The organism is Planctomycetaceae bacterium (assembly GCA_041398785.1).
Lineage (GTDB): Bacteria > Planctomycetota > Planctomycetia > Planctomycetales > Planctomycetaceae > JAWKUA01.
The window spans coordinates 115,344-172,510 of the sequence record JAWKUA010000018.1 but is presented as its reverse complement, the minus strand read 5'-3'; the positions used below and the strand labels follow the sequence as shown (position 1 = coordinate 172,510).

Genomic DNA, 57,167 nt, shown 5'->3' with positions numbered 1-57,167 from the left:
CGCGGTGCAAACCGGGTAGAAATGACGTCAGAAACGGCGTCCCGGTATTTCGCAGGGGTTCTGTCACGAAGGTCACGCCAGGTGGGAAAATCCGGCATCAATTGGCATTCCTCAGGCCGCGCCTGCCACAGCGCGACGCTGCTGCAATTTGTCTCTGTTCTGGCTGCCTGCACGCTGTTCTGCTGGCCATCTCCGGCTGCTGACGACGGCGAACATTTTTTCGAGTCGGAAATCCGACCGATCCTGGTCACTCACTGCATCGCGTGCCACGGCGCCGGCGAACAGAACGGATCGCTGAGGCTGGATTCCAGAGACGCCATTCTGCGAGGCGGCGATTCCGGTCCCGCTGCCATCGCGGATGCCGGCGTTCAGAGTCTGCTGATCTCCGCTGTGACGCGGTCCGGTGACCTGGCGATGCCGCCCGACGAATCGCTGTCCGCGCGGCAGATCGAGTCTCTGAAGAAATGGGTGGCGATGGGTCTGCCGTGGCCGGCAACGGTGCCGACGCTGCGACCGCCGTCCGAATCCGCCGCCGCCGAACACTGGGCCTTTCAGCCGGTCGTCGTCCCCGAAGTTCCGCCGGTCGACGAATCGGCCACCGTCCGAAATCCGATCGATGCGTTTGTTCTGCGCAAGCTTGCAGATTCAGGACTCACACCTTCCGACGAAGCTGATCGGCGCACGCTGATTCGCCGCCTGTCGTATTCAATGACCGGGCTGCCTCCGTCACCGCAGGACGTCGCCGACTTCGCGGGTGCGACGCCGTCGAGGTCGTACGAGGATTTTGTCGAGCAGTTGCTTGCTTCGCCGCAATACGGAGAACACTGGGCTCGTCACTGGCTCGATGTGGCCCGGTATTCCGACACCAAGGGATACGTCTATGCCCGCGAAGAACGCTTCTGGGTCCACGCATGGAAATACCGCGACTGGGTCGTGAATGCGCTGAACGAAGACATGCCGTACGACCGGTTCCTGCTGCTGCAGATCGCTGCTGACCAGACGAAAGACAGACGACAAAGTGACCTGGCGGCGATGGGCTTTCTTACGGTGGGAAGGCGGTTTCTGGGTGTCGATCGAGACATCATCGACGACCGCATCGACGTCGTTTCGCGCGGAACACTGGGGCTGACTGTCAGTTGCGCGCGGTGCCATGACCACAAGTACGATCCGATTCCGATGGCGGACTACTATTCGCTTTACGGAGTGTTCGACAGTTCCGCGGAACGGTACGTGCGGCTGGATTCGGCGGATCACGGCGACGAATACGAAGCCGAACTCGTCAAGCGTCAAAAGGCACTGGCTGAAAAAATGGCGGCCAGCCGAAGTGAGTCGTCGGCCCGTGCTCGCAGCCGTGTGCGAGACTACCTGCACGCTCAAACGGAACTGCACAAGTACCCGCCCAGCGGTTTCGATCAGATCTTTCAGGAATCCGACCTGCTGCCGGCGTTCGTCCGACGCTGGGAAGACTACCTTCGAGACGCCCGGCGAAGTTCTGATCCGGTCTGGGTTCCGTGGCACCGGTTCCGCGATTTGCCGGACGACCAGTTCGAGTCTCAGGCGGCGGACGTTGTCCGGGAGCTCGCCCGCCTGGATCCGTCGGAATTGAACCCGATGGTCGCTGCGGCCTTCGAAACTCCGACCGCGCAGTTTTCTGAGGTGATTGATCGTTATGCGGCGCTGCTTGGCGATGTCGACGCACGGTGGGCGGATTATGTCGCCGCCGAAACTGACGCCGGCCGGGTGGCTCCCGCAACTCTGCCGGATGCGGCCGCGGAGCAACTGCGGCGCGTGCTCTACGGCCAGGCCGCTCCCTGTGAAGTTCCGGATGAACCGATTGTTCACACCGAAAACCTGTTCACGACGGCGGCCTGCACGGCGCTGTGGCAACTTCAGGGCGAACTGGATCGCTGGCTGATCCAGTCAGCAACTCCGCCGGAATACGCGTTGATTCTGACGGATCGACCGATCCCCGCCGAACCCAGAATCTTTCTGCGTGGCAATCCCGTCAACAAGGGCGACGACGTGCCCCGCCGATTTCTGACGGTGCTGTCGCCGGAACAGCGTCAGCCATTTCGTTCCGGCAGCGGACGTTTCGAACTGGCGCAGAAGATCATTTCTCCGTCGAATCCGCTTACGGCGCGCGTCATTGTCAATCGAATCTGGGCGCATCACTTCGGTCAGGGGCTGGTTCGGACTCCCAGCGACTTCGGTCTGCGGTCCGAAACTCCGTCGCACCCCGAACTGCTGGACTGGTTGACCGATCGGTTCATTTCGGAAGGCTGGAGTCTGAAGTCTCTGCATCGGTTGATCGTCACGTCGGCAGCGTTCCGGCAGTCATCGGTCGGACCTCCGAATGCCGAACAGCTTGCGAAGTCGCTTGAATCGGATCCGGACAACCGCCTGCTGTGGCGAATGAACTCCCGCCGGCTGACGTTTGAAGAATTCCGCGATTCGATGCTGCTGGCGAGCAGCGAGCTGGAACTGACTCAGGGAGGAAAGCCGCAGGAGCTGTTCAACAACGCGGGCAATCTTCGCCGAACACTGTACGGACTCGTGGATCGACAGTTTCTGCCGTCCATTTTGAGAGTCTTCGACTTCGCGAATCCGGACCTGCACGTTCCTCAGCGAGCCGAGACGACCGTTCCGCAGCAGGCACTATTTTTCATGAACGATCCGCTGGTGCTGCAGCGCTCCCGCAGCCTGGCGGAATCGTGCTCGGACGGCGAAACCGCGCCGGACATCGTGACCGCCATGTTTCAGCGAGTCCTGCAGCGCCGGCCGACGACCGACGAACTGCGTGACGCCGTCGCCATGATCTCTGGTCCGGAATCTGATTCTCAGGCTCCGCGAGCGACGGTGGCCGATTGGTCCTACGGCTACGGCAGCTTCGACGAAGCCGGCAACAGCGTCAGCGGTTTTCAGCCGCTTCCGCACTTCACCGGCGAAAGCTGGCAGGGCGGCCCCGCATGGCCGGATCCCGATCTTGGCTGGGTCCAGTTGTCGGCTGCGGGAGGCCATCCGGGAAATGATCGCGGCACGGCTTCCATCCGTCGCTGGACGGCACCGCGAGACATGACTGTTTCCGTCGAATCGAAAATCGTTCACGAACCCGCGGCCGGTGATGGCGTCCGGGCGTTCGTCGTCAGTTCCACAGCCGGCCTGCTCGCGCAGGCAAAGGTTCATCAGTCGTCGGCCGAACTGAGTGCCGCAAAGCTGGACGTCAGGAAAGGCGATACGCTTGATTTCGTGGTGGACATCGACGCTGTGCTGAACAACGATCAATACCTCTGGCACACGGTGATTCGCGATGACGCCGCTGCATCGGGCGCCGAATCCGAATCCGGCGCTGGCACCGCCTGGGATTCTGAAGCCGACTTTCCGACCAACACCACGCAGCGGCTGAGTCCGGCCGAACAGTTGGCTCAGGTGTTGTTCTGTTCCAACGAGTTTCTGTTTGTGGACTAGACAATGAAAACTGTTCGCTTGACGCAGGCGGCTGTCAGTCGACGTGAACTCCTGCTGCGATCCGGACTGGGCCTCGGTGCTCTGGGGCTCGGCACGGTGCTTGCCGACGATGATCGGATGGCCGATTCCGCCGGGCCGCATTTCCGTGCGAAAGCCAAACGCGTCATTCATTTCTTTCTCAACGGCGGCCCGTCGCACGTTGATACGTTCGACCACAAGCCGGCTCTGGCAAAGTTCGCCGGCCAGCGGCTGAGTGACACTCTGGCCACCGAACGAAAAACCGGAGCCGCGTTTCCGTCGCCGTTCAAGTTTCGTCCGTACGGTGACTCAGGAATTGAAGTCAGTGAGATCTTTTCCCGGACCGCTCAGCACATCGACGACATCGCCGTCATCCGGTCAATGTATGCTCAGGTGCCGAACCACGAACCTTCGCTGATGCTGATGAACTGCGGCGATTCCGTTCAGGCACGCCCCAGCGCCGGAGCATGGATTCTTTACGGACTTGGAGCGGAAAACCAAAACCTGCCGGGCTTCATCGCCATGTGTCCGGGCGGACTGCCGATCAAGGATTCGGAAAACTGGCAGGCCGCATTCTTGCCGGGAGCCTTCCAGGGAACTCACATCGACACGCAGCACACGCAGCTCAGTCGGCTGATTGAAAACATCGAACATCCACAAATCAGCGCTCCCGATCAGAAGCGACAGCTTGATCTGCTGGCGAAGTGGAACCGGCAGCACGAATCACAGCGGCTGGATCGTCGGCTGGAAGCCAGGATTCAGTCGTATGAACTGGCGTTTCGCATGCAGTCCGATGCCAGCGAAGCCTTCGACGTCGCCCGCGAACCGGAACACATTCGCAAACTGTACGGCGACCACGTTCACGGCCGGCAAACGCTGATTGCTCGCCGACTGGCCGAACGCGGCGTGCGATACATCCAGCTCTGGCACGGGGCCGGCCAGCCCTGGGATAACCATGAAAACATCGAAGGCAACCACCGCAAACTGGCCGCTCAGATCGATCAGCCGATCTCCGCGCTGCTCACCGATCTGAAACAGCGCGGCATGCTGGAAGAAACACTGGTCGTATTCGGCGGAGAATTCGGCCGCACTCCGACCGTCGAACTCGGCGGTGACGGTTCGCCGAAACTGGGTCGGGATCACAACCACTACGGCTTCAGCGTCTGGCTGGCGGGAGGCGGCATCAAGGGCGGCACGGTCTACGGAGCCACTGACGAATTTGGTTTTCGGGCCGAACAGAATCCCGCCAGCGTCCACGATCTGCATGCGACCATGCTGCACGCTCTGGGCCTGGACCACAAGCAACTCACGTTTCGGTACGCCGGCCGCGATTTCCGCCTGACCGACGTTCATGGCGAAGTGATCCACGACATCCTGAGCTGAAATCACCGACGACATTTTTTTAAGGTGCAGAACTTGTCCAGCAAGACCATTCTGGTGATCGACGACGATCGCGAGATCTCCGCAACCGTGCAGACCGTGCTCTCGTCAGCAGGGTATCGCGTTCTGACAGCCAACAACGGACAGATCGGCCGAAAGCTGATCACATCCGAAAACCCCGATCTCGTGGTTACCGACATGATGATGCCGCGCATGGGCGGATTCCCCGTGCTGGAGTTCCTGACCGAACTCGAAAACCCGCCGAAAGTCATCATGATGACGGCCAACGAAGGCAGCCGTCACAAGGCGTACGCGGAGATGCTGGGAGTCGTCGATTACCTGCGAAAGCCGTTCGCCATGGAAGTCCTGCTGGAATCCGTCCGCCGCGCGCTGAACGGTGACGTAAACGAAGCGAATTGACGACCGCAGTTCATGTGTCGGCAACAGTCGGCAGCCGTCACTCAGCCCGGGCTTCAATTCCGGTCGAACGTGCCCATTTCCTTTCCGGTCACAACGTCCAGCCGCCGGACCCCGGAAAGCTGCCACTCGCCGTTCTGCTTCTTCCAATCCGTCGACCAGTACGTCGGGACTCGCTGCGAATAGCCGCCGCCGCGCAGTTTTCCCGTTCCGTTTGCCCGAATTTTCACCGTGGCGGAAGTGTCATCCAGCGACGTAACTTCCACGTTGCGGATTTCGAAATCGGACTGCAGGTCGACCAGTTCCAGTCCCTGCCGGGCCGTTTCCACAAGTTCGGGGCTGTCATCGGAAATTCGCGCCGAAATTGCGTCCAGGTCGCGAGACTTGAAGCCTTCCAGAATTCCACCGGCCTGAGCTTCGATGAGTTCCGCAGGCGACGTGATCGCGCCTTCCACAAACCAGACCAGAACCGCTCCCGCGAGACACATCAACGCAATCGGCTTGCCACGCCCCGGAGCAATAAACAGTGAAATGACGGCGGCCCCGGTCAGCACAATGATCAGCGGCCACGGATTATCTGTCAGGTAGCTCATCGCCAAACTCCCCACAACGGCAGACCGTTTAACGAAAGTGGACGTCCGGACGGCGGCAGACGAAAGTCCGCTCACCGGACTGTCGGACGACGTCGCCCTTCTTTCACTACGATATGTTGATGCGGACATCCGGCGAAATTGTCTTCGAAACCGGGCGCTGACATCGAATTCGTTTTGCCGCGGCCAGTCAGTCTCAGCATGAATCGCCGGAATTTGCAAAGATACGATTCATCTTCGTGAGCCCGATATCTCTTCTCAGGCAGATCCCGCGATGAGCGAGCCGGCGATGAATGATCCGGAAAGTGAAGCAACAGGCGGTTCACCCACCGCGGGAACAGGCTTCCCCGCGACCCGGATTCTGCTGCTGCTGGCGGTCGCCGGCGCTGCCTTCGGTGTCTACGCGGCATTTGGAGACTCGCTGACGCTGCAGAAACTCGCCGGCCGGGAATCCGAACTGCGCGTTTTTCAGCAAAACAACGCCGTGCTGGTTTTCGGCCTGGCATTCGTCATCTATGTCACAGTGACAGGGCTTTCCCTTCCGGGAGCCGCCGTGCTTAGCCTGGCATATGCGTGGTTCTTCGGTTTCGTGCCGGCGCTGGTGCTCGTCAGTTTCGCATCCACAACCGGAGCCAGCGTCGCATTCCTGCTCAGCCGCTACATTCTCGGCGACGCCATCCAGAAGCGGTTCGCTTCGCGACTGCAGACGTTCAACAAACGTCTGGAAACGGAAGGAGCCTTCTATCTGTTCACCCTGCGACTGATTCCGGCCGTGCCGTTCTTCGTCATCAATGTCGTCATGGGACTGACCAGACTGCCGCTGAAAACGTTTTGGTGGGTCAGCCAGGTCGGCATGCTGCCGGGGACCGCGGTCTACGTCTGGGCCGGCTCCAGCGTTCCCGACCTGGAGACTCTGGCGGCTCACGGATTGCAGGGAATCCTAACCCCGAAGCTGGCCGCCGCGTTCATTGTGCTCGGCCTGTTCCCGCTTGTCGTTCGAAAACTTGTGATGCGGTTTGGAGCGAAGTCTGCGGCGACGGACTATACCCCGAGCGGGGCAAATTGAGGTATTCTGGCTCGCGGCATGAAGAAGTGCGAAAAGTATCAGCGTTCGCCGCGGCCAGTATAAACTTCCGCAGGTCGTCGCTTTCGTCACCGAATGAGATTCTGTACCGGATTCCTTTTGCACGGCGACAGGCAGGAATGCGCGAAGCGACCGCGACAACAATTTCCTGCGGTCCAGGCGACACCCGCCCGAAATCATTCCCAGGAACTTCTTGAAACGGACTTATGAACTTTCTGATTACCAACGACGACGGCTTTGACGCACCCGGTCTCGCCGCGCTGTATTGCGCTCTGAAGCCGCTGGGTGACGTCACAGTTGTGGCTCCTTCCGTTTGCCACAGCGCGAAGGGGCATGCCGTCAACACGAAAAGCCTGCTGGAAGTCGAACACCGAGTTGTCGCGCCGTTCGGTCCGACACACATCGTGAATTCGTCGCCAGCAGATTGTGTGCGAATCGGCCTGCGCGGCCTGCTGGCCGAACCGCCGGACTTTGTTGTCGCCGGAATCAACACTGGCGCGAATCTGGGAGTCGACCTGTTCTACTCCGGCACCGCCGCGGCCGCTCGGGAGGCCGCCATCCTGGGAGTTCCCGCCATTGCACTTTCGCGTTATCTGCAGCTGGGAAACGACGTCAATTGGGAGAACCTGAGTCGTCACGTAACGCGAGTCGTCGAACAGCTCGTTAAAGCTCCCCATCTGCTGCCGCCGGGAGAGTTCTGGAACGTGAATTTTCCCGCTGTCCCCGGCGACGAACATTCCCAGGACATCAAGTTCGCCGCGATGAACCTGCTTTCACACGACGTCCGTTTCGAAGAAGTGGAGCGCGACGGGGATGTGACAAGATATCGGTATTCGGGTGAGTTTCGCGAACGCGGGAAAGATGGCGTGTGCGACGTGAGCTGGGTATTCCGGGGCCACATCACCGCCACCCCAATTCATCTGTGCAATACGGCTCGTCGCTCCATGTTCACAGACGACTGAATTTATCCAGTTCGCGTGGACTACGCGGATTGACGACTGAGGCTCGGTACGTCACGATTCCGGGAATCGGCTCCTGGTGCAACACGATTCCCTCCGGGGGACTTCGTCCGCTTGGTTTCGATGGACCGCCTGACCGCCGCAACGGAGAGCGCGCGGCAGTCGGAAGGGCTTGTGCTTTGTCAGCACGGACGTTGACCAGGGCATCAGGCCCCGGCCGGCCCGCTGCCACATCAGACACCCTTTGGCACACGCGGTTCGGCAACAGGTTCTCCCTTCCAAACGTCGAACGCACAGCTGCATTCACCGAATCACGCCTGACAGATCGCGAGCAACCATCCGACATGTATGAACGCCTGACGATTCTCAGCGGTCGCGCTAACCCGCAACTGGCCAACGATATCGCCGAATACCTGGGCGTCGCGCTGGGGCACGTGGATGCGGGGAATTTTCCCGACGGAGAAATCAGCGTTAAACTCAACCAGAACATTCGCGGTTCAGACCTGTTCCTGGTGCAGTCGACGTCGCCTCCGGTGAACGAGTCGCTGATGGAACTTCTGATCATGATCGACGCGTGTCGTCGAGCCAGCGCGGCTCGCATCACAGCCGTCATCCCGTACTTCGGCTACGCTCGCCAGGATCGAAAGGACTCGGGCCGCGTTCCGATCACGTCAAAGCTGGTGGCCAATCTGATCGTGGAAGCCGGAGCCCACCGGGTGCTGACAATGGACCTGCATGCGGCACAGATTCAGGGGTTCTTTGATGTGCCCGTCGACCACCTGTACGCAGCGCCGATTCTGGACAGGCATTTTGAGTCTCTGAAGATTCCTCAGGAAGAACTGGTCATCGTCAGTCCGGACGAAGGCAGCATCAAGCGCAGTTTGCAGCACCAGGAACATCTCTGCGGATCGCTGGCCATTGTCGACAAACGGCGAGCCAACGCGCTGGAAACCCGTCAGGCCAATCTGATCGGCGGTCCGATTACGGGCAAGACCGCTTTGATCTTCGACGACATGATTACGACCGCCGGATCCATTTGCGGCGCAGTCGAGGTCGTGCGTGGTCACGGAGCGCGCCGCGTTTACGTCGGGGCGACGCACGGCGTTTTTTGCGGACCTGCGATCGAACGTCTCAACGCATCCGACATCGACGGCATTGTCGTCACTAACACCTGCCGCATCGCCTCCGATCCTCGGATCCGAAATCTGACCACAGTCAGTGTCGCCCCGCTGCTGGGTGAGGCGATTCGCCGAGTTCACCGGAACGAATCCGTCAGCCACCTGTTCGACTGAAAACGTCGTTCGACGGCACCTGCTGTTCGACTACGGGACGGACTCGCCCATGCCAAACTTCGAGCTTGCCGTTTCGTAGTGCTTCATGGCCTGCGGAAGCAGTTCCCGAAGGGCGATGGAGCGCCGTTCATCCGACGGATGCGTCGACAGGAATTCCATCGGCGACGCACCGGACTTCGTCTGTGAGAATCGTTCCCAGAACCTTGGCGCTTCGGACGGATCGTAGCCGGCTTTGGCCATCAGCATGATTCCGATGTGATCCGCCTCCAGTTCGTGCTTGCGACTGTACGGCAGAATCGCACCGTATTCCGAAGCGGCTCCATAGGCAGTCAGTACGATCTGCTGCTTCTTCTCTTCCTGGTTTCGCATTAGATATCCGACGCCGGTCTTCACGCCGTTTTGAACGGTCTGATGAGTCATCCGTTCTCCGCCGTGCCGCGCAATGGCGTGAGCGACCTCGTGAGACATCACGACGGCCAGGCCCGCTTCGCTTTCACAAACGGGCAGGATTCCGGTGTAGACGGCTACCTTTCCACCGGGCAGGCAGAAGGCATTCTGAGTATCCGATTCGATGACATTGAATTCCCAGTCGAAGTCGGGACGGTTTGCGGCAGCGGCAATCCGTCCACCGACTCGACGGACCATCGCAATCTGCTGCTCATTCTTCGACAGCGGTTCGGATTTCAGAACATCCTCGTACGCCGTCAGCCCCATCTTGTTCTCTTCGGATTCGGACATCAGCAGCAGTTGCTTTCGCTGAGTGACCGGCGCTGTTTTGCACCCCGCGACCTGCACCAGAATAATGGCCAGCGTCGCCAGCACGGCACTGCACAGCGGAACGGCCGTCCGCACACTTCCGATTCTCCGAAACAGACCAAAGCGGGCGGTGGCGATGTCGCGCGAAAGACGGGATTTCGTTCGTTGACGCTGCATGTCGACTTCCATGTCGTAGACCAGCAGAACCTGGGCTCCGGGGGGCGATTTCCGTTCCGCCCGACCGGCAGCCTCAGAAAGGCGGCGAATGATCTCATTCCTCCGTCAACGAGGCAATATGAACCGTGCTTTCGCCGGGCCGAGCGGTATCCGTCAGCTTCCGCGGTGTCAATATGCCAGCCGCGACCGGCGAATTCCGCCGGAAAACGACGCAGCCCGCTATTCCCGACCAGACTGCAGGGCTGCAAAAGTCGTCGCTCTATCCTTCGCTCAAGAACGTCCTCTCGTTTCAGGGATGGAGGCCTGGAACGAGTCATGCCCTGGAACGAGCCAATGAGTCAGGTGGACGCCGGCGAAAACGCATGTCGGTGCGATCGGCGCGTTCGAGCGTGCCAGCAGGGTGGCCAGCGAGTATAGTAGCGGAGTCCTGAGCGGAACGGCGTTTCTTCCGCGACCGGCAGTGTATTGCAGCGGCAGTGTTTTGACGCAGTGACGGTTGCCATCGCGGCGATCGGGCGAGACTGTGGCTGGAGTGCACGGACCGGGGCGAAGATGACGTTCGATGGGACGACCTGATGTGCCGTTTTGTCCTGCACTGTTCGCGCATGCATCACGGTGCCTTCTTCACACCAATTGCGATGTTGTAAGCAACCGTGACTGAATCCATTGAATGGGCTTCCGGTGCGGACCGTGACCTGTCCCAGGTCGAAGCGGCTTTGCTGGCCTGTCAGGAACGCATTGACTACCGCTTTCAGGACCGGAAACTGCTGCGCCGCTGTCTGACTCACAGTTCCTGCGCGGCGACTCGCCTTGACTGCAATGAGCGGCTTGAATTCCTCGGCGATTCCGTTTTGGGCATTGTCATTTGCGAGCACCTGTTTCAGGAATTCCCCGATCGCCGGGAAGGGCAGTTGACTCAGCAGAAGTCGCATCTGGTCAGCCGTTCGACGTGTGCGGCCGTGGCCGATCGGCTGCAACTGCAGGAACTGATCTTTGTGGGTCGCGGCCTTCGACGAATTCCGGATTCCGTCAAAGCAGCGACGACGGAAGCACTCATCGCCGGGATCTATCTCGACGGCGGACTGGATGCCGCGCGACGTTTCATCCTGTGGGCGTACGCACCGGAACTCCGAAACTGCAGTGCCGGTGAAGCGGAGAACTACAAAAGTCTGCTGCAGGAGGAAACTCAGCGTGTCGGAAACGTCACGCCGAACTACGTTATGGTCGACCAGCGCGGCCCGGATCATGCTCGCGAATTTCTGGTCGCCGCCGAAGTCGCCGGGAACGCGCTTTGAACCGGCGGTGGGTCGCAGCAAGAAGGAAGCCGAACAGAAAGCCGCCCAGATCGCTCTTAACAATCTGACTCCCGAACTGCTTGACGCCGCCATCAGACCGAACGGCGACCGAATCCTTCACAACAAAGTGACGCCATGCCAGCCACCGAATGCACGGTCCTTTTTCCGCCCGGAAAACGATGCCCTGCGATTTCTTCCCGAAGGGCCATACTCGGTTGATGACACAACGTCAGCTGGGTGGGAATCCAGCACGGTGCCGATTCAACCGTCGGTTCCATCAACATTCTGAATACATTGACGGGAAACAATCAGTCATACCTGCTACCCGGCCGGCCGGGCTTCGCGTTTCCGACAAACCGGCCCGGCGTGTTTGTGTGCGGCGTCGAACGTTCGCTGGGACTTTTCGACACGGCGACCAATTCCTGGACGGAATTTGCCGGCGACATCGACCGCGGCGTCGACAACACGATCATCAACGACGGTGTCGTCTTCGAAGACTGCCTGATTTTCGGCTGCAAGGAACTGGAATTCAAAACGAAGAAGGCCGGTCTGTACCTTTGGCGCGGCGGCGACCGAAAACTTGTGCAGCTTCGCAGCGATCAGATCTGTTCGAACGGAAAAGCCGTCATCAAAGTGAACGGCGGCCTGCAGTTGGTCGACATCGATTCGCCTTCGAAAACGATTACCCGCTGCGATCTGGACGTGACAAACGGCACCGTCGGCGAACCGCATGTGATCGTGGATCTGACCAGTGAAGACGTCTTTCCCGACGGCATGGTCATCACACCGGACGGCAATAGTCTGATCGTGGCGCTTTACGATCCGGGAGATCCGTCCGCCGGCGCAGCTCGGCAATATGGCCTGCAAAGCGGCAAGCTGGAAGCCGTCTGGACCTGTCCGGGTTCACCGCGAGTGACGTGTCCGCAACTGGTGCGAATCGGCGGCACTGTCATGCTCTTGCTCACGACCGCCGTCGAACATATGCCGCCGGAACAACAGGCGAAGCACTCCAACGCCGGCTGTATCTTCATCGGCGAGACAACTTTCAGCGATATCGGTCAGCAGCCGAGGTTTGTTTTTTCATAGGCGCGGCCTGCTGCCCCGGACTCATCGATTGGAAGCGGGCGGTCACCGCGCGATGTGCTGTATTCACGGCGTGCGGAAATCTCATAGGAAACCACCATGCCGCGCGACAACGCCCACCGGCCGTTCTATCGGAGGACAGCCTTTCGCGTTCCGGCCCTCTGCATTCTGGTGTGCGTCGGCTCGCTGATCGGGGTCTGGTATTCGCAGGTATCAGCGGTCAATCGCCAGCTTGAAGAACTGCGAAGACAGGGGCTGCCGACAGCGGCGTCCGAAGTGAACGACTTCTATCGCGTTCCGGATGGAGAAATCGACACCACGAAACTGTGGGTTGAAGCTATCGACGGCGTGAGTGCCGCGAATCTGGAGCGGATTGCAAAAGACCTTCCGATCATCGGCCTCAGTGAAAAGCCCGTTCCGCCTCCCGGACAAGAATGGGAACAGTTGAGTTCATCCCGCGACCTGCTGGCATCACTGGAATCAGAACTGAACTCCATCCGCACGGCGGCAGCGGCAGGCGGAGTCGCCCGTTACCCGGTCGACTTCACTCCTGGAATCGGTGCAATTCTCACGTACACACAGGAAGCACGACAGGTTGCAAGATTGCTGCATCTGGACGCGCTTGTCAGTGCTCATGACGATAACGACAGTCGGGCGTTCGAAGATCTGCTGGGGCTGTTCGCTCTGTCGGATTCTCTGCGAGCGGAACCGACGCAGATTTCCCAACTCGTACGTATCGCGATCCACGCGATCGGCTGCAAAGCTGCGGAGAAGCTGATTCATCGCTGTCAGTGGAACGACCAGCAACTCACCGCGCTTCAGCGGGCAATCGGTCGGGCCGACTTCAAACGGGAAATGCGGATGGCCATGCAGGGTGAGCGAGCCATGGCGCTGACCGCGATTGCTCAGAGTGGCTTTCCGTTTCAAAGCTCGAATTATCGTGAGGCGCTGCAATGGTTCCGGCAGGCGACCGACGCATACGATCGACCGTGGACCGAGCTAATTGCTGAAATGCAGACCATCGACGAAGCGATTCAGGACCGCGCATCGGGCCAGTTTTCGCGCATGAAGTTGATGGGAGTTCTGATGTTCATGCCGGCGGCGCGTGCGGCTGCTGCGGCTGCAGCGCGAGCGACCGCTCGCCAGCGCTGCACGATCATCGCGATCGCCGCCGAACGGTATCGACAGAAGAACGGTACCCTGCCGGAGTCGATCACCGACCTCACACCGGAACTCTTTCCTTCGGATCAGGCAGAGTTGCTCATAGATCCCTTCAGCGATGCAACTCTTCAGTTTCGGTGGAGGGGTGATGAACTGGTAATCTACAGCGTAGGCGAAAATCAGAAAGACGATAACGGCGTTCTCGAAGCTGATGACGGGCGATCGCTGCCCGATACCGGCATCCGGCTGACTCGCTGATCCGTGTGTCACGAAACTCGCGGCAAGGCAGCCATTCGACGTGGTGTAGCGTGATCCCCGGTCAACGTCACAGTCGTCGATCCAGTTCCCGCGTCGCGTCAACGCCTGCGGATGCATTTCCGCATCGTGAAGCGGGCGATAACATTTGTCGATCATGAGCGATGAGTCTGTGGAATGCCGAACGGAGTCAGATGGGGCCGGAACCGCAATCCGTCCAATGGCCTGGCACCGTGCGCTGCTGGAATACCTGAAGAACGAGGAAGCGGAACTGTGGGACTGGTTCTCTTCGAACAAAGTTGTGTCGGAGGCTGCTGAATCGGTTCGCCTCGAACTTCTGAAATCCGCTTATCGCATCGACCGCGATTCTTCGCCGGAGCTGTATGCAGCGGTCGATCGTGTTGCCGACAGGATGTCCGCCGCGATGCCGGTCACGCTCTACCAGTCTCAGCATGCGTCGGGGCTGAATGCGTCGCTGGCATTTCTGCCTGATGAAGTACACATCGTGTTCTACGGTCCGATCCAGGAAACGCTGGCCGACGACGAACTTGCCGCACTGTTGGCACACGAGCTGGCTCATCACGAACTGTTTTCACTGGACGAAGGTGAGTTCCTGATTGCCGGGCAGATTCTGACGCCATGGTGGCGGATGAGGCAGCGGTGGCGCTCACGAACGAACCTGGCGTTCCTGGCAGCTTTACACGGAACTGTTCTGCGATCGTCGTGCTGCACAGGTGGCCGGCGAAATTGATGCCTGCGTTCGGATGCTGGTCAAGATGCACACCGGCCTGAAAGACGTTAGCGCCGCTGCCTATCTGCAGCAGGCGGATGAAGTCTGCGAAAAGCTGGTGGCCGGCAGCGACGGCCTGACACATCCCGAAATGTTCATTCGCGCGCGGGCACTGCGGCTGTGGCGTGATTCTCCCGACAGTGCTGACGATGGTCTGGAAGCAATGGTCGAAGGTCCGCTGGCACTGAAGGAACTGGACTTGCTTCGACAGAGAAAAGTCTCGGACCTGACTCGCCGGTTCCTGCAGCAGTTCCTGACACCGCTCTGGTTGCAGACGACTCTGGTTGCCGGGCACGCCCGGCGGTTCTTCGAGGACTTCACGTTTGCCGGGCCGGTTGCGGATCAAGGTGACAGCGACGTGCCGGGAGAAACTTCGCGCAAGTCGAGCGGTCAGAGAGATTCCGGAAAGACGCAAGGCGAGTCCGGCGCCCAGCGCTCCGACCTGAAGTCGCTGTTGAAGCGCTGCGACGGTCAATTGCGGAATTACTTCTGTTATCTGCTGCTGGACTTCGTGACCTGCGACGCAAACCTGGAAGAAGCTCCGCTGGCCGCCGCGTTTCTGTTCGCGGAAGAGAATTCACTGATCGAAGAATTCCGCGACCTGGCAGCAACAGAACTGAAGCTCGGCAAGCGACTCCTGCAGAAGATTGAGGCGGAAGCGAAGGCCATTGTGAAGTCAGCGGAAAAGGAACTGACACGGTGAGCGCTTTTCACGATTTCCTGCGTGAACAGGTTCAGCACGGGCCGATGGCGACGGAAGACGTGCTGGTTGCGTTTCTGCCACTGCTGAAACAGGTCATCGCGGCACATGAATACGGCGACGTGGCTCCGCTGGAAGGTCTGGCCGCTCTTCACACTGACGGCGGCCGAATCTGGTTTGCGGAAGGCGATCAGTTGCCACAGCGGCGAAGTTCCTCCGCGGTGCGGCGCGCACTCCGGTCGTCATCGCGTGGTTTCGAAATCGTGAGACAGCGTTCCCGGACGTTGGACGTTGACGACGGTGAGTTGCCGTCCGCCGCCGAATTTGACCAGTCATCGCCGGTCAAATATCTGCCCGGCTACGTCTGCTGGGAACATTCCGTCAATCATCATGACCCAACGACTGATGTGTTTTCGCTGGGATTGATTCTGGCCAGTCTTGCCTGCGGTTTGGATCTCGCGGATCCCGACGATCATCGACGATTTGTCGAACATCGGACGAACCTGTTTCGGATCAATCCGTCGCTGCACCCGGTGATCGCGCGAGTCATCGGAGTAACGACGGAACTCGATCGTCGTCGACGGCCCCAAAATCTGCCGGCGCTGCTGTCGACGATTGAAAACTATCGCGACCAGGAAGTCGACTTCGAAACCGACCTGGCCCGCGACCAGCAGGTCTCCCGTTCCGACCACACCGGCAAGCGGCGTGTGATTCTTAGTAAGCTTCAGGAACGGCTGTTCGAAATCAACCGCCGCAACCGTCTGCTGCAGTTTCGATCGACGCTGCAGACCGTCAATCTGACGCATGCGTCGATTCCGATTTCGTGCGACATCATGCGGATCCGAGACAACCAGGTGTTGACCTGGAAGGGAAAATTCCGCGACTCACTTCTGCGTCAGAAGCCGATTTCGCTGAACTCGTTTCTCAACTTTCGGGAGTCCGTGTACCTGCCCGGCACACTTGACCGCATTCGCGCTGAAGCGCGTCGCGACGAAAACGAATACGGGTTCGCTCAGTTGCGGCTGATCGTCGCCTTTCTGAAGTGGTCGGATCTGAAATCGAAACCGGCTGAATCCTATGAATCCCCGCTGCTGATGCTGCCCGTGAAGCTGGACGTGAAGAAGGGAATTCACGATCGCTACACGCTGACAGCAACTGACAATCGAGCGGAAGTCAATCCGGTGGTCCGGCACCTGTTCAAGCAGTTGTACGACATCGATCTGCCCGAAAGCGTGGATCCCGGCGAACGCGGGATTGCTGAATTCCTGGCGGACGTCCAGACGAAAATCCACGCCAGCGACAGTTCCGTCGCGCTGGCGCGGATCGAAAAGCCGCGGATCGAAATCATTCACGACAAGGCTCGCCGCCGGCTGGATCAATTCATCCGGCGAGCCCGGCTGGCCGGTCGCGGCATTCGCAGCTTCATGGATCTCGACTACAGCTACGATTCCATCAACTACCATCCGCTGGGAATCCGCATTTTTCAGAACCTGATCGCGCCGGCGAAGACTCATCTGGAACGAATTCTGACGTCGAAGCCAGCCAGACCCTGGTATGCCGTGGAAGATGCCGCCGCGGACACGCGTCCGTCCGACGACAAAGCCGCACCAGTGCATGAAGCGCCGCCGCCCGAAGAACCGGCGCATGAAGAACCGGTCGCGGAATCGGCAAAGAGCTTTTACACCTTCAGTGGCGGCGACGGCAATCCGTACAACTGGGAATTCGATCTGTGCAGCGTGACGCTGGCCAACCTGAAGTACCGGCGCATGTCGCTGGTCCGTGACTACACGCAACTGGTCGCCGAAAATACGGAAAACGCCGCCTTCGAAGCGACGTTTTCGATGACTCCCGTGAATCCGTCGTCACTCAATCCGGAGTCCATACCGCTGGAGGAGCGGTTTCACGTTGTGCCGTGCGATCCGACGCAGATGCAGGCCATCAGCCATGCCCGCACGGGAGACAGCTACATCATTCAGGGCCCGCCCGGCACAGGAAAGTCGCAGACAATCACGAATCTGATCGCCGACTTTGTCATCCACGGCAAGCGAGTTCTGTTTGTCTGTGAAAAGCGAGCCGCCATCGACGTGGTCTATCATCGTCTCGTTCAGCAGGGACTGCAGGAATTGTGCTGTCTGATTCACGATTCCCAGGCGGACAAAAAGCAGTTCGTGATGGACCTGAAAGCGACGTACGAAGCCTTCGTCGCGGGAACCCGCGAAAAGCGTGACCGGCATCGCGACCGACGGCAGAAAACTCTGGCAAGCCTGCGCGAAGGATTGCAGCCGCTGGAACGCTACAGTCGGGCGATGTCGATTCCTGTAAGCGATGACGAATCCGGTGACCCGAATCCGGCACGGCCGAACGATGCTCCGCCGCGGCAGGATGATCGACCGGAATGTTCGCCGCGGTCCGTGCTGGATCGACTGATTGAGCTTCGCGAACACGTCCCGCAACTGCTGCCGCGTGAATGGGAGCGGGTTCCGCATTACACGCAGTGGCTGGAATTTCGCGACCAGCTTGCGGAATTCTCGAACCGGCTGAAGCATGTGCAGCAGGACGGAGTGCTGGCGAATCATCCTTTGTGCCTGCTGAGTTCGCATGTCGCGGATGCGGATCATCCGCTGGAGCTGGTAACGGAATGTCTGGAAAAAGCGGCTGCGATACTCGACGGAGCAGAAGTTTCATCGGGCGCGGAACATGTTCCTTCGAATCCCGCATCGCTGGCGGAACAGATTGCGGCGATGAAACTTCCTTCCGAAGTTGCGTCCAGCCTGTCTCAGCTTTTTGCCGCGGTGGAATATGCCGGCGAAGCCGACTTTCTGGTTCAGCGAGATCTGCTGCCGCTGCTCGACCCGAAGTCGGACCGTTCGAAGCTGTATTCAAAGCGAATTCAGAAGCTGCAGCGGGCCGACAAGGCGGTGGACAAGGCCAAAGAAGACACATTCTTCTGGAAACGAAAGCTGTCGTCGGAAGACACATGCACCGCATTGCAGCAGGCTCGTCAGTTCGAACAGAGTCTTCTGTCGATTCTGAAGCCGTCGTGGTGGAAGCTGCGGCGGATACTCCATGAGTGCTACGATTTTTCAAAGCACCTGGTGAAGCCGACGTGGACTCAGATCCTTGAACAACTCGATCAGGAACACGACAAGCGGGCGGCTCGTTACAGTGTTGCCACCGCGATCAGTGATGAATTCGGCATCCACCTGGACTTTGACCGATTTCATTCTCAACTGACTCAGCTTCGCGAAGCTTTGAACAACCGGCCGGGACCGATTCGAAATCTGAATCGCCATGTGCTGGCGTCACGATCCGGAAGTCGAACGCTTCAGCAGCTTGCCGCGCTGAAGCCGGACCTGGATGAACTGTGCCTGGTTCTTGATCGCTGTCTGGAAGATTACCGGCATCGGTCGCTGCCGGAACTGCGCGACGACCTTGCAAGACTTGAAGCGGCAATTCACCAGTTGCCCGACTACCTGCACTGCCTTGCGTCGCTGAAACGGCTGCCGGCGGAAACAACGGCGGCCATCCGAACACTGCCGCTGACGCTGACTCAGCTTGAAGCGGCGGCAGCCGAACAGACGCTGAAGGCGGCCTATCGCCGACAACCGCAACTGTCGGCGATCGACGCCGCCGCGCGGGAAAAGCTGGTGGCCGGGATTGCGGACACCTGTGACCGCTGGCAGACCGCCAACGCCGACTGTATCCGCGAACAGGTCCGGCAGACGTTTGCGGACAACATCGAATTGTCGTCGCGTTCCGCCGCCGGGATGTCGAACGACGAGAAGGAATTCAAACGTCTCTACAGCAAGGGTCGCCGCGAGATCGAACACGAATTCGGCAAGTCCATGCGGTACAAGTCCATTCGTGAACTCGCGTCCGCTGAATCCGGCCGCGTGATTCGCGACCTGAAGCCCGTGTGGCTGATGAGTCCTCTCAGCGTTTCGGACACGCTGCCGCTGAGTTCTGACTTGTTTGATGTCGTCATCTTTGACGAAGCCAGCCAGATCACACTTGAAGAAGCCATCCCATCGCTGTTTCGCGCGGAACAGACAATTGTCGTCGGTGATGAAATGCAGTTGCCACCGACGAGTTTCTTCGCCAGCCGCACGCCGGACGACGAAGACGGCCTGCAGATTGACGAAGGTGGCGAAATCGTTCAGTACGATCTGAACAGCAGCAGCTTTCTGAACCACGCGGCGCGAAACCTGCCGTCACGGATGCTGGGCTGGCATTACCGCAGCCGGTCGGAATCCCTGATCAGTTTCTCCAACCATGCGTTCTACAACGGTCGCCTGCTGACCGTGCCCGATGAACGCAGGGCCGTGACGGAGAAATCTGAGCTGCTTGCGGAAAGCTCCATCGACGGCAGCAGATTCGCCGACGAATTGCTGCGGCGTCCCGTCAGCTTCCACTTCCTGCAGCACGGCGTTTACGAAAAACGCCGCAATGCCGCAGAGGCCGACTACATCGCGCAACTCGTCCGCCGTGTGTTGCTTCGCGATGAAGGTTACAGCATCGGCGTCGTCGCGTTCTCGGAGGCTCAGCAGGACGAAATCGACGGAGCGATTCGCCGCCTTGCCGACGGCGACGACCAGTTTGCCGAATTGCTGGAACGCGAACTGGAACGCGAAGAAGACGGCCAGTTCGCCGGACTGCTGATCAAGAACCTGGAGAACATTCAGGGCGACGAACGCGACATCGTCATCCTCAGCGTCTGCTATGGACCGGACCAGGCCGGAAAGATTCGCATGAACTTCGGTCCCATCAATCAGTCGGGAGGCGAAAAACGGCTCAACGTTGCATTCTCGCGAGCAAAGCATTTCATGGCTTTGGTCTCCAGCATGAGATGGACGAACATCACGAACGAATACAATGACGGAGCCAACTGTCTGAAGAATTACCTTCGATATGCCGAAACGTGTTCCGTCGGCCAGACAACAACCGTCGAGACCATCCTGCGATCGCTCAGCGGACGCGACGAGGTTGCCGAGCGGCAGCCCGGAGCCGGTGAGGCCGTCGTTCGCGACATTGCCGGTGAATTGACAAGCCGCGGATTCTGCGCGGATATCGATGTCGGGCAGTCTCACTTCCGCTGCGACCTTGCCGTCTATCGGCCGGGAGACACAACGTACCGCCTGGGAATCCTGGTCGACGGACGCCGCTGGTATGCTCAGTCGGATCTGCTGGAACGCGAACTGATGCGCCCGCAGCTTCTGAAGGCCTACGGCTGGAACGTGTGCATCGTTCTGGCGCGTGACTGGTACCACGACCGGCCGGGCGTCGTTAAGGCCATCCTGTCAAAGCTGAACAGCGATTGATGCCGCAGGATGCATCGCCGGAATCCCAATTCGGAGCGAACTCACACGCATCGCACCAGTCGTTCGCCGCGCGATCACAACGACATGCGCGACATGCCGACGGGCGGACGTTCCCTTCACCTGAAACCGTCCGATGTCTGTGCGGTTAAGTCGGCTTTCCGTCAGACGACACGCGAGTTCCGATCTTCTCGCCGGCAATCACGCGAGCGATGTTGCCGATCTTCTTATAGTTGAAGACCACAATCGGCAACTTGTGTTCCTGACAATGGTGGAAGGCCTGAGCGTCCATGACCTGCAGATTCTGGGCCAGCACATCCTGGTAAGTGATGTCGGTGTAGCGAATCGCGTGGGGATTCTTTTCCGGATCATCCGAATACACGCCGTCCACCTTCGTGCCTTTCAGCACAACATCAGCATCAATCTCCCTGGCTCGCAGCGCCGCGGCGGTGTCCGTTGTGACGAACGGACTTCCCGTCCCCGCGGCAAGAATCACCACGCGGCCTTTCTCCAGGTGTCGAATGCAGCGCCGCCGAATGAATGGTTCGGCCACGCCTTCCATGCGTATCGCACTCTGCACGCGAGTCGGGACTCCGGCGACTTCCAGGGCATCCTGCAGTGCCAGCGCATTGATGACTGTCGCCAACATGCCCATGTAGTGAGCCGTTGACGGCACGATGGAACTGCTGACCTCCGCGAATTGCTTACCCCGCAGAATGTTGCCGCCGCCGCAGACGATGGCAAGCTGGACTCCGGAACTGACTACGTCACGAATCTGTTCTGCGATGCTGGTGATTTCCGCCATACTGATTCCGGAACCACCTTCACGGCAGAAACTCTCGCCGCTGATCTTCAACAGAACTCGTTTATAGACGGAGTGAGTGATCTGGTCAGACATTGTCGGGTCTCAGGTTTCGCGGGCTGACAAGAACGAAGTCTGTGTATGTCGTGGAGGGCGACGCTCCCGCCCAGCCGCCGCCACATCGGACATCGGACATTCACTGGCGCACGCGGTTCGGCAGGAGCGATTTTCTTCCGGGCGTCGGGCCCACGTCTGTATTCATCACCGTACGCCTGACAGACCACCGGCGCGCCGGAACAAAACGCTGAGCGATCGATCAGAAAACAGTAGCGGTCCCGGTCATGCAAACTTATTCTGCCCGCGGCGGACACTGATGCTTTTTGCAACTCTAAGGCCTTCGGCCGATGAGAACATACCCTCCCGTTTCAACGGGAGGGTCGAAGTTTGATCGCCGTGCAGGCGATCAAACAAGGGGGGGCGTCCGCGCAACGGAAGTTCCCCGTGCATGGCCCTCCCCGCGATCGAATGCCTGAACGGCATTCGATCGGCGACCCTCCCGTTTCAACGGGAGGGTGAAGCTATTATCGCTCTGCATTGGTAAATCCTCATCTGCCGATCGCCGTAGCGGTCAATCAAAAACAATACCGGCGCCGGTCAGGCGAATTTTCCAATCGGAGACTCCGCGGGCATTTCGGCAGCCGATCCGGCGTCGCACGGTTACCGTCGCGGTAGTCCGGCGTCGGAATCGGGATGACTGGTGGAAAACTTTTCGAAACAAAGAAAGGCCGATCCGAGCGGATCGACCTTTGAGAACTCAGCAAGGGTCGGAATCCCGGCCTCACTTGCCGCCGCCGACCTGCCATCGGTGAAACCCGACGGCTTCCAGTCCGGCTTCCGACAGTGCCTTCTGGACGGTTTTCTTGTCGTCCTTCGCAAACGGCTGGTGCAGCAGGACACCCGCTTCGCCATAGAAACGACTCATCTGGCCATCGACAATCTTGTCGATGATGTTATCCGGCTTACCGGACGCCTTCGCTTCGGACGTCAGTCGATCGCGTTCCGCTTTCACGACACTCGGATCAAGATCTTCCGGCTTGCAGTGGGCAGGATTCAGCGCGGCGATGTGCATCGCCACGTCGCGCAGGATTTCACTGCAGCCGTCCTTGCCCGTTGCCTGAAACATCGAACCGGTCTTGAAGTCGTGATGAATGTATCCGCCCACGGGACCGGCGACTCGAGCGATGCGGTTAACAACGATCTTCTCACGGATCTTGTTGACCATTTCCTCGTACAGTTCCTGGAACGTCTTGTCGGATCCGGCGGGCTTCTGCTGCATGAGTTCCTCCGGCGTCGCCGCTCCGGGACCGTCCAGCAGTTGTGTTACCATGGCATCGCCGAACTGTTGCAGAGATTCGCCGGTCGCGACAGGCGGTGATTCGCACTGAATCTCCACCATGGCGGCTTCGGAGCAATCGGGTTTTGCCTTGAAGAAGACGCGGCCCTCTTCGGTGGCATTGTCGGCTCGCTTCAACTGCACCTTCTTGAATTGCTCGCGCAGGATTTCGACGGCTTTGGCTTCGTCGCCGCCGGCTTCGACCAGCGCCTTCTTGCATTCCATCATCGGCAGGTCCGTTTTTTCCCGTAGTGCCTTTACGGCGGCGGCCGTGATTTCTGCCATGATCAGTTTTCTCCCTGGTTTTGGTGCTGACATTGTCAGCGTGGCGAATCGCGCTGCGAAACACTGCGCGGCGCGGCTGAAATTTCGTGGATGTCGGAACGCCGGCGAAAGTCGTGACGGAGACTGTCACGCGAAGGCGATATGTTGAACCGCGGACAATGCCGCAGGACCTGTGGAAACGCGAAGCTTCGATGAGCCACTGCAAACCGCGTGACGGCGGCAGGAATCAGCTGCGAGGGAACTTCACGTCCGCGGCACTTCATCGGTACAAACAAACCGATGAGTGCCGCGACCGTAATCGCGTGCCGAGCGCCGTCAGCGGATCGACGGAACCGCCTTCGGCTCGTCGGCCGCGTCGACCTTCTTCGGTTCCTCAGGACGAAAGGATTTCCCCTGCTTGATCGCGTCCGTGATGTGCTGAATGATCAGGCGAATGGATCGCAGGCTGTCGTCGTTACCGGGAATCGGCAGGTCGACGGCGTCCGGATCGGAATCGGTGTCAATCAGACCAACGACTTTGATGCCCAGCAGGCGAGCTTCGTGGACGGCATTCTTTTCCTTGCCGGGATCCACGACGACCAGACATTCGGGCAGCCGATTCATGTCCCGCATGCCGTTCAGGTTGCGGAAGATCTTGCGGTATTCGCGCATCAGCGTCGACTGCATCTTCTTGCTGTACGTCCGGATCTCACCGGATTCCTGCAGCGCTTCCAGTTCTTCCAGCCGTTTCAGCCGGCTGCGAACCGTCCGGAAGTTGGTCAGCGTTCCGCCCAGCCATCGCTCGGTGCAGAAGGGCATGCCGCATTCCAGAGCCAGCTCTTCAATTGACGCAGCAGCCTGACGCTTGGTGCCGACGAACAGTACCATGCTGCCCTGAGCGGCCACCCGCATCAGGTACTTCTTGGCCCGGATCAGACCGCGAATCGTTTCCTTGATGTCAATAATGTGAATCTGGTTCCGTCGACCGTAAATGTACGGCCGCATCTTGGGATTCCACCGACTGGCACGGTGACCGTAGTGGACACCGGCGTCCAGAATCTCTTTCACAACAATCTCAGCCATAGCCGATCTCCTGTTAGCTGCGACGGGCCGCGTCGCATCGATCGCAGACTGAAGACCTCAGCGGAAGTCCGCACGGGGATCCAGGGGCGACCGAACAGAACAATTGTGTGAATGCCAAACCGCGAAGGGAAAAACCCTGCGAAATCCGACAAACAACACGCCACCAGTGAAGCTGCGGGAGGTGGTCGAATGCCCGCCGAGCCTCGACAGCGAGACTCGTTCAAAATTTGAGCGGGGGAGAATAACGTCCGACGCGCTGAAGGTCAAACCGCGTCCTTCAGCCGCCAGCCCCCGTGTCGTGCGCGAGGCGCGGAGGCGCGCAACAGCTGCGAGTCTGGCGGTTCCCCTGCGGCTTCGGGCGGCATCTGGGAGACCCGAAACGCAATTTGACGGAATGGCGGTCCGCGAGACGGACGGGGAATCGCAAGAGCTGCGACGTTGGGAAAGGCTACCGTGCGACGGACCGTTTCTGCATGCCGCTTATCAATACACTTATGCTGGCCGCGGCGGACGCCGCTACTTTTCGCCCTTCTTACTCCCGCGAGCCCGAATGTCTCATCCTGCCCCGCTCGCGGTATAGTCGACACACTTTGTCAACCGGGTGGAATCCACGAGGCAGCGATCTCCGGAACGATGTTGCCAGGCACAGGCCGAAAGGCCAAACACGTCCGTCTGCGGTATGCGGCGTCGTTCACGGCGGCAACTCCAGATCGGACACGACAAACACTTCGACTACCTTGCGCAGTCGATCATCGCAGGCAAGGTACCTTCCGTCAGGAGACCAGCGCGGCATGGCATACGATCCCTTCAGGACGCGCTGCACCTTTCCGGACTGCACGTTCATGACCCACACGCCTACCTTGTCGAAACCGTAGTCAGCGAACGCCAGAAACCGGCTGTCCCAGGACCAACCCGGAAGCAGACCTTTCCAGCCGGTGATATCGTGCTGAAATCGTGTTTGCCGTGTCGTCAGATCTGTGACGACCAGCTTTCCGCCGGTGGCGACGGCGGCAAGTTTGCCATCCGGAGAAACAGCCGGATAAAGATGTCCCCGGCTGGAAAGCAGCGACACCGCCTTTGCCCCCGGATCGGTGATATCCAGCGACTTGATCTGAGCATCGCCGGAATCGCGGAAATACAACACTTGTCCGTTCGCCGACCATGACGGGAAATAGCCCTGTGCAACAATCCGACGGTTGTTTCCGCTCCGATCGGCGATCCAGATGACTTCCCGGTTGCTGTCCCTGATCACGTAGGCAATATTCTGGTTTCCTGCCGGTGCCCAGCACGGATCCTTTCCCGCTGCCACAATGCTTTGTTCCTTACCGGTTTCCAGATTTCTCCATCTCAGAAAGCCATCCGGATTCGGTCCGACAGAACCGGAGTTGTAGAGAATGCGCTGACTGTCGGGCGCCCAGGCTGTGGACCAGCCGGAGAACGTAAATTTTGGTTTTGCGATGCCGGAAGAAGCGACCACCGGCGATGCGGACCGTTCGACGGAAGTGGGTTCCCACAGGATCTGCGTGCTTTTCAGCGAATTCTGAATGGAGGCACGTCCGAATTCGGAGATCGACGTGCGTCGGATTCCCAGTTGTGTCAGAGACGTCAGATTCGACAGCGGTTCGGCTGATCTGTCATCCACGCCGGGCAGGTCGTCGAGCATCAGCACCTGAAGTTGGCTGTGTGAGGCAAGTCCGGAGATTTCCGCCGATGTGATGGGGGGATTTTCTGAGACGTCGATCACGTTCAGATTCTGCAGGCGGCTGAAAAGATACGTCGCCATCGGCTTCGATAGTCCCGCTGATCGCACATGGAGTGCCTCCAGCGAAGGCATGTCCGCAATCTCCTGCAGTTCACTCATCGTCGTGTACCGGTCTGAAACATCCAGCGACCTCAGAGTGGAGCATCGCGAGACGGAGCGTATCACCTCCGGGGTCACAACATTCTGACCGGCGAGATTCAGTTCCAGAAGCTGCGGCATCTGAGTCATCCGCTGCAAAGCCGTCGCTGCCTGCGTCGCGCTGAGTTCCCATTTCGCGTTTTCCAGATCGATCGAAACGGGACAGGTCAGTCCGGCGATGGCTGCGACGTCTGCATCGGAAATTGTCGCGCCTGCGAAAACAACGTCCAGCAGGCGAGTCCCCTCGGAATCGGAACGCACGCGAAGCCGTCCGCCCTGCGCCATGCACCGTCGCGCGATATCGGGAACGGAATCACCGAAATCGGCGATCGGCACTTCCTGATGATCCTGACCGGTCAGGACCGGTGGCAGCAGCAGGCTTCCGTCACCGCTGATGTCTTGCACAGACATTTCGTGGAATCGGTAAAGCGTCTTCAGACCTCCGACATACAAAGCGTTCCGGATCGATGTTCGCCAGGGAGTGTTCCGTTGCCACGAATCTGAAGTGGACGCGTCGCCCACTTCGGAACCGTCGACCAGCACTCGCACGCGATCGCTGCGGACCTCACAGACGACTTGCGATACCACACCTTTCATCAACAATCGCGGCTCATCGGGGCGCACCGGCTCCGGAACGACGCGGCCTGTTCGAAAGTTCGATGATTCCGGTCCGTCAATCACAATATGAATTCTGCCGGACGCGGTGCTGAGCCCCAGAACCAGTCCGCTGGATCCTTCAAGCGGTTCAACTGCCACGACAAAGTCGTATTCACCGGTCGACGCATACGGAACGAGCAGTTGGGAGATGGGCGCGGAAGACGAGACGATCTGCGAACCGCTGCGAAACCAGGTGCCAAGTTCCGCTGATCCGACAGGATCGACCAGCGACAGCAGCTCGATTGCCGGCTTCGGCGCTGGTATCGGTCCACCGGCGGTGTCGGTGGAAGCGGCGGCATCTGTGTTGGCGGCGCCTATGTCGACGGGGGCATCGGTCGACGTGACTGCGGTGCCGGCGTTGTCAGCGTCGATGCGGTCGCTGATTTCGTCGGCATCGGTCGGCTGCGCGGCGGTGATCGGCCGCCGTTCGGAATGCCACAGCCTCCAGCCAGCCGCTGTTGTGGCTGCTGACAGAATCAGAATTAGCGAGAACAGAAAGATCATCAGTGCGTTGGCGTGTGCGTATCGCTGCCATCGCTGCAGAGTTGACAGAGGCCGTGCCTGAACCGGCTTTCCGTCAAGCCACGCGGCAAGATCGTCCGCGAACTCATCGCAGTCGGGATAACGATGGGATGTTTCCGGCGCCATGGCTCGCTGGCAGATGGCATCCAGATCGGTATCGATATTTCGGTTCCGATCCCTTGCGGAATACAGAAGTCCCTTCGCCATCTCCGCGATCACGACGTGTGGCGAACCTTCACAGGGAGTGCTTCCCGTCAACAGATGAAACAGGACGACGCCAAGGCTGTACTGGTCACTGGCGGCGCTGATTTCTGTTGTCTCACCCCGAGCCTGCTCCGGAGACATGTAGGCCGGAGTCCCCAGAAGTGCTCCGTCGGTGGTCACGCGCGCGTCGTCGTCAAGCCGTCGTGCCAGTCCGAAGTCCATCAACTGAGGTTCGCCCGTTTGATCAACGATCACATTGTGCGGCTTGATGTCCCGGTGGACGATGCCCTCGGAATGCGCATAGGCGAGTGCGCCGGCGAGTCTTTGAATCAGGCGGACTGATTCCCGCAGCGGCAGCCGCTGGCGTTTCAGGCGGTCGGACAGCAGTTCGCCTTCGATGTACTCTGACGCGATGTAGAACTTCTTGTCGGCCTTTCCGGATTCATACGTGGTGACGATATTCGAGTGCTTCAGCCGGGCCGCCGCCTTGGCTTCACTGAAGAATCGTGCGATGCGAAGTTTCTGTCCCGGCCCGAAAGTCGGAACCTTTAACGCAACGAAGCGTTCCAGGTGCGGGTCGTAGGCTCGATATACACGCCCGAAGCCGCCGAAGCCGACAACGCTTTTCAGTTCGAACCGACCGAGTTGCCGAAGCGTTGGTTCCTCCAGACTTCGTGCCGCAGGCCCCTGAATGCCGGACGACGGCTGCTTTGACTCCGCCTCCGATCCCGGTTCCTGACTGCCTGCCGCATTCGGCTCAGGTTCGTGCGACAACACCGGAGCACGGCCCGGCGCGATGGCTGTCAGGTCCGTTCCGCAGGCGCTGCACCGTACCGAAAACCCGGCCTCGGGATCGCGGATGCGAAGGCGATGGGAGCATCTCGGGCATTCGATCGTTCGCACGAATACAGTCGCCTGTCAGCGGGTGGCCTTGCGAAAAAAAATCGACATCCGTCGTTACTGCCGGAAAGTGAAGGGCAACAGAGCCTGCCGCATCTGCTCCGCCGTATCAAACCGATCGGCTGCCCTGCGTGCAATGGCGCGGTCGATAACTCGGACAATCCCGTCCGGAACACCCGGTTCCCGCGCGGCGACGGAAACCGGTGACGCGTTCAGGATGGACGAAATCTGCTGAGCGGCATTGGGCGATTCGAATGGAAGCCGGCCGGTGATCAGGTTGTACAGGCACACTCCGGCGGCATAGATGTCGCAGGACGGCTTCGCGTATCGGCAGTCGATGATCTGTTCCGGCGGCATAAACGCGATTGTTCCGCAGATCTCGTTGCTGGTGCTGCAATGGCTGAACCCTGCATCGATGTAGTTTTTCGCCAGTCCGAAATCGGACAACTTGACCTGCAGCTTGCCCCTTGACCGGTACGCCAGAAAGTTGGATGGTTTCAGGTCGCGATGAACAATCTCGCGGCTGTGCGCATATTCCAGCGCTTCAAGAACCCGCGCCATGATTCCGGCAGCCATGCGAACGCGGTCATTCAGATTTGTCTCCCACAGAATTCGGCGCAGATCGACAACGTCGATGTATTCCATAATCAGGAACGGAACCTGATCCTCCGTGATTCGAAAATCCAGTGACCGGACAATGCGCTTGTGGCGCAGTCGAAGAATGATCGACGCCTCGCGGCGGAACCGTTCCACGATTTTCGCATCCGTCGCGGCGGCGGGACGAATAATCTTGATGGCGACCTTGTCCCCCGTCGTGGCCCGCCGCGCCAGGTAGACTGCTCCCATCGTGCCGTGCCCCAGTTGGCGTTCGATCGAGTATCCGGTCAGAGACGGGACGACATCGTCAAAGAAATCAATCGGCCCGACATCGTGTATCGCGTTTTCCGGAAACAGCGTCGTCATCGAAAGCTGGTCCACGGCTTTCGGCGGCTGATACACCTGCACGTGGAACTGCGTGTCTCCGACGGCAACCTCATCCCCCGAATTCAGCAGGGCCGTTTCAATTCGCAGCCCGTTCACCTTTGTTCCGTTGGTGCTGCCAAGGTCAATCACACAGATTTCCGGCGGATTGATCTCCAGGCGACAATGAAACCGGGAAAACCGCCGGTCCGGCGACAGCCGCAGATGCGCCTGCTTCGATCGACCGACGACACATGTCTGGTGGTCAGTGAACCGAAACGTCCGCCCTTCGCACGGCCCCCGAGTCACCTTCAGTTCGACGGCGGGCTTCTCAAAGTCGGAGCATTCCGTTGCGTTGTCGTTCGATACGGATTGCCCCGCCATCTTTTCTGAATCCGATGGTTCCCGAAAACTGCACAAAGCCGTGCGCCATGAAGGATCACCGCGCATGTCAGTGCAACGTGAAGCTCACAAAGTCATGGCAAACGTCATCCGGCCGCCACGGTGAGACCACTGGAATTCTGGGCGATTTCGTCCGTCTTTGGGAGCTTGCGACCCATGAAAATCGATCGGCCGCGTGACACACAACCGCCTGATGCAGGGGCGCCGGGTGCGACAGTGTTCCGGACCGGATTTCGACAAGGTCGGATTCAGTTCAGACGCAGACCGATGGGAAGCGATTCGCCGAACAGGGCGTCCTGAGTTTCCCGGTCGACGTCGCCGACTTCGCGAATCAGCCTGATCAGCGTACGGTGACCGCCCATCTCCCGAAGGTAGCGAGCCGCCGCTTCTCGTGCAGTTTCCGGCAGATCGACGAATCGGTTATCGGTACGACGCGACAGCTCCATGATGGCGAGCGGCAATGAGCGAACGTCATCCAGCCCGAGCGCGAGCACTTCCTTCAGCCAGCGTTCGGCCGTCTCGGGCTGAACAGTGACCAGAGCGCTGCCATTCAGCGGCACGCGCGCTCCCAGGCGTCCCAGAGTCCAGACCAGAGCGTCTCGCACGGGAGCCAGCTTTGGCCGTGTCAGCAGCATCAGAATGGTGTCTCCCAGATCGCTGCGAACGGATGGCGCAAGCTGCTCAAACGAACCCAGCAGTCGCCAGATTTCCGCTGCATCCTTTTCGTGAAGGACGATCGGCCCGCCCTTGCCGCGACCGGTGCTGATCTGCTGCGCGGTCTGGCGAATGGAACTCAGCAGCGGCGACGCGATGGCTGTCTGCTGGCCGCCGGACAATCCGCCGGCGACGCGGCGCCAGAGTATCCACAACTGGCTGCGGCATTCCGGAACGGCGTGAACCAATCCGCCGTTCAGCAGCTCCCACATCACGCCCACGCGCCAGTCATCCATCGCGAAACCGAATCCCGGCCTCAGGCAGAATCCCGCCAGATTCAGCCAGTTGGATTCGTGAACCGCACTTCGGCGGCGGCCGTCGCGAAGTTCGTACAGTATCTGCCACATGTCGCGAAGAAGTGATGTCGGCCAATCGCTGCGACTAAGTCCGAGTTCGCGACCGATGCGTTTCGCAAGGCCTCCCGCCTTTTCGCGACCCTGCGGGCCAAACACACTGAGCAGAATGTCACGACACTTGCCGGAAACGTCCTCGGAAACAATTCCCTGAGCTTCCGCGGTTCCGCTGGTGTGCGATGCGACGTCGGTGCGCACCGTCGATCGGACGTCAAACTGCAGCTTCCAGCGCTGGTTGCCGGTCACACTGGAACACCACAGGTCGAGCGTGCCGATTTCGGTCAGCCCCGCGTTGACGCGCACCAGCACCGTGTCACCTGTCGATCCGGATTGGCCGTCGCTCTTATCGCGAAGCACGGTACGAATCGCAGGCAGTGCGCTGAGTTGTTCCGGATCGATCTCGACGACAGCACCGACAGGATCCGTCAGCCGTGTTCCGGAGTAGTAGACGGGAAACTCCACCGGAGAACCCGTCGCCAGGTGAAATTCGTGTTCCGGCGGATCAAGATCGGTTCCGGGTTCCGTTCCGGCCGGCACCAGACAGACAGCGCTGGGACCACGATCGCTGTCGGCTCCGATGTAATAACTGCGGGGCAGTCCGGCGGAAATCCTGGTCCCGATGCCGCGCGTCACCATTCCAAAGCAGGCGGCGCCGTGAGCCACAGCCAGATCCAGCCGCTGACAATCCAGCACCTGCAGGTTCCAGCCATCAGTGGAAGAATCACAAAACCAGCCGTTGATACAGTCGGTCAGTTGTTGCTGCAGCCGCTTTGATTCGAACAAGCCTCCGTTAAACAAAACGATATCCGGCCGCGCGGGGTGGGCATCGTCATTCAGCAGCGTGTTGTCGACGGCGAGTTCGGAATGCGTGCGAAGAAATCGAGCCAGATATCTGGTAATGGCGGAGTCGGCAGCGTAGGGCAGCCCGAATTCCCGAAACCCGCTTTGAGCCTTCCGCGGAGAATCATCGAAGCCGGATTTCGGAAGGAATCCTTCGACCAGCAGATCAGCGATCTCGTCGCGAGTCACTTCGCACTGAATGCCGCCGCCGATCAGCTTCGCACCGCTTCCCGGCAGGTTGACTGTGTAGCGATCCGGGGCTCCTTCCGACAGCAGTGTTTCCTTCACCTGCCGCGCGACTCGCACCAGCACGCTGTATTGCCTGGGCGTCAGTTGCTCCGTCCCCGTTTCGCGAAATCGGTTTTCGATGAAACGGGCCAGCGCCAGATCCAGGTTGTCGCCGCCAAGGATCAGGTGCTCGCCGACGGCCACGCGATGGAACACGACCTGTCCCTGCGAGTCCGACTTGACTCGAATCAGAGTGAAATCTGTGGTGCCGCCGCCGACGTCGCAGACCAGAATCTTCTGACCGGGCGTCACCTGCTGTTCCCAGTCATGTCGGTGCCGGTCGATCCACGCGTAAAACGCCGCCTGGGGTTCTTCAATCAGCAGAACACGCGGCAGCCCCGCCATCTGAGCCGCGCGGATGGTCAGGTTGCGAGCGACCTCGTCAAACGACGCCGGGATTGTCAGAACCACCGTCTGTTCAGCGAGCGGCGATGCGGGAAAGCGGGCGTTCCAGCATTCCAGCATGTGCCGGACGTAGCGACTGCTGGCGTCCACCGGCGAAAGCCTTTGCACGTCGTCAGCGCCCTGCCACGGCAACAGCCCGGACGTCCGATCGACGCCAGGGTGGCACAGCCACGACTTTGCGGACGCAATCAGCCGACCGGGAACCTGCACTCCGTGATCTCGCGCAAACGCGCCCACGCAATACGCAGCGGCACTGGCCTGCCACGGCAGCCGCATCGCTTCGTCGGGAAACTCGTTCCGGGCGGCTTCGTAGTGAAAGGACGGAAGCGTCTCCCGATCTTCAACCTGTCCCGGAGCCACCAACTGAGGCAATGGCAGCGTCTGGACGCGCCACGGTTCACGGTCAGTGTCGACGTAGCAAACTGCCGAATTCGTTGTTCCCAGATCGATCCCGACCACAAACGCGGGACCCGATCCGTCATTGCTTTTTGTAACCATATCGTGTGCTCGAAAGGCAACGACGTCTGCTGCCCTGCGGCAACGTGTCGGCACCTTCGGAATGCCAGGCGGGTCTTAACTTGCTTGCGGAAATCGCTCAGATTACCGAGACAGAACCGAATCGGCGTGCCGGGAAGCGAACCATACGCGCATCCTGCGGCATCGGTAATCACTTGTGGCGAAAGAGTTTAGGAAACGTCCCGCGGTTCGCCAACGAGGTCCGCAGGGGCACGCATCGGCGGCATGATACGCGATCACGTGGGAGAAAATAAAAATCGAACCGTCGGCAAGTCGAATCGGAGCGATTCGATGATGCTCGTGATGGAAAGGCGACCTCAAGAAACGGAAGAGGCTTCATTCGTGCCGATGGAACAACCGTTCCTGCTTCTGACCCGGCCGGAGCCTGTCCCGCATTGAGGTACCCCTGAGGGTTCGGCCCGCCCGGTTCCAAAACTGTGACTGGCGAGGCCACTGTACTGCGGATCCTTGCAGGCAACGTATGATGAACAACGCAGACCTCCCAGCCACTGGTGAATCCCGACCGCACTTTCCATTGACGGAAACCACGATGCAATCATCGCAGCAATTCCTGGATTGGGTCCGGCGACGCGTGGCACAGGGTGACTATCTGACTCGCGAGCACGCCGAAAGAACCGCCGCCAAAATTCTGATCCGCGGCGAACTGTCTTGAAGCACCACCCGATTGAAGCACCACAAGATTGAAGCACCATCGGCACTGATCGATGGATTTCCGAGTCCGCGGTGCATGAGAAGGCCGGTTACGAATTCCGGATCAGCATGTTTCCTGGAAGCCGCCGAATGAAGCGGCGCATTTCCAGGACGGTCAGCGTCGATAACACGCGCGACGGATCCAGCTTTGTCGCTCGCATGACTTCGTCGACGTGTACCGGGGATGTCGCGATGACGTTCAGGATTTCCAGTTCCTGAGGATTCAGCGTCATCTCGCGGGGATTATGCACGACGACATCCGGCTGCGGATTTGCGGGAGTCGCCAGCGGGCCGAGTTCCTTCATCACGTCGTCCACATTGCGAATCAGCGTGACGCCGTCGCGGATCAGATCGTGACAGCCTTCACTCGCCAGGCTGTCAACGTGTCCCGGCACGGCGAACACTTCCCGTCCCTGTTCCAATGCATGACGCGCGGTGTACAGCGCGCCGGAATTTCGTGTCGCTTCGACGATGATGACCCCCAGACTCAGACCGCTGATGATGCGGTTGCGCTGAGGAAACAATCCGGGCAGCGGTCGCTGATCCAGCGGGAATTCGCTGACCAAAGCCCCCTTCTGCAGAAGTTCGTTCGCCAGATCTGCGTGTTCCGGCGGATAGATGTTGTTTACGCCCGTTGCCAGCACGGCAATCGTTCGGCCGCCCGCACACAGGGCGCCTCGGTGAGCAGCCGCGTCGATTCCTCTGGCAAGGCCGCTGATGATCGTGAAGCCCGCTCGCGCCAGTGATCCGGCAAGACGTTCCGCCTGCTTTCGGCCGTACGCCGTACACCGTCGCGATCCGACGATTGCGACGGCCAGATCATCCCTCGGCAGCAGCTCACCGCGGCAATACAGAAGCGACGGCGCATCGTCGACGGTCGCCAATCGTGCCGGATAGTCGTCTGTATCGCGCTGCAGCAGCGTGACGTTTAGTTGCCGGCACCGGTCCAGCATCTCGGCAGCGGCGGCGAAGTCGGCAGCCCGGATATTGTCCGCCAGCTTTGGTCCGACGCCATTCACGGACAGCAGCACATCGCGGCTCTGACTGAGAATTGCGGCCGCGGAACCGAAATGTGCCAGCAGTTCGGACTGCATTCTGGGTCCGATTCCCGAGACCATCGACAGCGTCATGGCTGCCAGCAAAGCCTGGTCGTGAGTAGTCGGTTCGGTCATCGCAGGAAAATTCGCGGTCACAGGACATGCTGGCGGACGGCAGGTCCATACGTCGTTGCAGCCGCCGACTGGCAGCATCGCTTTTTTCAGGTCACTGCACCAACCGGTTCACGGACTTCACGCGAAATCCAGACGCCAGCGGATCATTTCAGACGATGCGACCTCTCCGGCAACAGATCGAACGACAGAAATCCTTCGGGACCGGTGACCGAACGACCGCGTGTTGCGAGTTTCGGGGATCATCCGATGCCAGTGGATCATCGCGGCTAGATCTGTCGGCGACCTTCTGTGATAAAGCCTTTCAGAACGGGAGGTTCGGAAAGTCCCTCCGCCAACTGCGACCAATCGTCGATGCAAAGTGAAAAGATCGCGACGCTGGCCGGTGTAAATGAGAGAAATTCATCCGACCAGGCGTTCACCAGCGATGCAACTCCCGGATTGTGTCCCAGAGCCAGCACGACGTTGTCCGTGCTCTTCGCCGATTGTCGCACAGCCGTCGGGTAGGCCTGAGCTTTCGCAAGGTACAGTGTTTGAGTGCAGTGCGGTTCAGCCGGCGAACCAGTTGTTGAAGCCACAAGCTGAGCGGTTTCGACAGTTCTGGCAGCCGACGAGCAAACGATGCAGTCGGGAACCAGGCCTTCGGATTTCAGGAGCGTCGCGGTGGATTCCGCCAGAGTCCTTCCGGCTGTCGTCAGCGGCCGATCATGGTCGGAGTATGCGGGGTTGTTGGAAACGGCATGCGAATGTCTCATCAGCATCAGTGTTTTCATCGGCACTCCCTGTCGCCGTCATGTATCCGCCGTGAACGCTCGCCAGTTTCGCAACGGCGATCCGTTAATCGCTTCATCGCTGACCGCTCGCTGTTCACGTCTGCAGTTTGCGATCGTCGTGTCATTCCAGGTTCCAGTGAAGGCACCGTGCTTCGGCGTGACAAACCATCGGCCTTCCGACACCTGCACCGCCGAGCCGGCATTCAGCGTCGCGGGCGGATCGAATTCGACAGAAATTCGCCGTTCAGTGCAAGAATCTGGTGAAGGCCGTCTTTCACTCGCGTGACGATGTCGGCGTCTCCGGGAATCTGCCGCTGAAGCTTGAAACTTCCGTCCAGCAGATCGTTGAGGACCGTCTGAAGCGTCCGATGCATGTCGCCGCGAAACCGGCTGAGTTCCCCGGCAGACAAATCGCGGCGAACCAGCGTGGTCCGGTCGTCCGATCGTGACCGCTGCAGTTCGGCCAGAGTTCCGCCTTCGCTTCGGTACAGGAAACCGCCGACGTACGCTCGCCGCAGCAACCCCGCGGAATCGAACTGGTAAACCGGATCCTGATCGACGTAGATGCTCAGCCGTCCGTCCTTCCGAAAGCCGGCGGTGACAGGTCCGGCCAGGGAATCACAGCGGATCTCCGCGCGCTCGACCATCGCCGTGGCTTCCTTCACCAGATCCTCGCGGTCTGCTTCATGACGAGCCATCGACGGGGCTTTCGCGGAAGTTCGGGAACACGTCACGCTCAGGCATCGTCCCTGCTTCACTTTTCTCGCGTTTCGTAGGTACTGACCTTTCCCTCAGGTCCGATCTGAACCGTGAAGCTGGTACCCTCCGGCGCGACGGAAGCTTTGACCCACTGGCCTTTGCAGGTTTCCGTCGTTCCGCCATTGGCGATGAATTCCGCGGGAGCCTGCTGGTCGTCGGCCAGATTCACGTTGCGGTGAAGCTGGAAGAGATCTTTCAGGGACTTGACTTCACGCAGAGTCGCCAGCGTTTGTCGGTCGCCTCCCTTGGTCGGTCCGTTGCACATCACCGCGACGGTCGGATCAATGGCCAGCACCAGCGCCGGATTGTTGCTGGTTGCCAGTCCATGATGCGTGACCATAAACAGGTCAACCGTGCCGACGGCGTTGTTCGGCGTGACCAGCCGGGCTTCCACGTTCCATGTCAGATCGCCGCAGCACAGAAACCGAAAACCGCCGAAATCGAACAGCACGCTCAGACTGGCAGCATTGTCGGACTTGTCCTCTTCCGCGGGAACATGCCGGTCGGCGAACGCATTGACGGGTCCGTTATTCGCGACAACCTCACGCCCCGACGTCAGCACTCTGGCCGTGAACGGAGTCCCGCTCGACTTCAGCGGAATGCTGTCACCGGCCTTCAGCGACCGGGACTGATTCTGAGCAGCAGCGCGGTAGGCCGCGATGCGCTGTTCGAACTGACCGTCTTCGGGCAGGATGTCCGGAATGCCGCGATCCCAGAAGGTTCCGACACCGAACTTCGCCGCCAGCGCCGCGTGATTCCCGTAGTGATCCATATGCCAGTGTGAGACGACGGCATGATCGATTTTCGAAAGACCGGCCACGTCCCTCGCGACATGCACGATGCGGTCCAGATCGCGTCCGTGATTGTCGGGATACCCGGAATCAATCAGCACCGATTCGCCCGCCGGAGTCACCAGCAGCGTCGCGGCGCCTCCTTCGACATCAATGAAATAGATATCCAGCCGCCCGTTCCTGGAATCGGCCGTTGCCGTGCCGACCGTCACCAGAATTCCAGCCAGAACCACCAGGCAAATTCGGAACATCATAGACACCTCATTTTGGAAAACTTGTTGCCAGCCACGACCCCACGCACAGGACTCCGGCGCTCATCACGCCAAACGACCGAGCCTCCGCACTCCGCGTGGAAGTATTTCGCGACACGCCGCACTATAGCGAACACCCGGCCGCCGTCGTCAGTCACCGAACTGCGGAATACGGGCGTCGAGAACTGCTGAACGATGTTCTGGACCGGTTCGTTCGCCTGCCCGAAACGCGAACTGTAGAGACACCATTACTACAAGATTCCGCAATCGGAAGCACGACTACAGGTCGCTGACCGCGTCTGCGATTTCGTCGTCTGTCGGATTTGCCCGCCGGTCGAACGCCTGGGCGATATGGACACGTTTCTGTTCGCAGTAGGCAACCACGACCAGACGCAGGCTGCCGCTCTTCCCGCAGCCCGGATATGCCCAGCGGACCTTCAATACCTTGCCGCCGCCGGGGCTGGCCTTCATCGGGGAGATTGAACTTCCCTGTGCGTTACGACATTCGCCCGTGGAGAAATAACCGCAGAGAAACTCTTTTAGCGCCTGCTTTTCCTGCTCGTAGGCCTCCGGGGTCATCCGCTGACGCAGCTCCGCCAGCAGCGACGCGTTTTCGCCGAGCTGCCACTTTCCGTCCTGTGGCTCGTAGTGCATTACCAGTCGACTCCGACTCCGTTATCCGCCGCCGCGAGAATTGCGTCATCGTCTGGTAACGGCAGGTCCATCCACGGGTCGTCTTCCACAATCTGCTGCAGCGCGATCAGCATGTTGATTGGCGTGGGTTTCCTTGTGCGACGGAACGAATCCCACGCGTGTTGCCAGCCGGGGTTTTCGTGTGAGAAATCAGACGCCTGGCGTGATGACAGTCCCGCAAAGTATGACGTGACCGCGGACACAAGGATCAGTGCGTCAGCGTCGATAAACTGAAAGTGTTCGACGCATGATTCGAGCAGCACCGGCTTCGATCCATCCCATTCGCTGACCTGCTTTGCAAGTCTCCGCGTTTCGAGTTCGCCGATCAGACGCTGGTCATACTTCGCGACAACCGGTCCCTGTTGCAGCGCGATGTAAGCGTTGCCCGTGAGTGTCTCGGCGCGATCCCGGAGTGCGGCAAGGTCCAGATAAAACAGCGTCTTGTTCAGCACCACAGTATTGAGCCGGTGTCCGGGTGCGGCATTGAGCACGGCACAGGCCGCCTCAATCAATCGCGCGCTCTTCTCGCTGGCGTCCATCATTTCATCCTCAAGCCACATCAAGCCGCCTCAATGGTACGACGCAGTGCGAGGATCGACAACGCGACGCAGCCCTGCGATGTTGATAAACGCTGATCTCCGCGGGGCCGATTCAGTCCGCATTCGAACGTCCGTTCGAATGCGAAAGAACCGGTTGTCAGAACGATGCCGCAACGCAGGGGCGACGCGCAGTGAATGGAAGTATTTCGCGACACGCCGCACTATAGCGAACACCCGGCCGCCGTCGTCAGTCACCGAACTGCGGAACGGCGGCATCGAGGCTTGCGGCGCGGAACGCATCCGTTTCTCGACGCGAATCCACGTTGACCAGGTTGAATGTCGGGCAGGGCGGTGGCGCAGTTCTTGAGGACGATCTTCGCCGCGATCGTGTTCAGCGTTGTGAACATCTCAGGGAACGGTGCGCAAAGATCGATGAACGCCGCTTGTGCCGGATGAAACGCATGTTGCCGTTTCGCAGCACTGCAAAGTCCCGTTGTTGTTGAGCTTACGCAACAGCCGGATTCCCCGCGGGCGAATCGGGGGGACGGTGGCACGGGTTCTGCCCATTCAGACGGATGTCGCGTGTCGCGCGCATTTCACGTCTGAACTCATTGTGAAAGCCAGTGGGCTTTCGGCAGCCCGGAGAATGAAACATGTTGAAACTGCTGAGTCAACTTAGACGGGATGAACATGGTGTCATTCTGTCCGCGGAACTGGTCGTCGTCGGTTCGGTCCTTGTGATTGGCGCCATCGTGGGACTGACAACTCTGAGAACCGCCGTCACCGGTGAGATGAACGACCTGGCCAGCGCGTTCGGACGGCTCGACCAGTCCTACCGGTACAGCGGACTGCTGAGCTGGTGTAACCCGAACTGTGCTCCCAACTTTACGGCCGGGTCTTCCTTCATTGATACTCGAATCGCCGGTGGCGGAGCCGCGAGTGCCAGCGCATTCGCCTTCGCGGCCGGTGGAGCAGGGTTCGGTGCCGGGTTCGGATTTGGAGCAGGAGGAGGCGCGGGAGCTGCGGCGGCCGCCGCTGCGGGAGCCGCGACGGTTTCAAGTGCCGCCGCCGGAGCGAGTGCAGGTGCATCCGCCGGTGCGAGCGCAGGGGCCGCTGCGGGAGCCGCCGCCGGAGCTGCCGCGGCCGCCAGTGCCGCTGCCGATGCAGGTGCTGCTGCCGGAGCTGGCGCAGGTGCCGCTGCCGCTGCGGCCGCGAATGCTGCAGCTCTTGCAGGTGCGATTGCCGGAGCCAACGCCGGAGCAAGTGCCGGAGCTGCCGCTGCAACCGCAGTCGGTGCTGACGCTGTGGCCGGTGCTGCCGCCGGAGCCGCTGCGGGAGCCCGCGCCGGAGCTGCCGCCGCTCTCGCCGCTGCTGGACTGGGAGACGGCGCTGGTGGCGGTGCTGGCGCTGGTGCAGGTGGCGCCGGAATGGGAGGCGGAGGAGCAGCCGGACTTGGCGGAATCGGAGCCGCAGCCTACGCCGCGGCCATCGGCGCTGGTGCTGCAGGCGGAATGGGCGGAGCTGGTGGCGTCGGCCTGGGTGCGATCGCAGCAGCCTTCGGCGGAACCAGCGGAGCAGCCGCAGTCACCTCCGCCGGAGCGGCCGCGGGTGCAGCGGCAGGTGCCACGGCCGGAGCCGGTGTCGCTCGCGGAGCCGGCGCCGGAGCTGCTGGTGCAGCCGGTGCTGACGGATCTGGAGTGGGGGCTGCCGGTGCCGCAGCTGCTGGTGCCGCTGCCGCCGCAGGAACGGATGCCATCAGTCTGGCGGTCGCGGGTGCCGGTGCAGGAGCCGAAGCAGGAGCGGCTGCGGCCGTGACGGCGGGAGGCAGCCTGGTCGCCGGTGCAAGTGCCGGTGCGGCGGCTGGTGCCGTCGCGGCAGCGGGAACGTGGGCTGATATCGATGTCGTTTCCAGTGTCGTTGCAGGAGCCACTGCCGGAGTGAACGCGGGAGCCTTTGCGGGAACCCGAGCCGGTGCCGATGCGTTCGAGTCCGGTAACGGTGCTGTCGCGGACATGCTGCGAGGAATTGAATTGGGCTCGATCGCCGGTGCTCGCGCCGGAGCATACGCAGGACTCATCGCCGGTGACCGAACAGGTCGCACGATGGGAGCATCCGTCGGTGCACTGGCCGGAACGCGCGGCGGTGCGGCGATGGGAGCGGTCGGTGGAGCCATCAGCGCTCTCACCGGAGATTGTTCCGCGGCGATGGGCGAAGGGAACCCCAGTCTTCCGTGGGATGCGGCAATCGGTTGTCAGTTCGGACTGATCGGACCTGATGGTCTGCCGACAGCGGCTGCAGCAGCGTCCGCCTCATCGTTCACGATTCTGGGAGGAACGCCGGCATACGGTTTTCCGGTCATCAACGCGTACACGCTGGGAGCGTACGCTCCGTCAGCCAGCGCCACGGCATCCGCCAGCGCGTCAGCGGCGAGCGTGTCGACGGCTGGCATGGCGGGAACCGGCGTGTCCGTCGGTTCGAGCAACTTTGCGGGAGCGTACGGTGATTCGATCAGCTACCTGCACGGTGCCTACGGTTCCGGGTACGGCGGCGGATCGGCCGCCGGATTTGGAGCCGGCTGTGCCACGTTCGGCACAACCTGTGCCAAGTGCATCGCTTCCGGTGTGCCGAAGCAGAAGGTCACGGAATACGGAGCCGGCGACGGTACTCATTGCTCACACTGCGGCGATCCGCTGGTGACGGAAGATGCATCCGGCTACGCGGCACCGCCATGTGCGGAATGCAAGCAGCCGGTGTTCAATATCCCGAACTCCGCCTGGTAGGATTCACCCGGCAGTCACGTCAAGGCGGGAGGACGTCCCGCCGTAATCAACCCTTGGCAGACAGCTCGTTTCGGAGAGATCCGGAACGAGCTGCTTTTCGTTTGGCTTCGGCACCGGCCTGACCTTTACGGTCATCCGTCAAACCGCGAAACTGATGCGGAGGTGCGCTTTTTGAACCTACCTGTTTCAGGATTTCGTTATGTCTGATGTCAAAGTCGTCGTGCGGGACAACGGCCCGTTTCTGGTTTCGGGTGCGATTACGATCGAAGACGCCGAGGGCAATCAGTTTCCGCCGGGCGATAAGCCGACAATCGCGCTGTGTCGCTGCGGTCAGTCGGAAAGACGTCCGTTCTGTGACGGAACCCACAATCGCTGCGGTTTCCATGCCGCTGAACGAGCAAACGCGTAGAGTGCCCGAAAACGTCACGAGCACAACGGACTGGCCGCGGCGGAAGTCACGCCGGCGATTTTCCGCTGATGAGGGCCGACGTCTGCCAATCCGGTGATCGGAAATCCGCTTCCTTCGCATTGCAGGGCGATGATCGGCGAAGCACGACCGACACGCCCGTTTCCGCGTTCGCGACTCAGTTGCCGCAATCGTCTTACCGCTTTCTCCCGCCTCTCTGATAACAGTTCCCATCATCATGATTCGTTCCGTCGTTTGTGCCGTACTTCTTTCCGCGGTCTGCGTTCCTCGGTTCGTGATATCCCTGTCGGCGGCCGAAGTGCCGCAGCAGGTCCGCGAGTCTCTGCAGACGCAGCTTGCTGAGTTGCAGGAATCCGTGGAGATCCTCTCCGCAAAACCCGAGCTGCAGAATCCTGACGGCAGTGCGCTTGTGGCCGACGTGGCCGTGTTTGCCACGGCCGTCGAACGGATGCTGCGTCACGACGAATTTCCCAAAGACAACTACGCCGAACAGGCAGCCAGCGCGATCAGCACAGGCCGGCAGCGCGCGGCGGAACTTGACGCGGGGAAGCCGTCGTGGGCATTGAAACCCGGCACAACGATTCGCGGATACGTTTCTTCAATCGACGGTACCGTCCAGCCATACGCGCTGACTCTGCCATCCGGAGTCGATCCCGCATCGGCCAATCGGTGGCCTCTGCACGTCAGGCTGCACGGCCGGGCGGACGACATGAACGAAGTCAACTTTATCGCTCGAAACGAAGGACAGGCTCCGCCGGAAGGTCAGTCATGGATTCAGCTGGATGTTTTCGGCCGCGGCAATAATGCTTATCGGTGGGCCGGAGAAACGGACGTTTTTGAAGCCATGGCGGACGTGCAGCGGCGGTTTCGCATCGATCCGGATCGCATCACGCTGCATGGGTTTTCCATGGGAGGTGCCGGAGCGTGGCATCTGGGGCTGCACTTTCCGGATCGCTGGTCGTCTGTCGGTCCCGGCGCCGGGTTTGTTGACTTCTACAAGTACCAGAAACAAACGGAGCTGCTTCCGGAATGGCAGCACGCAACTCTGGGAATCTACGACGCTATCGACTACGCGCTGAACGCCTTCGATGTTCCCGTCTGCACATACGGTGGAGAAGACGACGCACAGTTGGTGGCCAGCACAAGCACCGTCGATGCCGCGAAGGAACTTGGAGTCAGCATCAAACTGCTTGTCGGTCCCGGAATGGGCCATGCATTTCATCCCGACAGTTTTCGTGAGTTCATGGCGTTTCATGAAGCGCACTCGAAGGCCGGCCGGAAGATGAATCAGCAGCGCCGGGAGATTCGCTTCACAACGCGAACACTGAAGTACAACCGCTGCGACTGGCTGACGATTGAAGAAGTCGGTGCGGTTTATGAACCCTCCACTGTCCAGGCCGCGGTCACTGACGATGGCAATGTGACAGTCACGACGAAGAATGTCGCCGCACTGAGCCTGAACCGGGAAATCGCCGACACCGCAGTGATCGACGGCACGCCGCTGGTCTGCCGCAGTGCCGCTCAGGGGTTGCTTCCCGACGTCTATTATCGAATGACAAGCAACGGCTGGAGAGTGCTGAGCTACGACGAGTCGCGCGGGTTTCAGAACAATTCAGAAAACCACAAGCGGCGAGGTCTGCAGGGACCGATTGACGACGCGTTCATGAGTTCATTCGTGTGCGTGAAGGGAACGGGAAAACCGTTCGACGACCAGCATCAGTCGTGGGCCGATTTCACGCTCAGCCGCTTCCGGCGCGAGTTCGATAAGTGGCTCCGCGGCAATGCGCGAGTCATCGAGGATTCGGAACTCGATGAAGCAACGATCGCGTCAAGTCACCTGATTCTGTTCGGCGACCCGCAGTCCAACTCCGTCCTGAAACGTGTCCTGCCGGGGCTTCCTGTTACGTGGCAGGAAGAAACGATCACGATCGGTGGCCGAACGTTCGACACGGCAACTCACGGACTGAGCCTGATCTTTCCGAATCCTCTGAACCCGCGAAAGTACGTGGTGATCAATTCGGGCCACACCTTTCACGAAAAGGACTTTCGATCATCGAATGCGTGGCTGTTTCCGCGGCTGGGCGACATCGCCGTGCAGAAATTCACGCCACGCGATGACGGTACGTTTGACGAAGAAATTGTCTGGGCGGCGAACTTTGACGCTCACTGGATGCTGCCGGCCGCCGGCGAATAGACAGCGACCAAAATCGAGCGCCGAACATCACACGGCGAAAGTTCCGTCGCTGGCCACAGCGGCTGTCACGTCCCGCAGCGCTTCCAGCAGCCGGTCAACTTCATCGTCGGTGCCGACCGTGATTCGCAGTCCGTCGACAGTTTCCTGATTCGGGCCGGCATCCGGGAACTGCATGAATCGCACCAGGATGCGGTGCTGCTTCAGTTGTTCATAGATTTCCCGATGTTGCCGGGATTCGTGATGCGTCCACAAAAAGTTTGCCTCGCTGGGAAACACCGTGAACCCGAACTGAGGCAGTTCGGCCGCCAGTCGGCGACGCGTGGCAAGGATCTTTGAGCGGTTCTGAAGCATCCAGTCCTGATCTTTGATCGCCGCCGTCGCGGCGGCAATCGCAACGGCGTCGCAGTTGTAGCTGTCCTTGACTTTTCTCATCCCGGCAATGAGTTCCGGGTCGGCGATGGCAAAGCCGAATCGAATTCCCGCCAGGCTGTACGACTTGCTTAGCGTTCGCGTGACCACCAGCCGCTGCCGAAACCGACCGTCGAACAGCAACCGGCGATTCGGCACTGTTTCTGCAAAATCCGCGTACGCTTCGTCCAGCACCAGCAGGCCCCGGTCCGGAAGGATCCGGCAGAGCTGATCCGCGGACCACAGATTTCCGGTCGGCGAATTCGGATTGGGAACAAACGTCAGCTTCGCCGACTGACGAACGTTGTCTGCGTCGGCTGGCGTCCATTCAAAGGACGTGTTCAGCTTCAGCCGCGTAATCCGGCATCGCTGAATTTGAGCAAGCGATTCGTACAGAACGTAGCTGGGGTAGGGATAGACGATCTGCTCATCTTCGTCGCAGAACGATCGGACAATGATGGTCAGGTTTTCATCACTGCCGTTGGCGGGCAGGATCCCGTCCGGTTCGACGCCGAAGAGCTCCGCCGCGGCTTCCCGAAAACTTCGAGCGGTCGCATCAGGATAGACGTTCAGCCGTCCACACGCCGCCTGTTGAATGGCTTCAACAACCCTGGGAGACGGCGGGTAGGGATTTTCGTTCGTGTTCAGCTTGATCCAGCCGGACGTCTGCGGCTGTTCACCGGAAACGTAGCCAGCCATCTGCTGGATGTTTTTGCGAAACGGAAGCGGCATCAGAGAAGGGGGTAGTGTTATAGTGACACGGAGCCGAAAACAGCACGGACGATATCGCGGGGACTGAGTGGCGTTCACCCGAGAATGCCGGGAAAATGAAAGTCCGGCGGGAAAATTCAGGCGGCGATTCGCTGTCCGGGGAGAATCTGTGGATGCAGGAACTGGTTGGCAACACGGTCGTCATTGACGTGGAATCTCTGTTCGTCTTCGTCGGCACGCTCAGCGAAGTGCGTGACAAGACACTGATCCTGACGAACGCCGATGTCCACGACCTTCGGGATTCCAAGACGACTCGCGAACTTTACGTGCTCGATTCAAAAGTTCACGGCATCAGGGCGAACCGCAAACGTGTCCTGGTCCCGCTGCATCAGGTTGTCAGCGTGTCGCTGCTTGCCGATGTTCTGCAGTGAGCCTGCGGCATTCGAAGTAAAGCTGCGGGGCTCACTTGTCGGCATCCAGAGTGGCCTTGGGTGACGCGTCCTTCGCTTCGGTTTCGGTCAGTTCGGAAACCGTTTCACCGAGTTTGTTGAATCCCCAGCGACCGATGAAGAACAGCGCCACGAGACCCGCGGAGATGCACGCCAGCCAGATCAACAGCGTGATCGCTCCGACTGTGCCGCGGGCCTTATTGCGAATCCAGCGCCATCGCAGGCGTTTCTTTTCATCGCGATCGGCCTGAATGTAAAGCGTCTGCATGTCCTCCTTCCGGACTCGCTCAGAACGATGGGCCAGTTGGTCCTCGATGGCACTCCTGAATTCCGGGAAGGCCGCCAGTGGCTGGTACGTTCCGTCCGCGGAAACTTTGCAGCGGGCTTTCGGAGTCAGCCGACCGGCGTTGATCATCTTCAGGACACGACCGGTAGACAGCTTATCCACGACGGTGTGCTTCTTGTCGTCGTCGTACTGCACGTACCACGTGCGCGATGTTTTTTTTCCGGCCGCCGATTTGGATTTATCGACAATTCGTCTGCCGCGATAGTCCTGAGTATCGTTTCCGATGGCGGTCGCCGCCAGACTGCTGGTGGTCGGAGTGCCGCTCATCCCCACGGAATTCGGCACGGCGCCGTCGATGAAGGTCAGGGCGGGGGAGTGAATTCCCAGAGCGAGCAGGTCGCGGCTGACTTCCGCGCAGCTTTTGTAACGGTGGGCCGGTTCCTTCATCATCATCTTGTCGATGATCAGATCCAGCTTCTCGGGGATTTCCGGTCGCAGTTGTTTAGCAGGAGTATACTTGCCGGTTTCCTTGGCAATGATCAGTTCCAGAGTTGTGCCGCCACCGTACGGCAGCTTCCCTGTGAGCAGGTGGTACAGGGTGGCACCCAGAGCGTAGATATCGCTGCGGTGATCGACCGTTTTGGCGCTTCGGGCCTGTTCCGGAGCCATGTACAGCGGGGTTCCCAGTCCGGTACCGCTTTGCGTCATCGAGACGTCTTCGTCAAGGACTTTCGCCAGTCCGAAGTCAGCCACTTTGACCACACCCTTGCTGGTCAGAAGAATGTTGTCGGGCTTGATATCCCGATGCACCATCGTCAGATCATGCGCGTGCTGCAGCGCTTCGGCGGTGACGATTGCGATGTGCACCGCGTCGGCGACCGGCAGCTTTTCCAGCTTGTTCAGCCAGTCCTGAACACTGGCGCCGTCGATGTATTCGATCGCCGCGAAGTGAAGTCCCTTGAATGAATCGACAGCATACACTTTGACGACGTTGACATGGTCCAGTTTCGCCATCGACCGTGCTTCGCGAAGAAACCGCTGCACGAAATCCGGCTTTTTCGCCAGTTCCTTCGAAAGTGTCTTTAACGCGACAAGCCGGTCCAGACTGACCTGCCGAGCCAGCCAGACTTCTCCCATGCCGCCTTTGCCAAGCTTTCGCACCAGCGAAAAATCGCCGACCTGCCTGACTTTCTGGCTGCCCGGCTTCTGTTGCTTCGAGTTATCTGCCACGTTGGGGACTCACCAATAGATCCACGGGGAACGGGTGGAAACACCGTCCGGCACTGGGAGACCGGATGCTGGCGCGGTCACCTGCAGTCGCTGCTTTGACCGACACAAGCCGCCGCTGACGCTGAAAGCGGAACTGCATGAGACAATTTAACTCCCGGCACCAGGTTGCGTCGAAACGGGGCATCAACAACCGCAGCTATCGTAACAATTCCGGGACGTCTCCCGGCCAGCGATTCAATGTGACACCGACGGATTTCTCAGGCAATGGCATTCCGCCAACTTTCTGCCGCCGTCCCGCGTCCCGGTCAAATTGACTGCCGCCGGCTTGTTTGACCACAGGGACTGCGCTTTCGGCACCACGGGAAACGTGCCAGCAGCGCCGTCCCAGTGATACAACAGCAACACACCCGGACCGACGGCGCTGACGTGTCCCCGCAGCCCGTGGAAAAGGTGCGTGGAAACAGGTGTTTTGAACTCTGCGGGCGGCGGGGAAACAGGTCGAAGTTCAGCCGCCGGAGAGTTTCAGACACTTTTTTCCACAGGCTGCCAGGATCAACATTTGACAATCAAAACCGGCGTTCCGTGAGCCGTTCGAACGCTTCAATATACTTTTCCGATGTCTTTTGTACGACATCAGAGGGCAATTCGGGGGGAGGACTATTCTTGTCCCACCCGGATTTTTCCAGCCAGTCGCGCACGAACTGCTTATCGAAGGAAGGTTGCGCAGAACCCGGCTTCCACGAAGATTCGGGCCAAAAGCGAGAACTGTCGGGAGTCAGGACTTCGTCGATGAGGATCAACCGGCCGTCGAGGCGTCCGAACTCGAACTTCGTGTCCGCCAGAATAATCCCGCGTTCTGCGGCGAATACGGCGGCTTCTGCGTAAACGTGAAGGCTGAGTTCGCGCAGCCTTTCGGCAGTCTGCTGACCGACGGCGCTGGCCATTTCCGTGAACGAAATGTTCTGATCGTGACCGGATTCCGCCTTCGTTGCCGGTGTGAAGACCGGTTCTTCAAGTCGGCTGCCTTCCTGCAGCCCGTCCGGAAGTCGAATTCCGCAGACCGTTCCGGTGGTTCGGTATTCCTTCCAGCCGGAACCGGACAGGTAGCCGCGAACCACGCATTCCACGGGCACAACGTCGGTCTTCTTCACAACCATGCTGCGATTTCGGAGCTGGTTGAGATCGGCCGATTCAGGCAACGGAACGTCAGACAGGCTGTCTGACAGAAAATGATGCTCAACATCAAGTCGGTCAAACCAGAACCGGCTGAGCCGCGTCAGCACTTCGCCCTTGCGAGGAATTCCGGTCGGCAGAATCCAGTCGAATGCGCTGATGCGATCCGTCGCGACAAACAGCAGCCGGTCGCCAAAGTCATAGACATCGCGAACTTTTCCGTGGCGAACGGCAATACCCGGAATCTGAGTACTCAGGACAGGCGTGTTCATCTGGCAACTCAGGCAGGCAGCGGGACAAGTCAGGCGGGGAAATTTGAAATTCCTGTCATTCGGAGTTCGTCACCAGGCCGAAAGCGCTGACGGATCGCAGGCCGGTATCGCGGGCGGGCAGCATAACCCGGTGGCATTCGTTGAACAACGATCCCCGGCGGCGATACACTGCCACCTGCCCATAATCCGCGTTGCCAGTCGAGCGACATCCGGAACACCACAATTGAGCAGCGGTCGTCACGGCCTTCGACCGCACAGATCTCGTTTCAGGCGACCGAATGGGAACGATTCAGTTTCACACCGAACATCCGGGACTGCTTTCAGAAACAGGTATCGCACGCGCCGACTTCGTCACGTTTGACGGGCGAGTGATCCCGTCGTCAACGACGCTCAAAGGCGGATTGCTCACCTGCGATCGTGCTCAGATGGAAAGCAGCCGCCTGAGAATTCTGTGTCAGGTCAGCCCAACCGAACAGTTCGTGGCGCAGACCACCTGCCTGCGGGAAACGCCGGTTCCGTACCAACTGGAAGTCGAACTGGCCCGCGGCGAGCTTTCTCGCCTGCGAAATCACTATGGACTGTGGACGGGAGCCGGGCTGCGATCTTCTCCGGAAGTGGACACAACTCGCGACATGGCCCATCGCACGTTTCGCAACGCCGTTGTGGCTCCCGGATCGCTGGATTCCGCGATTCGAGCACTCCGCCTGGCCCACCACGCCACCGATCAGCTTTGTGAACTTTACACCCGGCAGCGGCTGGCGTTTCGACGGCAGCGATCGACTCAGTTTCCGGTGTTTTTGGGTTGCCGGCTGTCGGAGATTCCGGCAAGGCCGGAGCTGTACATGGACGCATTCAACGCCGTCCTGGTCAATACTGACTGGAGCCGAATGGAACCGTCCGACGGCGACTATCAGTGGACTCAGACGGACGCGCTGGTTGACTGGGCCACCACGAACCGCCTGTTCCTGATGGGGGGACCGCTGGTGGATCTGTCTCGCAACCGGTTTCCCAACTGGATGCAATGCTGGCACGGCGACCCCGTCAACATGCAGAGCTTCACAGCCGATTTCGTTGAAACGGTTGTTGGCCACTATGTCGGCCGCATTCGGCACTGGGAAGTCATCTGCGGTGCAAACCGCGGCGGCGCCTGCGGACTGACCGAGGAACAGCGTCTGAATCTGGCCCTGCAGGCGATCGGTGCCGCACGACAGGTCGACGAGCAGATACAAATCAGCCTGCGCGTCGTGCAGCCGTGGGGTGAGTACATCAGCACGACACAGAATCGACTGCCCCCGATTCAGTTCGTTGACACGCTGCGGCGAAGCGGTGTGTCCATCGACGAAGTCAGCCTGGAAATTCGCTGCGGACAGGACGATCTGGCCAGTCTGCCACGAGATCTGCTGTCGTTCTCGCAGCTACTGGACCACTGGTCGATGTTGCAGGTCCCGCTGAACGTGATGGTTGCTCTGCCCGAACTTGTTGATTCAGACGGTTCTTCGGTCAGCGAACCGCAGTTCGAAGTGCAGCAGGCTCAGTGGCTGGAAAACGTCCTGCTGATGTGCCTGTCGAAAGAGCGAGTCACTGGAGTCTACTGTTTCGACTGGGACGCAGCGTCGCAGGATCATGCCACCAGTTCGCTGCTGCAGCGTCCCGACGGCTCAGTGCATCCCGCATACGAAAGACTCAAGGATCTCGAACAGCGGTACTGGCCCGAACAGGCCGGTCTTTAGGCGAGCGGCCGATGAGCTGTTACCTGCCCGCAAGCCGCACGGCGCTCGCCGCGGTTGTGTTCGCTGAGAACCCGGGATAGCGCCCTGCGGCTGGCGGGTAGATTCTCATCTGCCGCACGCCTTAGCGAATTTTGGGCGCTGCCAATTGCGGCAATTCAGATCAACGCAGACGTACGCTGGTCATAGACGGTTGTTGAATTGTCAGCCGTGCCCCGTCGGTCGCCGACAGGAAGGCTCTGACGCATTCCGCGTCCCACTGACGGCCGCATCCGTCAAGCAGAATCGCTTCCGCGCGGCGCGGGGACATTTTGTTGCGGTAGGAACGAGCGCTGGTCATCGCATCGAAGGCGTCGGCAACGCCCAGAATTCTGGCGTCCAGCGGAATCTCATCACCGACCAGACCGTCCGGATAACCCGCGCCGTCGAACGCTTCATGGTGATACAGGACGGCGGGAGCCACGTCGGCAAGGCTGCTGACGCGCTGGACGATTTCGAATCCGATCACCGGGTGCAGCCGGATCAGGTTGTATTCGGCACTGCTTAGCTGAGCGGCCTTGTTCAGGACCGTATCCGGAATTCCGAGCTTGCCGACGTCGTGCAGAAGCCCGGCGGTGTAGATCCGTTCGCAGCAGTCGACGTCCAGCCCCAGCCGCATCGCCGTCAATCGGGAAAGTTCAGCGACACGGTTGCTGTGGCCCCACGTATACAGGTCCTTTCCTTCCAGCGTCGTCACCAGCGCTCGCACGGTTGCCCGCAGCGCTTCGCTGCGCTTGTTGGATTTGGCCAGTCGCTGCTGATGGACGTCCAGAACGTTTCGCGACGTGCTTTGCAGGATGTCTTCGATCTGCCGCATCTCGCGGCTCCGAACGCCCTCCGCCCGCCAACGGCTCCGATTCAGAGACTCGGCCGATGCCGACGCGAGCGTCGCGGACAGCGAACGGTCTTCAGATTCTGCTGGGATTTCCTGAACAGTCTCGATCATGACAATGACTGCGGAAGACGGAATTCGAAATGGATTCGCCGTGTCCTCTCGTCATCGACCGCGCGGGACGAAATCGATGGCCTGGAACCAAAAACTACCTTGAAATTTGGGAGTGGGCGGAAACCCTTACACGGAAGGGGAGATTCTCTCGGCCAGCGCGACCTACGACCGATCCAATCGGACCCTGGTGGAGCCAGACCGGCTCTGAATCACTGTACAAAGAACTGCGGAGCCAAAGATACCAAGGAAAAAGATGCCAAGGAAAAGGTCAAAGGCAGGTCGCAACGGAGGGGCAGGTTTCCCGGCGCCGGGAATCCGAATGTGCGATCCTTGCCGCTGCTTCGGTGACGCCGAAAATTGAACAGGACTCGTTCAGATGTCGCCGAGCGGTCGTCGTCCGTTCTTTGGCTCGTTCAGCGATTTCTCAGGCGGTCCGCTGGTACGCTCAATTGACCACTTGCATTGGCCTGCCGTCAAGAACCCCACCGTTGCGGAATGTTGCTGCCTGCTGCAGCCGACCGCGATCGTTCGCCCGTCGCCGATTCACCGCGGCACTTTTCATTCTTGGTGCCGGAATCTTTATCGGGCTCTGCGGGACAGCCTTCTTCCAGGCGACTGACGCGAAAGCCCTTTCAAGCAGCGATCCGGTTACCCGGGCGGCCAGGGGAATCACGGACGACAGCACGGCGAATTCGCCAGCGATACCCGTTTCGGCTGTTGAGCAAGCGAATCGGGTCACGCTGCCGGCTCATCAGGCGCCGCGAATCCGCACGCTCAGCCCGTCAGGCTGGTGTACGCTGGTGACGGCCGGCATTGCACCGGTTCGCAGCGGCAAAGCGCTCCGACGTCCCAATCTTCAGGCGTATGGACCGCACGCGCTTCCGATCGCCGGCAGTCCGACGCTGCTGACTCTGCGCATGATGCTGAGACTATGAAAGCGGAACCGGCGACCAGCAGCGTCGCCGTGCAGTTCCTGTTTTTCATCTTTCGTACGAGGGCTTTGATGGCCTCTTAGCGCGACGTTGCCGTCTGAAGGCATCCAGGTCGCAGGACGAGTCATCCGCAGGTGACTGCCGGAACATTGGCAGTTCCGATCCGCACCATCAGCCCATCGCCTTACGTCTCACGCGTTCCGGTCACCGCGACAATTCCAATCGGTGACTTTTTCAAATGGAGTCTCCCATGAAAAACCATCACAGTGATTTCTCCCACGGCGATGACCGTGTTAGTGCTCTTGTAGACAAGGCTGCGAGGCTGGCGGATACCGGCAAACTCCGCGATGCGCTGTCCCTGCTGTTGTCCGCCAGCATGCCCACGGACAAGGTCCGAAATGCCCGCGGAGTCTGCCTGATGCGACTGGAACAGTACGACGACGCCGTCCGCACGTATCGGTCCTTCATTCTGCACGCGGGTTCCACCTGGATGCGACCGGAACTTCCCGTCGTCTACCGCGTGAACTTCGCGACATCGCTGCTGCTGGCCGGACTGACCGACGGAGGCTGCGGGGCTCTCGGCGAGATCGCGGAGAAGGAACACCCGTCAGTTGTCCGACTGCGGACGGCGATTCGTCGCTGGGAAAAGAGCCTGTCCTGGTGGAGCTGGCTGAACTGGAAGTTCGGAGTGGCTCCCGAAAAACGGGTCGCAATCGAAGCCCCTGTCGGCGAATTCACCGAGCCGCCCGCCGTACCACCAACGGCGTATAGCGCGAATTCCAGCACGGCCTCTGCGCCCAACCTGAATTCGCAGGCGCTGTAGCGCGACAGTCGACGATGGCGTCGCTGGTGTGTTCCAGCGCAATTGGAATTGACGACGGGTCAGTTCCGGCACGTGGCATCTGTGGAAACCGGAGGGAAACAGCGCAATGGAATTCATCTGGCTGGTCGTCGGGCTGATCGCGCTGGTTGCCGGCGCGGAGCTGCTGGTTCGCGGTGCGTCGCGACTTGCGGCGTCGTTCGGCATTTCGTCACTGATCATCGGTCTGACCGTAGTCGCCTTCGGCACCAGCGCGCCGGAGATGGCGGTTTCCGTTAAAGCATCGCTGTCAGGGCGAGCCGACATTTCACTGGGCAACGTCGTCGGCAGCAACATTTTCAACGTGCTGTTCATTCTCGGGATTTCCGCGATCGTCGTCCCGCTGGTTGTCGATCAGAAACTGGTTCGTTTCGACGTACCGCTGATGATCGGCGTCTCGGTGCTGGTTCTGCTTTTTGGACTTGATCAGTCAATCAGCCGTCTGGAAGGCGGGCTGCTGTTCGCGGGTCTGCTGTCGTACACGGCATGGTGTGTCGTTTCCGCGCGCAGAGAATTGCCCGCGATTCGACTGGAGTACGACCACGCCTTCGAGACTGACGGCGCGGCCGACGCAGGATCCGGATCCCCGGAGGTTCGTCGATCGACAGCCGGCCATTTTCTGTGGCAACTGGCCCTGATTGCCGCCGGCCTGGCGCTGCTGGTGATCGGTGCCGATCGACTGGTTGATGCCGCCACAGTTCTGGCACGCAGGGCGGGCGTCAGTGAATTGATCATCGGCCTGACGATTGTCGCCGCCGGTACGTCACTGCCCGAGCTGGCTACGTCAATCGTGGCGGCTGCCCGCGGAGAACGCGACATCGCCGTCGGTAACGTCGTGGGCAGTAATCTGTTCAACCTGCTGGGCGTTCTGGGGCTTGCGGCGCTGATTTCCCCGGATGGTGTTGCTGTCGCACCGCAGGCGATTCAGTTTGATCTTCCGGTGATGGTTGCCGTAGCCGCCGCCTGTCTGCCCGTGTTCTTTACCGGGCATCTGATCGCGCGATGGGAAGGACTGCTGTTCCTCGCCTGCGGCGTCGCCTACACGACGGCGCTGGTGTTGATGGCGACCGGCAGCCAGGCATTGCCGACGTTTCAGTTGATGATGACCGGGTTCGCGGTTCCGCTGACGGTCATCACTTTGCTTGTGGGCGCAATCCGCACGCTTCGTCAGCGTCGGCCGAACAGTGCGACGCAGGTCGATCGATCTCCGGAGCAGCAAATAATTCCCATGCCCGACACCAAACAGTCGATGGCCAGGAGTCGAAATTCATGACCTGGGAAGCGTGGCTTGCCATCACGACAATTGTTGTCCTGCTGATCTCGCTGGCCCGCAACTGGGGACCTCCCGATCTGCTGGTCCTGGCGGCACTGGTTCTCCTGCTGATCGTCAGCGAACTGACCGGAACGAAACACCTGCCCGGCACTGCTGAAGCGGTCCAGGGGTTTTCCAATCCGGCGGTCATCACTGTCGGTGCGCTGTTTGTCGTGGTCACGGGACTGGTGCAGACCGGTGCCATGACGCGACTCACGAAACCCATGCTGGGTGGCGGAACATCCGGCATTCCGGCGGCACAGGCAAAGCTGATCCTTCCCGTCGCGGGCCTGAGCGCGTTTCTGAACAACACGCCCGTCGTCGCCATGTTCATGCCGTTCGTTAGCGATCTGTGCAGGCGGACCGGCATCAGTCCGTCCAAGCTGTACATGCCGCTGAGTTCCGCGGCGACCCTGGGAGGGCTTTGCACGCTGATCGGCACCAGCACCAACGTTGTCGTCAGCGGTCTTATTTCCTCCGAAACGGACCTTCCTGAACTTGGTCTGTTCGATCCCGCGTGGATCGGTGTTCCCTGCTGCCTTGCCGGACTGGCGTTCATTATGCTGACTCAGCGCTGGCTGCTGCCGGATCGCAGTCCCGCGATCAGTCGCTCCGATGATCCGCGCGAGTATTCCGTAGAGATGTCCGTTCCGGAAGGAAGTCCGCTGGCAGGCCGGACGATTGAGCAGGCGGGGTTGCGTCATCTTCCCGGCCTGTTTCTGGTGGAAATCGACCGCAACGGCGACGTGTTGGCGGCGGTTGGCCCGGAAGAACGTCTGCGAGCTCTGGACCGCCTGGTCTTTGTCGGCGGCGTCGAATCGATGGTGGACCTGCGGAAGATTCGCGGACTGGTGCCGGCCGCCGACCCCGTGTTTCAGATGACAACCCGCCAGACGGCTCGTTCCATGATTGAAGTCGTGGTGTCGGATCGGTGCCCGCTGCTGGGAAGCAGCATTCGCGACGGTCACTTTCGATCGGTCTACGATGCGGCTGTGATCGCCGTCGCCCGCAGCGGTCGCCGGATTCCGGGCAGAATCGGCGACATCGTGCTGCAACCGGGAGACACGCTGCTGCTGGAAGCGCGACCGTCATTCGTCGCCGAGCTCCGCGATTCTCCGGACTTCTTTCTTGTCAGCGGTATCGACGATTCGGCTCCCGTTCGTCACAACCTGGCTCCTGCAGCAATCGCGATTTCCCTGGGGCTTGTCATCGCCGCATCGTTTCAGGTGCTGGAAATGATGACCGCCGCACTGCTGGCCGCCGGAATGATGGTCGCGACCGGCTGCTGTACGGCAAGTGAAGGACGTCGCAGCGTCGACTGGTCCGTGCTGCTGGTGATCGGCGCGTCTCTGGGACTGGGGAAGGCGCTCGATCAAAGCGGCGCCGCGGGCACCATCGCGGCGAACATTATTTCGCTTGCCGCCGGCAGTCCGATCAGAGTTCTCGCTGCGGTTTACATTACGACGGTCCTGTTTACCGAACTGATCACCAATAACGCCGCGGCGGTGCTGGTGTTTCCCATCGCACTGGCGTCCGCGGAGTCTCTGGGAGTCAGCGTCATGCCCTTTGCCATGGCCGTGATGATGGGAGCTTCCGCGGGATTCGCCACACCGATCGGATACCAGACCAGCCTGATGGTGTATGGTCCGGGAGGATATCGGTTCTCCGACTACTTGCGGTTCGGCATTCCGCTGGACCTGTTGCTGATGGCAATCTGCATCGTGCTGCTGCCGATCATCTGGCCGTTCTGACTGTTCGCCAGCGCGTCCGCGAAGGCATCGCGACTGGCCAATCGTGCGCGTGTGGATTCGCGGAACGGCCGGTCAATCCAGAACGCGAGTTTCAACGAGCCCGAAGACGTGGCCTTCCTGCGGTCCGTTTTCCGTCAGTGTCAGAACTTCCGGACCTGTCTCCGTCATCAGGATCGTGTGTTCGAACTGAGCCGACAGCGAACCGTCCATTGTTCGAACCGTCCAGCCGTCGCGTTTGTCGAGCCTTGTCTTCCAGCCGCCGATATTCAGCATGGGTTCAATCGTGAAACACGTGCCCGGACGCAGCACGTCGCGATTCGACGTCAGAGCCGGGAAATGCGGAATGCCGGGGTCCTGGTGAAAATCCCGGCCAATTCCGTGTCCCTGGTACTCCCGCACAACCGAGTATCCCCGCTGCTGGGCATATGACTGAATGGCCCGCCCGATTTGTGTCACTGTGCAGTCGGGCCGCAGCGAACGGATGCCGTGCCACATTGCGTCGAAGGTTGTCTGCACAAGCCTCATCGCCGCGGGCGTCACGTCGCCGATCATGAACGTTTCCGACTGATCACCAAACCAGCCGTCGACGATCGTCGTGAGGTCGACGTTCACGATGTCACCGCATTCCAGCGGATTGTCGTTGGGAATCCCGTGACAGACGATTTCGTTGATACTTGTGCAGATGGTTTTGGGGTACCCGTGATACCCCAGGCACGCTGGTGTGTGGCCGTGATCAAGCGTGTATTCGAGCACCAGCCGATCAAGTTCCTCTGTCGTGACACCCTCGCCCACGTGACTTCGAACAAAGTCCATCAATTGAGCATTGAACCTGGCCGCGTTGCGAAGTCCGTCACGTTCCGCTTCATCCAGATACAGCGGAATGTGCTTCTTCTTTTTCTTCGACTTGGTCTTCTGACGTGACAAGTTGTTGCTCCAGACGCGGCGCACCGGTCATAAGTCTGCGGCGGGGTTCAGGCGAACGATTATTGTGCCCCGGTCGATTGTGTCAATCGGGGGCTGAGGAAACACAGCGGGATCACAGAAG

The 57,167-nt window shown here is 60.0% G+C and carries 41 protein-coding genes; 22 read left to right on the top strand and 19 right to left on the bottom strand.

Going from position 1 to position 57,167, the window contains the following annotated elements; all coding sequences use genetic code 11:
* Positions 1 to 81 precede the first annotated feature (81 nt).
* Genes R3C19_20015 through R3C19_20005 form a run of 3 tightly spaced genes read left to right on the top strand, consistent with a single transcriptional unit; the run spans position 82 to position 5,283 of the window.
* On the top strand, positions 82 to 3,465 hold the full coding sequence (locus tag R3C19_20015; GenBank protein ID MEZ6062636.1) for a PSD1 and planctomycete cytochrome C domain-containing protein: 3,384 nt from the start codon (positions 82 to 84) through the stop codon (positions 3,463 to 3,465).
* A gap of 3 nt (positions 3,466 to 3,468) precedes the next feature.
* Entirely contained in the window at positions 3,469 to 4,866 is a 1,398-nt protein-coding gene (locus R3C19_20010) for a DUF1501 domain-containing protein (GenBank protein ID MEZ6062635.1), read from the top strand.
* A 33-nt stretch (positions 4,867 to 4,899) separates the two neighbouring features.
* On the top strand, positions 4,900 to 5,283 hold the full coding sequence (locus R3C19_20005; GenBank protein MEZ6062634.1) for a response regulator: 384 nt from the start codon (positions 4,900 to 4,902) through the stop codon (positions 5,281 to 5,283).
* A 53-nt stretch (positions 5,284 to 5,336) separates the two neighbouring features.
* Here R3C19_20005 and R3C19_20000 read toward each other — a convergent pair whose 3' ends face one another.
* The gene (locus R3C19_20000; GenBank protein MEZ6062633.1) at positions 5,337 to 5,873 is read right to left on the bottom strand and encodes a nuclear transport factor 2 family protein; all 537 of its coding nucleotides are present in this window, start codon (positions 5,871 to 5,873) and stop codon (positions 5,337 to 5,339) included.
* A gap of 271 nt (positions 5,874 to 6,144) precedes the next feature.
* On the opposite strand from R3C19_20000, the gene R3C19_19995 reads away from it, so the two are divergent.
* The 3 genes from R3C19_19995 (at position 6,145) to R3C19_19985 (ending at position 9,205) form a co-directional block, all read left to right on the top strand.
* Complete coding sequence (locus tag R3C19_19995; protein MEZ6062632.1) at positions 6,145 to 6,936, top strand: TVP38/TMEM64 family protein; 792 nt, start codon at positions 6,145 to 6,147, stop codon at positions 6,934 to 6,936.
* A gap of 224 nt (positions 6,937 to 7,160) precedes the next feature.
* Complete coding sequence (gene surE / locus R3C19_19990; protein ID MEZ6062631.1) at positions 7,161 to 7,916, top strand: 5'/3'-nucleotidase SurE; 756 nt, start codon at positions 7,161 to 7,163, stop codon at positions 7,914 to 7,916.
* Positions 7,917 to 8,257: 341 nt separating this feature from the next.
* A complete protein-coding gene (locus R3C19_19985; protein ID MEZ6062630.1) occupies positions 8,258 to 9,205 on the top strand; it encodes a ribose-phosphate pyrophosphokinase in 948 nt (315 codons plus the stop codon).
* Between the two features lie 30 nt (positions 9,206 to 9,235).
* Here the strand turns inward: R3C19_19985 and R3C19_19980 are convergent, their stop codons facing one another.
* Positions 9,236 to 10,138: a M48 family metallopeptidase gene (locus R3C19_19980; GenBank protein ID MEZ6062629.1), complete on the bottom strand. Its 903-nt coding sequence runs from the start codon at positions 10,136 to 10,138 to the stop codon at positions 9,236 to 9,238.
* A gap of 653 nt (positions 10,139 to 10,791) precedes the next feature.
* On the opposite strand from R3C19_19980, the gene rnc reads away from it, so the two are divergent.
* The 6 genes from rnc to R3C19_19950 all read left to right on the top strand — a co-directional run bounded on the left by rnc (position 10,792) and on the right by R3C19_19950 (position 20,740).
* Positions 10,792 to 11,433, top strand: coding sequence for a ribonuclease III (gene rnc / locus R3C19_19975; protein MEZ6062628.1), 642 nt, complete (start codon positions 10,792 to 10,794; stop codon positions 11,431 to 11,433).
* A gap of 237 nt (positions 11,434 to 11,670) precedes the next feature.
* Complete coding sequence (locus R3C19_19970; protein ID MEZ6062627.1) at positions 11,671 to 12,519, top strand: SMP-30/gluconolactonase/LRE family protein; 849 nt, start codon at positions 11,671 to 11,673, stop codon at positions 12,517 to 12,519.
* Between the two features lie 96 nt (positions 12,520 to 12,615).
* Positions 12,616 to 13,935 (top strand): hypothetical protein, encoded by a 1,320-nt coding sequence (locus R3C19_19965; GenBank protein MEZ6062626.1) that lies wholly within the window; start codon positions 12,616 to 12,618, stop codon positions 13,933 to 13,935.
* Between the two features lie 217 nt (positions 13,936 to 14,152).
* Positions 14,153 to 14,683 (top strand): M48 family metalloprotease, encoded by a 531-nt coding sequence (locus R3C19_19960; GenBank protein ID MEZ6062625.1) that lies wholly within the window; start codon positions 14,153 to 14,155, stop codon positions 14,681 to 14,683.
* 13 nt (positions 14,684 to 14,696) lie between these two features.
* The gene (locus R3C19_19955; GenBank protein MEZ6062624.1) at positions 14,697 to 15,425 is read left to right on the top strand and encodes a hypothetical protein; all 729 of its coding nucleotides are present in this window, start codon (positions 14,697 to 14,699) and stop codon (positions 15,423 to 15,425) included.
* Entirely contained in the window at positions 15,422 to 20,740 is a 5,319-nt protein-coding gene (locus R3C19_19950) for an AAA domain-containing protein (GenBank protein ID MEZ6062623.1), read from the top strand. The genes R3C19_19955 and R3C19_19950 overlap by 4 nt, the downstream gene beginning before the upstream one ends.
* A 145-nt stretch (positions 20,741 to 20,885) precedes the next feature.
* Here the strand turns inward: R3C19_19950 and pyrH are convergent, their stop codons facing one another.
* The 6 genes from pyrH to R3C19_19920 all read right to left on the bottom strand — a co-directional run bounded on the left by pyrH (position 20,886) and on the right by R3C19_19920 (position 32,922).
* Positions 20,886 to 21,635, bottom strand: a complete 750-nt coding sequence (pyrH, locus tag R3C19_19945; GenBank protein MEZ6062622.1) for a UMP kinase — start codon at positions 21,633 to 21,635, stop codon at positions 20,886 to 20,888.
* Positions 21,636 to 22,377: 742 nt separating this feature from the next.
* Positions 22,378 to 23,217: a translation elongation factor Ts gene (gene tsf, locus R3C19_19940; GenBank protein ID MEZ6062621.1), complete on the bottom strand. Its 840-nt coding sequence runs from the start codon at positions 23,215 to 23,217 to the stop codon at positions 22,378 to 22,380.
* A gap of 315 nt (positions 23,218 to 23,532) precedes the next feature.
* Entirely contained in the window at positions 23,533 to 24,279 is a 747-nt protein-coding gene (rpsB, locus tag R3C19_19935; protein MEZ6062620.1) for a 30S ribosomal protein S2, read from the bottom strand.
* 691 nt (positions 24,280 to 24,970) lie between these two features.
* Complete coding sequence (locus R3C19_19930) at positions 24,971 to 28,339, bottom strand: protein kinase (protein MEZ6062619.1); 3,369 nt, start codon at positions 28,337 to 28,339, stop codon at positions 24,971 to 24,973.
* 180 nt (positions 28,340 to 28,519) lie between these two features.
* Entirely contained in the window at positions 28,520 to 29,806 is a 1,287-nt protein-coding gene (locus tag R3C19_19925; protein ID MEZ6062618.1) for a protein kinase, read from the bottom strand.
* 266 nt (positions 29,807 to 30,072) lie between these two features.
* Complete coding sequence (locus R3C19_19920; protein ID MEZ6062617.1) at positions 30,073 to 32,922, bottom strand: Hsp70 family protein; 2,850 nt, start codon at positions 32,920 to 32,922, stop codon at positions 30,073 to 30,075.
* 568 nt (positions 32,923 to 33,490) lie between these two features.
* On the opposite strand from R3C19_19920, the gene R3C19_19915 reads away from it, so the two are divergent.
* Positions 33,491 to 33,613, top strand: a complete 123-nt coding sequence (locus tag R3C19_19915; protein ID MEZ6062616.1) for a hypothetical protein — start codon at positions 33,491 to 33,493, stop codon at positions 33,611 to 33,613.
* A gap of 88 nt (positions 33,614 to 33,701) precedes the next feature.
* On the opposite strand, the gene dprA is transcribed toward R3C19_19915, so the two are convergent.
* From dprA to R3C19_19885, 6 genes are all read right to left on the bottom strand, one after another.
* Positions 33,702 to 34,823 carry a DNA-processing protein DprA gene (dprA, locus tag R3C19_19910; GenBank protein ID MEZ6062615.1) on the bottom strand — a complete coding sequence of 374 codons (1,122 nt, stop codon included), beginning with the start codon at positions 34,821 to 34,823 and terminating at the stop codon, positions 33,702 to 33,704.
* A gap of 266 nt (positions 34,824 to 35,089) precedes the next feature.
* Complete coding sequence (locus R3C19_19905; GenBank protein MEZ6062614.1) at positions 35,090 to 35,593, bottom strand: histidine phosphatase family protein; 504 nt, start codon at positions 35,591 to 35,593, stop codon at positions 35,090 to 35,092.
* 203 nt (positions 35,594 to 35,796) lie between these two features.
* A complete protein-coding gene (locus R3C19_19900; GenBank protein ID MEZ6062613.1) occupies positions 35,797 to 36,291 on the bottom strand; it encodes a hypothetical protein in 495 nt (164 codons plus the stop codon).
* A 56-nt stretch (positions 36,292 to 36,347) separates the two neighbouring features.
* Entirely contained in the window at positions 36,348 to 37,397 is a 1,050-nt protein-coding gene (locus R3C19_19895) for an MBL fold metallo-hydrolase (protein MEZ6062612.1), read from the bottom strand.
* 276 nt (positions 37,398 to 37,673) lie between these two features.
* Positions 37,674 to 38,048 (bottom strand): hypothetical protein, encoded by a 375-nt coding sequence (locus tag R3C19_19890; protein MEZ6062611.1) that lies wholly within the window; start codon positions 38,046 to 38,048, stop codon positions 37,674 to 37,676.
* Complete coding sequence (locus R3C19_19885) at positions 38,048 to 38,647, bottom strand: Panacea domain-containing protein (GenBank protein ID MEZ6062610.1); 600 nt, start codon at positions 38,645 to 38,647, stop codon at positions 38,048 to 38,050. The genes R3C19_19890 and R3C19_19885 overlap by 1 nt, the downstream gene beginning before the upstream one ends.
* A gap of 918 nt (positions 38,648 to 39,565) precedes the next feature.
* On the opposite strand from R3C19_19885, the gene R3C19_19880 reads away from it, so the two are divergent.
* The 4 genes from R3C19_19880 (at position 39,566) to R3C19_19865 (ending at position 44,027) form a co-directional block, all read left to right on the top strand.
* Positions 39,566 to 40,441 (top strand): hypothetical protein, encoded by an 876-nt coding sequence (locus R3C19_19880; GenBank protein ID MEZ6062609.1) that lies wholly within the window; start codon positions 39,566 to 39,568, stop codon positions 40,439 to 40,441.
* The gene (locus R3C19_19875; GenBank protein MEZ6062608.1) at positions 40,324 to 41,406 is read left to right on the top strand and encodes a hypothetical protein; all 1,083 of its coding nucleotides are present in this window, start codon (positions 40,324 to 40,326) and stop codon (positions 41,404 to 41,406) included. The genes R3C19_19880 and R3C19_19875 overlap by 118 nt, the downstream gene beginning before the upstream one ends.
* Positions 41,407 to 41,605: 199 nt before the next feature.
* On the top strand, positions 41,606 to 41,815 hold the full coding sequence (locus R3C19_19870) for a CDGSH iron-sulfur domain-containing protein (GenBank protein ID MEZ6062607.1): 210 nt from the start codon (positions 41,606 to 41,608) through the stop codon (positions 41,813 to 41,815).
* A 235-nt stretch (positions 41,816 to 42,050) separates the two neighbouring features.
* Positions 42,051 to 44,027, top strand: coding sequence for a prolyl oligopeptidase family serine peptidase (locus R3C19_19865; protein ID MEZ6062606.1), 1,977 nt, complete (start codon positions 42,051 to 42,053; stop codon positions 44,025 to 44,027).
* A gap of 27 nt (positions 44,028 to 44,054) precedes the next feature.
* On the opposite strand, the gene hisC is transcribed toward R3C19_19865, so the two are convergent.
* Positions 44,055 to 45,167 carry a histidinol-phosphate transaminase gene (gene hisC, locus R3C19_19860; protein ID MEZ6062605.1) on the bottom strand — a complete coding sequence of 371 codons (1,113 nt, stop codon included), beginning with the start codon at positions 45,165 to 45,167 and terminating at the stop codon, positions 44,055 to 44,057.
* Positions 45,168 to 45,319: 152 nt separating this feature from the next.
* Between hisC and R3C19_19855 the strand changes: the two genes are divergently transcribed.
* A complete protein-coding gene (locus tag R3C19_19855; protein MEZ6062604.1) occupies positions 45,320 to 45,577 on the top strand; it encodes a hypothetical protein in 258 nt (85 codons plus the stop codon).
* Between the two features lie 31 nt (positions 45,578 to 45,608).
* On the opposite strand, the gene R3C19_19850 is transcribed toward R3C19_19855, so the two are convergent.
* Together R3C19_19850 and R3C19_19845 are read right to left on the bottom strand one after the other, a co-directional pair.
* On the bottom strand, positions 45,609 to 47,111 hold the full coding sequence (locus R3C19_19850) for a serine/threonine-protein kinase (GenBank protein ID MEZ6062603.1): 1,503 nt from the start codon (positions 47,109 to 47,111) through the stop codon (positions 45,609 to 45,611).
* A gap of 566 nt (positions 47,112 to 47,677) precedes the next feature.
* Positions 47,678 to 48,556, bottom strand: coding sequence for a phosphoribosylaminoimidazolesuccinocarboxamide synthase (locus R3C19_19845; protein ID MEZ6062602.1), 879 nt, complete (start codon positions 48,554 to 48,556; stop codon positions 47,678 to 47,680).
* 278 nt (positions 48,557 to 48,834) lie between these two features.
* Here R3C19_19845 and R3C19_19840 point away from each other — a divergent pair, with 278 nt between their 5' ends.
* Positions 48,835 to 50,286: an endo-1,4-beta-xylanase gene (locus R3C19_19840; protein MEZ6062601.1), complete on the top strand. Its 1,452-nt coding sequence runs from the start codon at positions 48,835 to 48,837 to the stop codon at positions 50,284 to 50,286.
* Between the two features lie 160 nt (positions 50,287 to 50,446).
* On the opposite strand, the gene R3C19_19835 is transcribed toward R3C19_19840, so the two are convergent.
* Positions 50,447 to 51,139 carry an HD-GYP domain-containing protein gene (locus R3C19_19835; protein ID MEZ6062600.1) on the bottom strand — a complete coding sequence of 231 codons (693 nt, stop codon included), beginning with the start codon at positions 51,137 to 51,139 and terminating at the stop codon, positions 50,447 to 50,449.
* Positions 51,140 to 52,450: 1,311 nt separating this feature from the next.
* On the opposite strand from R3C19_19835, the gene R3C19_19830 reads away from it, so the two are divergent.
* The 3 genes from R3C19_19830 (at position 52,451) to R3C19_19820 (ending at position 56,122) form a co-directional block, all read left to right on the top strand.
* Positions 52,451 to 53,023, top strand: coding sequence for a hypothetical protein (locus R3C19_19830; GenBank protein MEZ6062599.1), 573 nt, complete (start codon positions 52,451 to 52,453; stop codon positions 53,021 to 53,023).
* A gap of 106 nt (positions 53,024 to 53,129) precedes the next feature.
* Positions 53,130 to 54,332 carry a calcium/sodium antiporter gene (locus R3C19_19825; protein MEZ6062598.1) on the top strand — a complete coding sequence of 401 codons (1,203 nt, stop codon included), beginning with the start codon at positions 53,130 to 53,132 and terminating at the stop codon, positions 54,330 to 54,332.
* Positions 54,329 to 56,122 (top strand): SLC13 family permease, encoded by a 1,794-nt coding sequence (locus tag R3C19_19820; protein MEZ6062597.1) that lies wholly within the window; start codon positions 54,329 to 54,331, stop codon positions 56,120 to 56,122. Before R3C19_19825 ends, R3C19_19820 begins: the two co-directional genes overlap by 4 nt.
* A 72-nt stretch (positions 56,123 to 56,194) precedes the next feature.
* Here the strand turns inward: R3C19_19820 and map are convergent, their stop codons facing one another.
* The gene (gene map / locus R3C19_19815) at positions 56,195 to 57,046 is read right to left on the bottom strand and encodes a type I methionyl aminopeptidase (protein ID MEZ6062596.1); all 852 of its coding nucleotides are present in this window, start codon (positions 57,044 to 57,046) and stop codon (positions 56,195 to 56,197) included.
* Positions 57,047 to 57,167 lie beyond the last annotated feature (121 nt).

Excerpts from the sequence above, each read along its gene's own strand:
- rpsB (MEZ6062620.1), bottom strand. The coding sequence starts at position 24,279 with ATGGCTGAGATTGTTGTGAAAGAGATTCTGGACGCCGGTGTCCACTAC.
- R3C19_19965 (MEZ6062626.1), top strand. The coding sequence starts at position 12,616 with ATGCCGCGCGACAACGCCCACCGGCCGTTCTATCGGAGGACAGCCTTT.
- R3C19_19835 (MEZ6062600.1), bottom strand. The coding sequence starts at position 51,139 with ATGCGGCAGATCGAAGACATCCTGCAAAGCACGTCGCGAAACGTTCTG.
- pyrH (MEZ6062622.1), bottom strand. The coding sequence starts at position 21,635 with ATGTCTGACCAGATCACTCACTCCGTCTATAAACGAGTTCTGTTGAAG.
- R3C19_20010 (MEZ6062635.1), top strand. The coding sequence starts at position 3,469 with ATGAAAACTGTTCGCTTGACGCAGGCGGCTGTCAGTCGACGTGAACTC.
- R3C19_19895 (MEZ6062612.1), bottom strand. The coding sequence starts at position 37,397 with ATGATGTTCCGAATTTGCCTGGTGGTTCTGGCTGGAATTCTGGTGACG.
- hisC (MEZ6062605.1), bottom strand. The coding sequence starts at position 45,167 with ATGCCGCTTCCGTTTCGCAAAAACATCCAGCAGATGGCTGGCTACGTT.
- tsf (MEZ6062621.1), bottom strand. The coding sequence starts at position 23,217 with ATGGCAGAAATCACGGCCGCCGCCGTAAAGGCACTACGGGAAAAAACG.
- R3C19_19890 (MEZ6062611.1), bottom strand. The coding sequence starts at position 38,048 with ATGCACTACGAGCCACAGGACGGAAAGTGGCAGCTCGGCGAAAACGCG.
- R3C19_19960 (MEZ6062625.1), top strand. The coding sequence starts at position 14,153 with ATGGCCTGGCACCGTGCGCTGCTGGAATACCTGAAGAACGAGGAAGCG.
- R3C19_19905 (MEZ6062614.1), bottom strand. The coding sequence starts at position 35,593 with ATGAAAACACTGATGCTGATGAGACATTCGCATGCCGTTTCCAACAAC.
- R3C19_19980 (MEZ6062629.1), bottom strand. The coding sequence starts at position 10,138 with ATGCAGCGTCAACGAACGAAATCCCGTCTTTCGCGCGACATCGCCACC.
- dprA (MEZ6062615.1), bottom strand. The coding sequence starts at position 34,823 with ATGACCGAACCGACTACTCACGACCAGGCTTTGCTGGCAGCCATGACG.
- R3C19_19925 (MEZ6062618.1), bottom strand. The coding sequence starts at position 29,806 with ATGGCGGGGCAATCCGTATCGAACGACAACGCAACGGAATGCTCCGAC.
- R3C19_19870 (MEZ6062607.1), top strand. The coding sequence starts at position 41,606 with ATGTCTGATGTCAAAGTCGTCGTGCGGGACAACGGCCCGTTTCTGGTT.
- R3C19_19865 (MEZ6062606.1), top strand. The coding sequence starts at position 42,051 with ATGATTCGTTCCGTCGTTTGTGCCGTACTTCTTTCCGCGGTCTGCGTT.
- R3C19_20000 (MEZ6062633.1), bottom strand. The coding sequence starts at position 5,873 with ATGAGCTACCTGACAGATAATCCGTGGCCGCTGATCATTGTGCTGACC.
- R3C19_19830 (MEZ6062599.1), top strand. The coding sequence starts at position 52,451 with ATGAAAAACCATCACAGTGATTTCTCCCACGGCGATGACCGTGTTAGT.
- surE (MEZ6062631.1), top strand. The coding sequence starts at position 7,161 with ATGAACTTTCTGATTACCAACGACGACGGCTTTGACGCACCCGGTCTC.
- R3C19_19845 (MEZ6062602.1), bottom strand. The coding sequence starts at position 48,556 with ATGAACACGCCTGTCCTGAGTACTCAGATTCCGGGTATTGCCGTTCGC.
- R3C19_19955 (MEZ6062624.1), top strand. The coding sequence starts at position 14,697 with ATGCTGGTCAAGATGCACACCGGCCTGAAAGACGTTAGCGCCGCTGCC.
- R3C19_19825 (MEZ6062598.1), top strand. The coding sequence starts at position 53,130 with ATGGAATTCATCTGGCTGGTCGTCGGGCTGATCGCGCTGGTTGCCGGC.
- R3C19_19985 (MEZ6062630.1), top strand. The coding sequence starts at position 8,258 with ATGTATGAACGCCTGACGATTCTCAGCGGTCGCGCTAACCCGCAACTG.
- R3C19_19840 (MEZ6062601.1), top strand. The coding sequence starts at position 48,835 with ATGGGAACGATTCAGTTTCACACCGAACATCCGGGACTGCTTTCAGAA.
- R3C19_19820 (MEZ6062597.1), top strand. The coding sequence starts at position 54,329 with ATGACCTGGGAAGCGTGGCTTGCCATCACGACAATTGTTGTCCTGCTG.
- R3C19_19995 (MEZ6062632.1), top strand. The coding sequence starts at position 6,145 with ATGAGCGAGCCGGCGATGAATGATCCGGAAAGTGAAGCAACAGGCGGT.
- R3C19_19900 (MEZ6062613.1), bottom strand. The coding sequence starts at position 36,291 with ATGGCTCGTCATGAAGCAGACCGCGAGGATCTGGTGAAGGAAGCCACG.
- R3C19_19855 (MEZ6062604.1), top strand. The coding sequence starts at position 45,320 with ATGCAGGAACTGGTTGGCAACACGGTCGTCATTGACGTGGAATCTCTG.
- R3C19_19885 (MEZ6062610.1), bottom strand. The coding sequence starts at position 38,647 with ATGTGGCTTGAGGATGAAATGATGGACGCCAGCGAGAAGAGCGCGCGA.
- R3C19_19915 (MEZ6062616.1), top strand. The coding sequence starts at position 33,491 with ATGCAATCATCGCAGCAATTCCTGGATTGGGTCCGGCGACGCGTGGCA.
- R3C19_19920 (MEZ6062617.1), bottom strand. The coding sequence starts at position 32,922 with ATGGTTACAAAAAGCAATGACGGATCGGGTCCCGCGTTTGTGGTCGGG.